A 55,016-nucleotide genomic window follows, 5' to 3' on the forward strand; every position below is an offset into this window, starting at 1 on the left:
GCCACCCTGGAGTCCCTGCGCGCGGAGCTGGCGGGCAAGCTGGTCGTGGACTGCGTCAACCCGCTCGGCTTCGACAAGAAGGGCGCCTACGCGCTCAAGCCCCAGGAGGGCAGCGCCGCCGAGCAGGCCGCCGCGCTGCTGCCCGACTCGCGGGTCACCGCCGCCTTCCACCACCTCTCCGCCGTGCTGCTCCTGGACCCCGAGACCGAGCGGATCGACACCGACGTCATGGTCCTCGGCGAGGAACGCGCCGACGTGGAGACCGTGCAGGCGCTCGCCGGGCGCATTCCCGGCATGCGCGGCGTCTTCGCCGGCCGCCTCCGCAACGCCCACCAGGTCGAATCCCTCGTCGCCAACCTGATCTCCGTCAACCGCCGCTACAAGGCCCACGCCGGCCTCCGCGTCACCGACGTGTGAGCGGATGGGGGACACTGGTGGCCGCACCCAGTGTCCCCCGACAGGAAGCCGCCCCCATGCCCCGCCTCGCCCTCTACTCCCTCGCCGTGTGCGTCCTCGCCGTCGTCGCGGCCGTCGTCTCGTTCGTGCAGGGCAGCTGGCTGGGCATCGTGTGGGTGCTGCTGGCGGGGCTGTCCAGCAACATGTGCTGGTACTACGTGAAGCGGGGCCGCGCCGTCACGGGATGAGCGCGCAGCCCGGGTCCGAGTCCTGCCAGAACCGGTAGAGGTCCTGTCCGCAGTAGGTGTCGACGTCGCCGATGTCCAGCGCGCGCAGGATCGTGTCGATCAGGTCGAAGAACGCGGCGTTGATCGACGGCACCCACAGCAGCGCGAACACGAACAGCAGGCCGAACGGGGCGAACGGCTCGACCTGGCGCTTGACGTTGTACGACAGCCAGGGCTCCAGCACGCCGTAGCCGTCCAGGCCCGGCACCGGCAGGAAGTTCAGGATCGCGGCCGTCACCTGGAGCAGCGCGAGGAACGCCAGCGCGAAGCGGAAGTCGCGGGGCACGCCGTCCAGGGCGTCCAGCCAGAACGGGGCCGTGCACACCACCGCGAACAGCACGTTCGTGAGGGGGCCGGCCGCCGAGATGAGGCTGTGGCGCCAGCGGCCCCGGATGCGGCCGCGCTCGATGAACACCGCGCCGCCGGGCAGACCGATCCCGCCCATGATCACGAACAGTACGGGCAGCACGATGCTCAGCACGGCGTGGGTGTACTTCAGCGGGTTCAGCGTGAGGTAGCCCTTCGCGCCGACCGTGATGTCCCCGCTGTGCAGGGCCGTGCGGGCGTGCGCGTACTCGTGCAGGCACAGGGAGACGATCCAGGCCGCCGTCACGAACAGGAACATGGCGACGCCCGGCTGCTCGGCGAAGCCCGTCCAGGTGGCCCACCCGGTGACGGCGGTGACGGCCGCGATCCCGACGAACACGGGACTGACCCGCCGCTCGCTGTGACGGCTGGTGACGGTGGTCATGGACGGAACTCCCCCTCGCGAAGACGACAAACCTGCGCCACCGACCGTACCGGCGACGCAAGAACAACGCCCCCACCCCCGACCAGGGTTCCTCCCGGAGACCGGCAGCCCGAAACGACGGGAGCCCGGGAGGAACAGGAAGACGAGGGGGCAGGAAGAGCGGGGTCGGGAGGGCCGGATGGCCGGGGCGGGCGGGCAGGAATGCGGGAGGGCTGAGGGCAGGAGGACAAGAGGAGCGGAGGGCGGGAAGGCCGGGGCAGGAGGGCCGACGGACGGTCCGGGGCCGTCGAGGGCGCCGGGGGCGGGGTTGGGTCTGGTGGCGGGTGGCCAGTGGCCCTCGCAGGCCGCCGCGCGGGTCAGGGTCCGGCGGGCGGTGGGCCGGGTGGTGACGGTGCCGGTGACGGCTGCCGCTGGGAAGCGGGGGTCGGTCATGCCGAGGCGCAGGCGTGCGGGGGCCTGGGGCCGGGGGGCGCGGGGATCGCCGGGGGCGGGGTTGGGCCTGGTGGGGGGTGGTCAGTGGCCCTCGCAGGCCGCCGCGCGGGTCAGGGCCCGGCGGGCGGCGGGCTGGGTGGTGACGGCGGCCACTGGGAAGCGGGGTGGGTCAGGCCGAGTCGCAGGGTGTGCGGGCCCCGGGGCCGGCGAGGCCGGGGCCGGGGGCTCCGGTTGGGCCTGCGGGATCGCCGGGCCGGTGTGCTGACTTCGGTTGGGCTCGGAGGACCGCCGGGCCGGTGTGCCGGGGGCGGGGTCAGGGCCCTCGTGCCTTCGCGGTGGGGCCGTTTCCCCTGGGCTCGGGGGACCGTCGGGCCGGTGTGCCGGGGGCGGGGTCGGGGTCAGGGCTCTTGTGCCTTCGCGGTGGGGCCGTTTCCCCTGGGTTTTCGGGGGTGGGAAACCCGGGAGCGGGGTTTGGGCGTCCCCGGGGACAATGGACCCCGTGCGTTATCGGATCCTCGGCACCACTCAGGCGCTCCGCCCCGACGGCACGGCCGTTCCCGTGGGCGGGGCGCGGTTGCGTGCGCTGCTGACCGTGCTGACCCTGCGGCCCGGGCGAACCGTGCCGGTGGGGCTGCTCGTCGACGAGGTGTGGGGCGCCGAGCCGCCCGCCGACGCCACCGGCGCGCTCCAGGCGCTCGTCGGCCGGCTGCGCAGGGCGCTCGGCACGGACGCGATCGACTCCGCCGAGGGCGGCTACCGGCTGGCCGCCACCCCCGACGACGTCGACCTGCACCGCTTCGAGCGGCTCACCGGCGACGGCCTGCGCGCCCTCGCCGACGGCGACCCCGCCAAGGCCGCCGACGCCCTCGACGACGCGCTCGCCCTCTGGCACGGCCCCGCGCTCGCCGACCTGCCCGACCGCACCGCCGAGGCGGCCCGCCTCGACACCCGCCGGCTCGATGCCCTGCGCGCCCGCCACACCGCCGCCCTCGCCCTCGGCCAGGCCGAGCGGTCCCTGCCCGAGCTCACGGCCCTGTGCGACAGCCACCCCCTGGACGAACCCCTCCAGGCGCTGCGGCTGCGCGCCCTGCGCGACGCGGGCCGCGCCGCCGAGGCCCTGGCCGCCTACGACGACGTACGCCGCCTCCTCGCCACCCGCCTCGGCTCCGACCCGGGCCCCGAACTCCGCGCCCTGCACGAGCAGTTGCTCAACCCGGACGACACGGCGGCACCTCCGCGCCCCGCGAACGGGCACCGGGCGCCGTACGAGCCGGTCGTCGACGTCCCGGCCGGCAACCTCCCCGCCCGGCTCACCTCCTTCGTCGGCCGGGAGACCGACATGGCCGACGTCCGCGAGGACCTGGGCGCCGCACGGCTCGTCACCCTGCTCGGCCCCGGCGGCGCCGGCAAGACCCGGCTGTCCGTGGAGGCCGCCGAGGCCGTACGGCACACCGTGCCCGACGGCGTGTGGCTCGCCGAACTGGCCCCCGTGGACGACCCCGCCGCCGTCCCCGAGGCCGTGCTCACCGCGATCGGAGCCCGCGAGACCGTGCTGTACGGCGCCGGTGCCGAGACCATGCGCGCCGTCACCGACCGCTACGACGACCCCGTGGAACGCCTCGTCGAGTACTGCGGCAGACGCCGGATGCTCCTCGTCCTCGACAACTGCGAGCACGTCGTGGACGCCGCCGCCCGCCTCGCGGAACGGCTGCTGGCCCGCTGCCCCGGCCTCACCGTGCTCGCCACCAGCCGCGAACCCCTGGGCGTCCCGGGGGAGTTGCTGCGCCCCGTCGAGCCGCTGCCGGAACCCGTCGCGCTGCGGCTGCTCGCCGACCGCGGCGCCGCCGCCCGCCCCGGCTTCCGGACCGAGGACGACCCTGACGCCTGTGCCGAGATCTGCCGCCGCCTCGACGGACTGCCCCTCGGCATCGAACTCGCCGCCGCCCGGCTGCGCATGCTCACCCCGCGCCAGATCGCCGACCGGCTCGACGACCGCTTCCGCCTGCTCACCTCCGGCAGCCGCACCGTCCTGCCGCGCCAGCAGACCCTGCGGGCCGTCGTCGACTGGTCCTGGGACCTGCTCGACGAGGACGAACGCGACGTCCTGCGCCGCCTCTCCCTCTTCGCCGGCGGCTGCGACCTGGCCGCCGCCGAGGCCGTCTGCGGCCCCGCCGCCCTCGACGCGCTCGGCTCCCTCGTCGACAAGTCCCTCGTCGTGGCCGCCCCCGCCCCCGACGGCGCCATGCGCTACCGGCTCCTGGAGACCGTCGCCGAGTACGCCGCCGAACGCCTCGACGAGACCGGCCGCCGCGCCGACGCCGAGCGCGCCCACCTCGTCCACTACCGCGAACTCGCCCGCGCCGCCGACGCGTCGCTGCGCGGCCCCGGCCAACGCGCCGCCGTGGCCCGTATCCAGCTGGAGTACGAGAACCTGCGCACCGCGCTGCGCCACGCCGTCACCGCCCGGGACGAGCAGGAGGCGCTGAGCCTCGTCCTCTCCCTCGTCTGGTACTGGCAGATGCGCGACCTGCGCATCGAGGCCCGCACCTGGTGCGTCGAGGCCATGGCCCTCGGCCCGGACCCCTTCACCGAGCCCGCCCACCACGCCGAAGCCGTCTGGCAGCGGTGCACCGACATGCCGCCCCCGTTCACCGGCGAACTCCTCGCCGAGGCCAGACGCGGTCTGCACCTCGCCCATCTCGCCTGCATGGACACCGAGATCGACGCCTGGCAGACCCCGGCGGCGCAGTCCAAGCTGCGGGCGGTGGCCGACACCTACGAGCCCGGCATGCCGCAGACCTGCCGCGCCCCCGGCATGATCTGGTTCTTCGCCGTCATGCTGGCCGGTTACCCCGAACGGCTCGTCCCGATCATCGACGCCGCGATACGCACCTGCCGGGACACCCCCGGCTTCGAGTGGGACCTGGCCGGCTGCCTCCAGATGCGCGCCAACTTCCTGGCCAACCGCGCCGCCTCGGCCGGGGACGCCGTCCGGGACGCCGACGAGGCCATGGAGATCTTCCACCGGCTCGGGGACGACTGGGGCACCGCCCAGGCCCTGTCCGCGCGCGCCGAGGCGCACGAGGTGCGCGGCGCGTACCAGGCGGCCGTCACCGACTACCAGGCCGCCATCGAGCACGCCGAACGCCTCGGCGCCCGCGGCCATGTCGCCGTGCTGAACGCCCGGTTGGGCGGTGTGCTCATCGAGACGGGCGAGTCCGGACGCGGTGAGCAGCTGCTGCGCGACGTGATCGCCCGCAGCACCGGGGCCCACAACGAGGCGATGCCCGCCGCCCGGATCTTCCTCGCGTCCCGGCTCGCCCTGACCGACCGCCTTCCCGAGGCCCGCGAGCAACTGCGGCGGGTGCGCGAGGAATTCTCCATCTCGCACTTCGTCGCCTTCGACGCCATGATCCTCACCCAGGAGGCCTGGCTCGACGCCCTGGACGGCAGGGGCGAACAGGCCCTGGCCCTGGCCCGGCAGGCCCTGCACCACGGCACCGACCCCGTCTCCCAGGCCCTCACCCCGCAGCTGAACTCCATGTGCCTCACCATCGCCGCCATGGCCCTGGCAGGGCTCGACGAGGGTCATCGCGGCGCGGACGCCGCCCGCTGCCTGGGCGCCGCCGACGCCCTCCAGGCGCAGGGTCACGTCCCCGTGGGCGTGGAGCGCGAGGTGCGCAGACGGACGGAGGCCCGTGTCCGCGAGGTCGTCGGCGACGCCCGCTACGCGACCGCGTACGCCGAGGGCGGTGGCCTCTCCCTCGCGGAGGCCACCGCCCTGTTCTGACCCCGGCCGGTACGGCCGCCGGGCGCCGACGTCAGCTCTTGGTACGGAACTTGCGCACCGCGATCGGTGCCATCACTGCGGTGATCACCACCGACCAGCCCAGGGTCACCCACAGGTCGTGCGCGACCGGTCCGCCGACCATCAGTCCACGCGCGGCGTCGGCCAGCGAGGACAGCGGGTTGTAGTCGGTGAACGTCTGGAGCCAGCCCGGCATCGAGTTCGTCGGCGCGAAGATCGACGAGCCGAACTGGAGCGGGAACAGCACCAGGAACCCCATCGCCTGGACGGACTGCGCGCTCTTCATGATCACGCCGAGGGTGAGGAACACCCACATGATCGCCGAGGCGAACACGGCGGACAGCCCCACGGCGGCGAACAGACCGGGCCAGTTGGTGATGTGGAAGCCGACCAGGACGGCCACGACCAGCAGGACGGCGATCGCGAACAGCATGCGGGCGATCTCCACCGAGATCTTCGCGAACAGCACCGAGCCGCGCCCGATCGGCAGCGACCGGAAACGGTCCATCACCCCGCTGTTGAAGTCCTGGTTGAAGCCCGTCCCGACGCCCTGGGACAGCGTCATGCTGGTCATCGCCAGCATGCCCGGGATGACGTACTGGACGTAGCCGTCCTGGCCGCCGCCCAGCGCCTGCCCGATGGAGCCGCCGAAGACGTACACGAACAGCAGGGTGAAGACGACCGGCATCAGCAGGGCGTCGAACATCGACTCGGGGTCCTGCCGGATCCACAGCAGGTTGCGGCGGACCAGGGCCCCGGTGTGGCGCAGGTGGGAGCGCAGCGGGATACGGACGTCGGCGGCCGGAGCGGTGGCGGTGGCGGCGCTCATACGGCGACCTCCTCACGGGTGTCGGCGGGCGCGGCGTCCTGCGGGGCACTGGCACGCTGGCCGGTGAGCGACAGGAACACCTCGTCCAGGCTGGGGAGTTCGGTGGTGATCGAGGAGATGGTGATGCCGCGCGCGATGACGGCGCCGACCACGGCGGTCAGTTGCTCGTCGCTGAGCACCGGCACCAGCAGGGTGCCGCTGTCGGCGTCCACGACCGTGGTGGCGAGCCCGGTGATGCCCAGCTCGTCCAGCAGCGCGGCGAGCGGGCGCAGTTCCAGCGGGTCGCCGGGCCGCACCCGCAGCGTGCGACCGCCGACCCTGGCCTTCAGCTCCTCGATCCGGCCGCCCGCGACGACCTTGCCGCGGTCCACGACGGTCAGCTCCGAGGCCAACTGCTCGGCCTCCTCCATGTACTGGGTGGTCAGCAGCACGGTCACCCCGTCGCCGACCATCGTCTTGACCTCGGCCCACACCTCGTTGCGGGTGCGCGGGTCGAGACCGGTCGTCGGCTCGTCCAGGAACAGCACCTGGGGCCGGCCGATCATCGAGGCGGCCAGGTCGAGCCGGCGCCGCATGCCGCCGGAGTAGGTGGAGGCGGGGCGCCGGGCCGCGTCGGTCAGCGAGAACCGCTCCAGCAGTGCGTCGGCCCGGGTGCGCGCCTCCTTGCGGGACAGGTCGAGCAGCCGCCCGATCATGTACAGGTTCTCCCAGCCGGGGAGCTTCTCGTCCACCGAGGCGTACTGGCCGGTGAGGCCGATCACCCGGCGCAGCTGCCGGGGCTGGCGCACCACGTCGTAGCCGGCCACCGTGGCCTGCCCGGCGTCCGGTGCCAGGAGGGTGGACAGGATGCGCACGAGGGTGGTCTTGCCGGCCCCGTTGGGTCCGAGCACCCCCATCACGGTCCCCTCGCGCACCTCCAGGTCGACCCCGTCCAGCGCCTTGGTCTCGCCGTAGTGCTTGACCAGTCCCCGCACCGTCACCGCGTGGCTTCGCCCACCCGGACTGTCATCGATTCGCGTCATGCCCAGCACGGTGTCACCCCCCACCGACAAACCACCGACACGGCGCCTATAAGGCACCGACAACAAGAACAGCCCGTCCGGCGTTTGAGGACGAGGCCGTTCAGGCCGAAGGGGGGTCCGGGGGCGCAGCCCCCGGGGGACGTCGGCTCCACGCAGGGGGACGGCCCGTCGATGGGGGAAGTTCGGCGGGCCGTCCCGTGGTGTTGCCGCGATGGCTCAGTGGACGGAGTGCTCCTCCAGCGGGAACGTTCCGGCGACGACGTCCTCGGCGAACGCCTTCGCCGCGTCACCCATGACCGCGCGCAGATCGGCGTACCGCTTCACGAACTTGGGCACCCGGCCCGAGGTCAGCCCCATCATGTCGGTCCACACCAGCACCTGCGCGTCCGTGTCGGGACCCGCGCCGATGCCGACCGTCGGGATGTGCAGCACCCGCGTCACCTCGGCCGCCAGCTCCGCCGGGACCAGTTCGAGGACGACCGCGAACGCGCCCGCGTCCTGCACCGCCTTCGCGTCGCGCAGCAGCTGCTGGGCCGCCTCCTCACCGCGCCCCTGGACCCGGTAGCCCATGGCGTTGACGGACTGCGGGGTCAGACCGATGTGGGCCATGACCGGGATGCCGGACTCGACGAGCAGCCGGATCTGGTCGTGCGAGCGCTCGCCGCCCTCCAGCTTCACCGCGCCGACACCGGCCTCCTTGACCATCCGGGTCGCCGAGCGCAGCGCCTGCACCGGGCCCTCCTGGTAGGAGCCGAAGGGCAGGTCGCCGACGATCAGCGCGCGCCGTGTGCCGCGCACGACCGCCGCCGACAGCATGGTCATCTCGTCGAGGGTGACGGGCACGGTCGTCTCGTACCCGAGGTGGCAGTTGCCCGCCGAGTCGCCGACCAGCATCACCGGGATACCGGCCTCGTCGAAGACGGACGCGGTCATCGAGTCGTACGCGGTGAGCATGGGCCACTTCTCGCCCCGCTCCTTGGCGAGCGCGATGTCGCGGACGGTGATGCGGCGTGTGCCCTTGCCTCCGTACAGCGCGTTGCTGCCGTCGGAGGGCTTGGTCCGGGCAGCCGAGAACTGCGTCATTGCAACGGCTCCTTCAGGTCATCTCGAGGCGCCCTGACGGCGTCCCCGGATCCCTCCCATGGTGGCACCTCGTGCCGGTCGGGGCCAGGGGACCCCCGTGTGATCCCGTACGCCATCCCAGCGCATCCCGCTTGTGTCCGGCTTGACCCCCGACGGGTGCGGCGCGGCCCCCAGGGAGGCGGAACATCTCGGTCCGGCGTGCGACCGGCAAGGTCTGGGCAAAGAATTCAGATACGAGACGGTTCCGTATTGGAATGACCCTAGGGTCGTCACCATGACAACTCCTGCCGTCCCCGCCCCCCGGATACCCGAAGCGGTACACCGGCGTCGCTGGGCGATCCTCGGCGTGCTGATGCTGAGTCTGCTGATCGTCGTGCTCGACAACTCGATCCTCAACGTGGCGATCAAGACCATCTCCACCCCGGCCCCGGTCGGGCTGGGCGCCACGCAGAGCGAGATCGAGTGGGCGATCAACTCGTACACCCTCGTCTTCGCGGGCCTGCTGTTCACCGCGGGCCTGGTCGGAGACCGCATCGGCCGCAAGAAGATCCTGCTCGGCGGGCTCGTCGTGTTCGGCGTCGGCTCGGCCCTCGCCGCCGAGTCCGGTTCCCCGGGCCAGCTCATCGCCTACCGCGCGCTGATGGCCCTCGGTGCCGCGTTCGTGATGCCCGCCACCCTCGCCGTCCTGATGAACGTCTTCGAGCGCGAGGAGCAGCCCAAGGCCATCGGCATCTGGGCCGGCGGCGTCGGGCTCGCCATCGCCATCGGACCGATCACCGGCGGTGCGCTGCTCGACCACTTCTGGTGGGGCTCCGTGTTCCTCATCAACGTGCCCATCGTGATCGTCGCGGTCGCGCTGATGATCTGGCTGGTGCCCGACTCGCGGGACCCGCGGCCCGGCCGTCTCGACCCGATCGGCGTCGTCCTGTCCGTCGTCGGCCTGGTGCTGCTCGTCTACGGCATCATCGAGGGCGGCGAACTGGCCGACTTCACCGATCCCAAGGTGCTCGCGAGCATCCTCGGCGGTCTCGCGGTGCTCGTCGGCTTCGTCGTCCACGAGAAGCGCAGCGACCATCCGTCCCTCGACGTCACGTACTTCAAGAACAAGGTCTTCTCGGCCGCCATGAGCGCCATCGCGCTCGTGTTCTTCGCGCTGATGGGCGTGACCTTCTTCTCGGTCTTCTACACCCAGAGCGTGCGGGGCTACTCGCCGCTCCAGTCCGGTCTGCTGATGCTGCCGCTGGCCGCCGCGCAGATGATCTTCGCGCCGCGGGCCCGGCTGGTCGTGGAGCGGTTCGGCAACAGGGCCACCACGACGGCCGGTCTGGTGCTGATCGCCGTGACGCTGGCCGTCTTCGCCACGTTCCGGGCGGACACGCCGATCTGGTTCCTGGAGGTCGTGTTCTTCCTCATGGGTACGGCGATGGCGCACATCATGACGCCGACGTCCGTCGTCATCATGCAGGCCCTGCCGCGCGAGAAGGCCGGCTCGGCGTCCGCGCTGAGCAACACCTTCCGCCAGGTGGGCGGCGCCCTCGGCATCGCGGTGCTCGGCTCGGTGCTGGCGACGTCGTACCGCACGGGCATCGAGGGCAGGCTCGGGGTGCTGCCGGCCGGGCTGCGGGACACCGCGGGCGAGTCCATCGAGGCCACCCTGGGCGTCGCCGCCCGGCTCGGCCCGCGGGGCGACGCGCTGATCGGCTCGGCCAACGACGCGTTCCTGCACGCCATGCACGTCACCGCGCTGTGCGGCGCGGGTGTCGCGATCCTCGGCGCGGTGATCACGGCCCTGTTCCTCCCGGGCCGCCCCCCGGCCCCCCAGCAGACGGAACCGGAACAACAACTGGTCACCACGGCCGACTGACCCAGTCGCCGCGCACGCACCGGAAATCCCCTTCGCGCCCGCCCCCCACCCGACCGGTCGACGGTCGAGCGGGTGAGGGGGAGGGACGACGGGGAGTGCCCCCGGCGGGGCGATCGGCCGACTCACGGGCGGGGCGGGCCGGGAGACCCGCAGGACGCACCCGTCGAACGGCCCCCCGCCTGGCCCCTACCCGACCGGTCGACGGCCGACCGAGTGAGGGGGAGAGACGACTGGGAGACCCGCAGGACGCGCCCGTCGGACGGCCCCCCGCCTGGCCCCTGCCCGACCGGTCGACGGCCGACCGAGTGAGGGGGGAGACGACGGGGAGCGCCCCCGGCGGGGCGACCGGCCGACTCACGGGGCGGGGCGGGCCGGGAGACCCGCAGGGCGTGCCTGTCGGACGGCCCCCCGTCCGGCCCCCACCCGACCGGCTGACAGCCGACCGAGTGAGGGGGGAGAGACGACTGGGTGACCCGCAGGGCGTGCCCGTCGGACGGCCCCCGTCCGGCCCCCACCCGACCGGTCGACGGCCGACCGGATGAGGGGGAGGGACGACCGGGAGTGCCCGCAGCGCCGACCGGCCGGCTTACGGGGCGGGCGACCGGGATAGCCCAGGACGCGCCCGCCGGATGCCCCGCCGAACGGCCCCCTGCCGGTGCCCCCACCGGACACCCCGGCGGACGCGCCCTGCGGCCCCGGACGGCCGGGACGGGGGGCCGGCCGTCCGGCTACAGGGTGGCGGCCGGCCGGTCGTCGTGCCGCCACAGGACGGGCGGTCGTGGTCCGTCCCTGCTGCCGGGGTGGTCGGGCGTCCGGTGTCGGGCGTGCGGCGTGTGGGGAAGGTGCCGTACGGGGGAGAGGGGGCCGCGGGAGAATTGGTGTGGTGGAGTGAGAGGACGGATGACGTGAGTCTTGCCGAGAGTCGGCCGCAGCCGTGTGGTCCCGCCCGGGGCCGCCCGCGCAGCGAGGCCGTGGAACGCGCCATCCTGGAGGGCGCGATGAAGCTCCTGGAGGAGGGCGTGCCCCTCGCCGAGCTCTCCATCGAGCGCGTGGCCCGCACGGCGGGCGTGGGCAAGGCCACCATCTACCGCCGCTGGAGCGGCAAGGAGGAACTCTTCGTCGACGTCATGCGCGCCGCCGAGCTCCCCGAACCCGAGCTGCCCGGCACCTCGATGCGCGACGACCTCGTCGTCCTGCTGGAGGACCTGCGCCACCGCGGCCTGGTCAGCCGCTCCTCGGCGATCCTGCACAACGTCCACGTCCAGATGAAGAGCAGCCCCAAGATCTGGGCCGCCTACCACGCCAACGTGATAACTCCCCGGCGCAAGCTGCTCATCGAGATCCTGCGCCGGGGACAGCGGGACGGCGAACTGCGCACGGACGTCGACCTCGAACTGGCCAACGACATGTTCGTCGGCCCCATGCTCACCCGCTCCGTGCTGCGCCCCGACGCCGCGCTCCCGGAGGGTCTCGCGGAGCAGATCGTCGACACCGTCCTCACCGGCCTGCGCCCGGCCGACCCACCGGATGCCCAGACCTCGCTCGGCGAACCGGACGAGCGCTCAACTGTCGCTTGAACAAGCCGAACCCGCCGAGCCCGCCGAGCCCTGACACGGTGTCGGACGTGAAGCCGTATGCCGGCATCGCCCCGGTCGCCTGCGTCACACCCGTGCCGAACCGCGAAGGGCCGCGAATGTGCGCGTTTCGTCACAGTGCGCACCCGTCCCCGGGGTCTCAGGAACCCCCGGGACGGACTTGTTCGTCCTCGTCTTCCGTACGGCCGTCATAGGACGGCGGAACGGAACCGATCATCCCCTAGGGTCGTACCCCGGGGGGAAGACGGTGAGCACGGCGGGCAGTGAGGCAGACGGTATGGCGCAACAGGCGTACGTGACGGAGACGGACCACGGCGGCTCGGAGCCCGAGCACCGGCGCTCCCGGCTCCGGCGCCTGCTGACCCGCTCGCTCGCCGGCTGGCGCGGGGACCGGCGGATCTGGCGGCGCGGCCTCGTCGTCGCCGCGATCGCTGGCCTCCTCGCCCTGGTGATGGTGCTGCACTCCCGCATCCCCAACAAGGTCGGCAACCTCGGCAGTCTCACGGAGACGTTCCTGCCCTGGCTGGGACTGCTGCTCCCGGTGCTGCTCGCGCTCGCCCTGCTGCGCCGTTCGGCGACCGCGCTGATCGCGACGGTGCTGCCCGTGGCCGTCTGGCTGAACCTCTTCGGCGGGCTGCTCATCGACCGCACCGGCCCCGGCGGCGACGTGGAGGTGGCCACGCACAACGTCAACGCCGAGAACCCCGACCCGGCCGGCACGGCCCGTGACGTGGCCGCGTCGGGCGCGGACGTGCTCGCCCTGGAGGAGCTGAAGGCGTCCGCCGTGCCGGTCTACGAGCGGGCGCTGGCGCCGACGTACCGGTACCACGCGGTCATCGGCACGGTCGGGCTGTGGAGCAAGTACCCGATGAGCGGGGTGCGGGCCGTCGACATCAAGCTGGGCTGGACGCGCGCGCTGCGCGCCACCGTGGCGACGCCCGAGGGGTCGCTCGCCGTGTACGTTGCCCATCTCCCCTCGGTGCGCGTGAAGTTGGAGGCGGGGTTCACGGCGCGGCAGCGCGACAAGAGCGCCGACGCGCTCGGTGAGGCCATCGCCGACGAGAGCCTGGCGCGGGTCGTGCTGCTCGGCGATCTGAACGGCACGATGAACGACCGCGCCCTCAACGCGGTCACCTCCCAGATGCGGTCCACGCAGGGCGCGGCCGGCAGCGGCTTCGGGTTCAGCTGGCCGGCGTCGTTCCCGATGGCCCGCATCGACCAGATCATGGTCAAGGGGGTCGAGCCGGAGAGCTCCTGGACGCTGCCGAGGACGGGCAGCGACCACTTGCCGATCGCCGCGCGTGTGAAGGTCGACATGTCTTCGTAATCCTCCGGAATACTCCACGGGGGAGACTTTGTTCCGTACCTGAACATAAACTGTACGGACATCTCTCTCCCGTGAAAGGCACAGGCCATCCATGCCTCTGGCCCTGCTCGCCCTGGCCGTCGGCGCGTTCGGCATCGGCACCACCGAGTTCGTGATCATGGGCTTGCTGCCCGACGTCGCGGACGACCTGCACGTCTCCATCCCCACCGCCGGTCATCTGGTCTCCGCCTACGCGCTCGGTGTTGTCATCGGCGCCCCGCTGCTCGCCGCCGTCACCGCGCGGCTCTCCCGCCGTACCGTCCTCATCCTGCTGATGGGCCTGTTCGTCGCCGGCAACACGCTGTCCGCGTTCGCGCCCGGCTACGAGTCCCTGCTGGCCGCGCGCTTCCTGAGCGGGCTGCCGCACGGGGCGTTCTTCGGTGTCGGCGCGGTCGTCGCCACGGGCATGGTCCCGCCGGAGCGCAAGGCGCGCTCGGTGTCGCTGATGTTCCTCGGGCTGACCGTCGCCAACATCGCGGGCGTCCCGGCCGCCACGCTCACCGGGCAGCACCTCGGGTGGCGGGTGACCTTCCTCGGGGTGAGCGTCATCGGCCTCGCGGCGATCGCCTCCCTGGCCGTCCTCATCCCGCACGACCGCGCCCAGGTCCCCACGACGGGGCTGCGCGGCGAGCTGGCGGAGCTGCGCTCCCTGCCGGTGTGGCTCGCGCTCGGTACGACCGTGGCGGGGTTCGGCGCGCTGTTCGCGGCGTACAGCTACGTCACGCCGATGCTCACGGACGCCGCCGGGTTCGCCGAGACCGATGTGACGCTGCTGCTGGCGCTGTTCGGCGTCGGCGCGACCGTCGGCAACCTGCTCGGCGGGCGGCTCGCCGACCACGCGATGCGCGGCACGCTCTTCGGTGGGCTGGTCTTCCTCGGTACGGTCCTCGCGCTGTTCCCGGTGCTGGTGCGGACGCCGTGGAGCGCGGCGCTCGCGGTGGCCCTGCTGGGCATGGCCGCGTTCATCACCGGCTCGCCGCTCCAGCTGATGGTGATGGAGAAGGCCGCGGCGGCGCCGTCGCTGGCGTCCTCGGCCAACCAGGCGGCGTTCAACCTGGCCAACGCGGGCGGCGCGTGGATCGGCGGCCTCGCCCTCGCGGCGGGCCTCGGCGTGACGTCCCCGGCCCTCGCCGGCGCGGCCCTGGCCCTCCTGGGCCTCGTCGTGGCCACGGCGTCCTACCTCCTGGACCGCCACCGCGGCACCCTGTCCTCCGGCCACGAACGCCTGATCGCCACCCACGTCCCGGACCAGCCGAAAACAGTGGCCCCCTGACACATCCGGCCCCCGGGACACAGCGGAGGCCCCGCCCCTGCCACCGGCGCCCGGGGGGGCGACCGACGGGCCGGAAGGGGCCTGCGCGGTCCGGCAGTCGCCCCGACGGCATGAGCGCCCCCACGGTGACAACGACCGGCACGCCGACGCCGGACGCGAGTCCCCGAAGACCCAGCGTCCGCCGCCGAATTCGATACCGGGGAAGGACCGCCCGGCGCTCCTGCGGGGCCCAGCGGCCGGGGAGTACGGCGAAGCCGGGCGGGCGCGTGCCGGACGCCCCGGCGTTCGCCGTCCGCACCGCGGCTTCCCGGCTTGGGACACCCCCGCCCTGGAGGGCCCTGCCGAGCAGAGGAACGGCCTCTGCCCGAGTTCGATGCCGGGGAAGGACCGCCTGGCGGCCGGGGGGTACGCCGACGCCGGGCGGGCGCGTCCCGGGCGGCCCGGCGTTCGCCCTTCCCGCCGTGGCTCCCGGCCTGGAAAACCCCCGCCCGGAAGGGCCCTGCCGAAGGCGGGAACGGCCTCTGCCGAGTCGATCGGGCGCCCCCCAGCCACAGCCCTACCGAGCCACGGTTCTCCCGAGCCGCGAGCGCCCCCGAGCGACGGGACCTCCCGAAATATGGGTGCGCCCCACTCCCGCCCGGGCGGCGCAGCCCATGGCCCCCGGGGCGGAGACGAACCGGTCGGGAGTGGCGCCCCCCCGGCGGGGGAAGCATCCGGCGCTCGAATGTCGGCCGAGTTGTCCTGCCCAGCCTGCCGAACCCCCGGAGGGCTACGCCGATTCGCGCCAGGCGTTGGTGATCGGGAGGCGGCGGTCCTTGCCGAAGCCCTTGGGGGAGATCTTCGTGCCCGGCGGGTACTGGCGGCGCTTGTACTCCGCCGTGTCCACCATCCGCAGCGTCTTCGTCACCAGCGCCGCGTCGAACCCCGCCGCCACGATCGCGTCGGCGCCCTTGTCCCGGTCGACGTACAGGTCGAGGATCGCGTCCAGGACGGGATAGTCCGGCAGGGAGTCCGTGTCGACCTGCCCCGGCCGCAGCTCCGCGCTCGGCGGCTTGGAGATCGAGTTCTCCGGGATCGGCGGCGTCTCGCCCCGTTCCAGCGCCGCCCGGTTGCGCCACTCGGCCAGCCGGAACACCGACGTCTTGTACACGTCCTTGATCGGCCCATACGCGCCCACCGAGTCGCCGTACAGCGTCGAATACCCCACCGCCAGCTCGGACTTGTTGCCCGGCGCCAGCACGATGTGGCCCTCCTGGTTGGAGACCGCCATGAGCAGCGTGCCGCGCAGCCGGGACTGGAGGTTCTCCTCCGCCAGACCCGCGAGGCCGAGCGAGTCCATGTACGCGTCGAACATCGGCGCGATCGGCACCGTACGGAAGTTGAGCCCCGTGCGCCGCGCCAGCTCCGCCGCGTCGTCCTTCGAGTGGTCCGAGGAGTACTTCGACGGCATCGACACGCCGTACACGTTCTCCGCGCCCACCGCGTCGCACGCGATCGCCGCCACCAGCGCCGAGTCGATGCCGCCCGACAGCCCGATCAGGACCGACCGGAAGCCGTTCTTCTCGACGTACGCCCGCACGCCCACCACCAGCGCCGAGTACATCTCCTCGGCGTCGTCCAGGCGTTCCGCGTACCCCCCGGTGTACTCCGGCTCGTACGCGGGCACCGGCTCCTCGGTCAGGACCACGCGGTCGATGCGCAGCCCGTCGTCGACCACACCCGTCGGCGCGTCCGCGGCCGCCGCCGGCAGCTCCAGGTCCAGCAGCATGCAGTCCTCGGTGAACTGCGGCGCCCGCGCGAGGACTTCGCCCGCCGCGTCGACCACGATCGAGTCGCCGTCGAAGACCAGCTCGTCCTGCCCGCCCATCATCGCGACGTACGCGGTGGTGCAGCCCGCCTCCTGGGCGCGCTTGCGCACCAGCTCCAGACGGGTGTCGTCCTTGTTCACCTCGTACGGCGAGGCGTTGACGGACAGCAGCAGCCCGGCCCCCGCGGAGCGCGCCGCGGGCACCCGGCCGCCGTCCTGCCACAGGTCCTCGCAGATCGCGAGCGCCACGTCCACCCCGCGCACCCGCACCACCGGCATGGTGTCGCCGGGCACGAAGTAGCGGTACTCGTCGAAGACGCCGTAGTTGGGCAGGTGGTGCTTGGCGAAGGAGAGGACCACCTCGCCGCGGTGCAGCACCGCCGCCGCGTCCTGCGGGGCGCCGGCCGGCTGGCCGTACCTCGGCTGGGCGGTCTCGGACCGGTCGAGGTAGCCGACCACCACCGGCACCTCGCCGAGGCCCTCGTCGGCCAGCCGCGCGGCGAGCGCGCGCAGGGCGGCCCGGGACGCCTCGACGAACGAGGAACGCAGCACCAGGTCCTCGACCGGATACCCGGTCAGCACCATCTCCGGGAACGCGACCAGATGCGCTCCCCGCTCGGCGCAGTGCCGGGTCCGGCGGACGATCGACTCGGCGTTCCCGGCGAGGTCGCCGACGCGGGCGTCGATCTGATTCAGGGCGAGTCGAAGTTGAGGCACGCGCCCAGTGTAATCGTCAGAGAGACGCGATGGGGGGCGTGGGGTGTGTGACACCCCACGCCCCCCTACCCGCGGGGAGCGGATCAGTGGCGGCGGTACGACTGGACGTAGCCGTTCGCGGGCGTACCCACGCCGGTCACGTCGTCGTAGCCCTTCACGGCCTTCAGCGAGCTGTCGGCGCCGAGGACGCGCACCGAGGTGAGCAGGCCGTCGGCGTCGTCGACGCTGTTGGCGAAGTCCACGCGGGCGACCGCCAGGCCGGAGCCCGTCGGGTTGTCCGTGACGTCGTGGTACGCCTTGGTGCCGTACTTGGTGTAGATCGCCGGGTTGGCGAAGCCGATCGCCTTGCCGCCCCGGGCCTCCTGGGCCAGGGCCTGCACGGCGGCGATCACCGGCGCGGCCAGCGAGGTGCCGCCGATGCGGTACTCGCTGTACTGCTGCGACCCGTCCGGGAAGGTCTGGGTCTGCCCGACCTTGAAGCCGGTGTTCGGGTCGGCGATGGCCGAGATGTCCGGGACGACACGGTTGCCGGCCGCGCTGTTGGCCGTGGCCAGCGCGTTCGGCACGACGCCCTTCTGGTAGTACGGCTGCGGCACGGTGCTGCTGGTGCCGCCGCCCGCGCCCGAGGTGAAGGCGCCGGGGAAGCCGGTCCAGCTCTTGCCGTCGGCCGACAGGGTCGCCTTCTCGGTGCCCCAGCCGGTCTCCCACTGGTACTTGTCGCCCTTGCCGACGGCGAGCGAGGTGCCGCCGACGGCGGTCACCCACGCCGAGTTGGCCGGGGTGTCGACCTGCTTGGTGCCGGTGTGCGCGACCTCGTCGCCGTTGTCGCCGGAGGAGAAGTAGAAGCCGATGCCCTCCACCGCGCCCAGCTGGAAGACCTGGTCGTAGGCGGCCTGGAGGTCCGGCGTCTGGTTGGCCTCGATGTCCCCCCAGGAGTTGGAGACGATGTCGGCCAGGTGGTTGTCGACGATCTTGCCGAGCGAGTCGAGCAGGTCGTCGTCGAAGCAGGAGGCGGCGCCCACGTAGGTGACGTCGGCGGCCGGCGCGACCGCGTGCACGGCCTCGACGTCCAGCGTCTCCTCGCCGTACCAGCCGGACGCGTCGCACTCGTCGGGACTGGTCGCGGTGTAGTTCTTCGGCAGGACCTGGTGCAGCTGGCCGGTCTTCCAGCCCGCGTCACCGTGGTTCTTGGCGTAGGTGGCCGCGTCGAAGCCGATGGTCGGGGAGGCGTAGGCGTCCGTGATGGCCACCCGCACGCCCCGGCCGGTGAAGTCGCCCGCGCCGTAGGCGGCGCGCAACTGCTTGCCGGTGTAGCCCTGGACGGCGTACGGGATCTTCTTGCCGAAGGCGCTGGGCAGCGTGCTCGCGACATTGGAGCCGTAGTACGAGGAGAACGGCCCGGCGTTCTTGAACACGGCGGCCGGCGGCGGCAGTTGGTCCTGGTGCTGCGCCTTGTGCGGCGCGTTGTCCAGGCCGGTGACGGTCAGCACGGCGCCCTTGAGGCTCTCGGGGACCGAGGCCGACTGCTGCGGGGCGCGGTAGGTGCGGCCGCCCTTCGCGAAGTTGTGGAGCTGGGTGCCGAACGCCGTCTCGACGGCGGCCACGTCACCGGAGACGGAGACGTAGTGCTGCGTGACCCCGGTGACCTTCAGACCGGCCGCAGTCAGCCACGACTTGACGGCGGCCACCTGGGCCTTCGTCGCGCCGAAGCGCGCCTGCACCTGCTTGGCGCTCAGGTACTTGCCGTACAGCGGAGAGGACGGATCGGAGACGGCCCTCGCGTAGGCGGCGAGCCCGGAGGCGTCCCGTCCGGCGAGGTAGACCCGGGCGGAGACCTGGGCGCCGTTCGAGGTGGCACCCTTGTCCGCCTTGGCCGTGGCCCACGTCGGCCTGGTGCCCGCGAGCGTGTCCCGGCCCGGGTGGTCCGCGGCGTGGGCCGCGGGTATGCCGAGCGCCAGCGCACCGGCGAGCATCGGCAGTGTCGCTGCCAAACTCACGCCGGCACGGGTCTTGGCACGGTTGGATCTCATAGAACCCCCTGCATTGCGGTGCGCATGCATGTTGTGGTTGGGCGTCGCCGATCCACCGGGGTCCGCGGCGGTTGTGGCCCTCGAATGGATCACACGATGAGGGCCACTCTTGCGATGAACCGTTCATGCCAGGGGCACGCAGAGGTCAAGAGAAGCTCAAAGAAGCGCCACTAGGGGCGAATTGAGGCTTTCCTCCACCCGTCCGGATCATGAACGCGGCTTGGCGCCACGCTGCTTCAGCATGTCCGACATGAGCTGGATCTCCGACTGCTGGCCCGCCACCATGCCCTGGGCGAGCTTCTTCTCCACGCCCACGTCGCACCGGGCGACACAGCCCTCGGCCATGTGGATGCCGCCCTGGTGATGCTCCGTCATGAGCTGGAGGTAGAAGACCTCGGCCTGCTTGCCGTCGAGCGTGCCCAGCTTCTTCAGGTCGGTGTTGGTCGCCATGCCCGGCATCAGCGCGCTGTCCTTCCCGGGCGGCATGTCCCCCATGCCCATCCAGGCCATCGGCGGCTTCGCCGACACCTTGGGCAGCCCCCACAGGTCCAGCCAACCCAGCAGCATGCCGCGCTGGTTGGCCTGCGTCTGCGCGATGTCGTAGGCCAGGCGCCGGACTTCCTCGTCCTTCGTGCGGTCGCGCACGATGTACGACATCTCCACCGCCTGCTGGTGGTGGACCGCCATGTCCCGGGCGAAGCCCGCGTCCGCGGAGTCCGCGGCGGGCGTCGTCACCGCGGCCGGGCCACCGCCGTCCTCGGCCACCGCGTAGGTGATCGCGCCGGCCGCCAGTACCGCCACCGCCGCGCCCGCCGCCACGAGTCCCGCGCTCCTCACTGGCCGAGACCGCCCGTGCACGCCGCGCCCGGCTCGGGCGTCTGCTTGCCCTGCACGAACTCCTCGAAGAACTTGTCCACGGCCGGGTCGCTCGCGCCCGTCACCGTGCGCTGGTGGCCCCACGCCGTCATCATGATCGGGTCGGCCTGCTTGTCGTCCGGGCTCATCAGCGTGTACGGCGTCTTCCCGACCTTCGCCGCGAGCGCGTCGACGTCCGCCTTCGGGGCCTTCGTGTTGTACGTCACCCACACCGCGCCGTGCTCCAGGGAGTGCACGGCGTTCTCGTTCTTCAGCGGCTTCGTGTAGACGTCGCCGTTGCAGTTCTGCCAGACCGGGTTGTGGTTGCCGCCGACCGGGGGCTCGGTCGGGTAGTGCACGGCGGTCGCGACGTGCGTGCGGCCCAGGGTGCCCTTCCAGGTCTTCACGCCGTCCTTGCCGGTGACGAAGCTCCCGGACGCCTTGGAGTCGCTCGCCGCCGTGGAGTCCTTGCCGGAGTCCGACTGCGAGTGCACGAGGACGACGCCGCCGACGACAAGACCGGCCACGACCACCACGCTCGCGGCGATGGTGAGCACGCGGTTGCGGCGCTCGCGGGCACGCTCCGCCCGCCGCATCTCCTCTATGCGCGCCTGCCGCGCCGAGCTGCTGTTCTTCTTGCCGGAACCCATGGCGGTGTCCTTCAGGAGGTTGTCGGGACGGACGTGTACGGGTGGGACGTACTGATCGTAAGGCGGGAGGGTGCTCCTTCCGAAGGGGAGGGGCGGACGGGAGGGGCGAGCGGGAGCGGAAATTTGAGCGGGGGATACGTATTACCTACGCTGCCGGTATGCGGCTGCTGAGGTCCACCGATCTGGCGCTGCGGGTCCTGATGCGGCTCGCGGTCGCCGGGACGGGCACGCCCACCACCCGGCAGGTGGCCGAGGACATGGACGTGCCCTACACCCACGCCGCGAAGGTCGTGGCCGAGCTCCAGCACCTGGGACTGGTCGACGCCCGGCGCGGGCGCGGCGGCGGACTCGCCCTCAGCGAGCGGGGGCGGACGGCGTCGGTCGGCGCCGTGGTGCGCAGGTTCGAGGGCGCGGACGACGTCGTCGACTGCGAGGGCGCCGGGTCCGGCACCGCGCCCTGCCCCCTGAGGGCGGGCTGCAAGCTGCGCGGTGCCCTGCGCCGGGCCCAGGAGGCGTTCTACGCGTCCCTGGACCCGCTGACCCTCACCGACATGGTCACCGAACCGACGGGCCCCTTGCTCCTGGACATCTCCCGCCGCCCGTAACGCCCCGCACGGGAAACGCCCCGCACATCAGCGCCCCCAAAGGGGCGCGGGGAACTGCGCGACCAGCCCCAATGCACCCGCGGGCGACGAACAGCGGACGCCACGGCACGCCACGGCACGGCACGGCACGGCACGGCACGGTCGACCCGGCGGAGCGCTCAGTCCCGGGTCAGCCACAAGTCCGGCCCGAACACCTCGTAGTGCACGTCCGCCGGGGAGACCCCGCGGCCGAGGAGCGCGCTGCGGACCGTACGCATGAAGGGGAGCGGCCCGCACAGGTAAGCGTGGGTGCCCTCGGCGACGTCGATCCCGTCGAGGTCGACCAGGCCGGTGCGGGTGTCCGGGAGGGCGTCCCGCTCGTAGAAGAAGTGCGCGCGGGCGTCGTCGAGCTTGGAGACGTACGCCTCGTGGTCGGTGCGCAGCGCGTGGTCGGCGGGGGAGCGGTCACCGTGCACGACGGTGACCGGCGCCCGGTGCCCGCCCTCGGAGAGCCTCGCCAGCATCGCGATCATGGGGGTGACGCCGATGCCCGCGGAGGCCAGCAGCAGCGGGGTGTCCGGGGTGACGTCCAGGACGAGGTCGCCGTAGGGCTCGGACAGTTCGAGGACGCTGCCGGGCCGCACCCGCTCGTGCAGGTGGTTCGAGACCTCGCCGTCGGGCGTGCCGCCGCCCCGCACCCGCTTGACGCTGAACTGCCACACCGGTGACCCGGGTGCGCCCGAGAGGCTGTACTGGCGTATCTGCCGGGCCCCGTCCGGGAGTTCGGTGCGGACCGAGACGTACTGCCCGGCCCGGAAGGGGGTGACCGGACCGCCGTCGGCCGGGCGCAGCCGGAACGTGGCGACGTCGTCCGTCTCGGTGATCCGCTCGACGACCTCCCAGGGCCGCGGGCCGCGGTCGCCGCGTTCGGCGTACAGCCCGCGCTCCAGGGCGATCAGGGCGTTCGCCATCAGCCAGTAGACCTCCTCCCAGGCGGCCGCGACCTCGGGGGTGACGGCCTCGCCGAGGACCTCGGCGATGGCGGCGAAGAGGTGCTCGTGGACGATCGCGTACTGCTCCGGCGTGATCCCGAGCGAGGCGTGCTTGTGGGCGATGCGGCCGAGCATCACGTCCGGGCGCTCGTCCGGGTGCTCCACCAGGTGGACGGCGAAGGCGGCGATGGACCCGGCGAGGGCCTGGCGCTGGGTGCCCGCGGCCTGGTTGCCGCGGTTGAACAGGTCGCGCAGCAGGTCGGGGTGTGCGGCGAACATCCCGGCGTAGAAGCGCTCCGTGATCGTGTCGAGGGACGCGGCGACGGCGGGGAGGGTGGCGCGCACGGCGGTGGCGGACTGCTCGGACAGCATCGGGACTCCTTCTGGCTCGGATGGCAGGCACGCTAGTTAAAGTTGCATCTGAGATGCAAATTTAAGTTCCGGGAGGCGAGCGGGACCGGCCATGACGGATGCCGGTACGAGCAGGCAAGATGGGCGGGGGAGAAGTGCGAGAGGTTCATCCGCCGTACGGGAGGCGTTCCCTCCGGGGACGGGTGACCGATCATGGTCCGCAACGCGCGCGAAACGGTGTTGTGGTGGGATGCTCAGGTGCCCGACCGCCTTCCCTGGTACCCGGACAGGCGGCCTGACCAGCAAGGATGGGGAAGCGGAAGATGGACAAGCAGCAGGAGTTCGTGCTCCGGACGTTGGAGGAGCGCGACATCCGGTTCGTGCGCCTGTGGTTCACCGACGTGCTGGGCTTCCTCAAGTCCGTCGCCGTGGCCCCCGCCGAGCTGGAACAGGCCTTCGACGAGGGCATCGGCTTCGACGGCTCCGCCATCGAGGGCTTCGCCCGGGTCTACGAGTCCGACATGATCGCCAAGCCGGACCCGTCGACCTTCCAGGTCCTGCCGTGGCGCGCGGAGACCCCCGGCACCGCCCGGATGTTCTGCGACATCCTCATGCCGGACGGCTCCCCGTCCTTCGCCGACCCGCGCTACGTCCTCAAGCGCGCCCTCGCCCGCACCTCCGACCTGGGCTTCACCTTCTACACCCACCCGGAGATCGAGTTCTTCCTGCTGAAGGACCGCCCGCTCGACGGCACCCGGCCGACACCCGCCGACAACTCCGGCTACTTCGACCACACCCCGACCAACGTCGGCATGGACTTCCGCCGCCAGGCCATCACCATGCTGGAGTCCATGGGCATCTCGGTGGAGTTCAGCCACCACGAGGGCGCCCCCGGCCAGCAGGAGATCGACCTGCGGTACGCCGACGCGCTGTCCACGGCCGACAACATCATGACGTTCCGCCTGGTCATGAAGCAGGTCGCGCTGGAACAGGGCGTGCAGGCCACGTTCATGCCGAAGCCGTTCTCCGAGCACCCCGGCAGCGGTATGCACACGCACCTGTCGCTGTTCGAAGGTGACCGGAACGCGTTCTACGAGTCCGGCGCCGAGTACCAGCTCTCCAAGGTCGGCCGCTCCTTCATCGCGGGTCTGCTGCGGCACGCGGCGGAGATCTCCGCGGTGACCAACCAGTGGGTGAACTCCTACAAGCGCATCTGGGGCGGCGCGGAGCGCACGGCGGGCGCCGGCGGCGAGGCCCCCTCCTACATCTGCTGGGGCCACAACAACCGCTCGGCCCTCGTCCGCGTCCCGATGTACAAGCCCGGTAAGACCGGCTCCGCGCGGGTGGAGGTCCGCTCCCTGGACTCCGGCGCGAACCCGTACCTGGCGTACGCCCTCCTGCTCGCCGCCGGCCTCAAGGGCATCGAGGAGGGCTACGAGCTTCCGCCGGGCGCCGAGGACGACGTCTGGGCCCTCTCCGACGCGGAGCGCCGCGCCATGGGCATCGAGCCCCTGCCCCAGAACCTCGGCGAGGCCCTGACCCTGATGGAACGCAGCGACCTGGTAGCCGACACCCTGGGCGAACACGTCTTCGACTTCTTCCTCCGCAACAAGCGCCAGGAGTGGGAGGAGTACCGCTCCGAGGTAACGGCCTTCGAACTGAGGAAGAACCTGCCGGTGCTGTAGGGGCAGGTCGGGGCGGGTTTCCCGCTGATTCGGCAGATGGGGCCGACGGTCACGGACCGTCGGCCCCAACGCGTCTCACCCCGAAGCGGGAACCCGGGATCGCTGTGTCCGAGGTAGTTGCTGAGCGCCTTGATGTTCTCGGCGGCATCCGGCGGAACCGAGGCGCCGAACGTCCTGAGAACGTGCATGCCGTGCTCACGAGCGGCTTGTCCCTGCTACGCGGCTTCCGTTCCGGCGGGGGCGTTCGGGGCCACGCCCCGTGCGACGGGCAACCGTGCGGCCGATGCCAGGACCTCGACCAAGTGGTCGGCCAGTAGTCCGACACGGGGGTTCGGCTGGATGAGGGTGGTCGCCCGGCCGCTCGTGCTGCGCTCTGTTGCCCAGGCATGGTCGAGGGCGGTGAAGTCGTCGTCGATCCAGATGACGGGAGCGTCACCCAACCAGGTGTTGACGTGGTCGCGTTTCCACAGGTAGCCGTCGGGGTGGCTGGTGGTGATCTGCGGGCGTGGGAGGTCGACGTACGGCAGGGGCGGGAGACCGAGGAGCGGTCCGATCAGGGTGGTCGCGTCCTGGCGCCAACTGGTGCACCAGACGGGGATGACCAGGCCCGCCCGGATCACGTGCATGAGCAAGGGGCCGTGTGCGGGGTTGAGCCAGATGGTGACAGGGGCTTCGGGGGCTCGGTTCGCGGGGACAACGTCGTGGCGCGTGTGACTGGTCGGAATGGTCCCGTCGGCCCCGGGAAAGGGGATGAGGACGCCATCGACGTCGAGGAGCAGGTAGGGCGGGCGCATCGAATTCTCCCGGGGGAGTCGGCGTGGGGTCAGAGTTTGCGCGCGGTGATCAGCAGGGTGGAGGGCCAGAGGCCGTGGCGGCCGTCGTGGAACTCCTCGGCCGAGGCGAGCCGGAATCCGGCGCCGTCGAGGTGTCTCTCCCAGCGGCCGACGTCGAAGTCCCAGCGGGCGACGGGCAGCCGGGAGCGGTCGGGAAGAGTGACGTAGTCGCGGCGGGGCCGGTCGTCGGGGGCGGGGCGCAGACCGCCGCGTCGGGGGTGAGGGACGGAGAAGGCGAGAGTGCGGCCGGGTTTGAGGCGCCGGGCGACCGCCGGGAGCAGAAGCTCGGGGGCCACGAGGCCGACTGCCCCAAAGATCGAATAGACCGCGTCGAACGGTTCGTCGGGGGTCCGCAGGTAGTGCACAGCGTGGTCGGCCACGAAGGTCAGGTTGTTCAGCCGGCCGTAGTGTGAGCGGGCTCGTCGGATCTGGAGGCCGACGAGGTCGACGCCGGTGACATGAGCGCCGTGGCGGGTGGCGAGGTGAGCAGCGTTGTGGCCCGGGCCGCAGCCGAGTTCCAGCAGTCGCTTGCGGCACAGGTCCGGTCCGAGGATTTCCGCACCGGGGCCGCTGCCGGGGCGGGTCGTCCATTCCATCCGCGCGGGTACAGACAGCGGCTCGGCGGGAGCAGCCATGGTGCGTTGAACCGCATGGACATACCAAGGGGAAGCCTGGGCCGGCACCTAGACCTCCAACAGGTGCAGGATGTCGGCGAGATGGCGGCGTACGGCCTTGATGCAACCAGGATCGGTGGCCGGGTCGTTGATCCAGCGGATGGACTGTTCCATGAACCATTCGACGGCCCAGATACGATGCCAGCCCAGCGCCCACTTCTCGGCAGCGAGACCGCCTCTTGCGGCGAGGGCGTCGGGGGCGCCGCCCTCGCGGACGTACGTTTCCAAGAAGCCCCGCAGACGCGCAGGATCGGGTGCGTCGAGTGTGCCGTGCCAACTGGCGAGGTCGAGCAGACCGGGCCCGGTGAACGCCCGCGCGAAGTCGAGGAGCCGCCAGCCGTGCCGGCCGACGTGGAGGCTGGTGGGGTGGAACTCGGAGTGCACCCAACCGAACGGGGCCACGGTCGCACCGGCAGAACGGGCCTCGGCGGCCTGAGCGACTCTGCCGAGGGCGTCTTCGACGTCGTCGGTGTCCTGCCACCGCTTGACCTTGCGGAGACGGCCGAGGTGTTCCAGGGCCCTGCTCGGCAGGGCACGCAGCCGTTCTCGGTCGAGAACGGGGAGGGCGCCGGCCGACCGGGCCCCGTGCAGAAGTACGGCTGCGGCGGCGCCGTCGAGGTCGTCGGCTTCCTGCGCGGTCGGGCCGAGGTCCTCCAGGAGCATCCCGAGCCAGCCGTCCATCGTTGCGGAGGCGTGGACGGTTGGCACGGGGACGCCGACGATGCGTGCCAGGCGCAGGGTGTGGTCCTCGCTGTCGAACGGCCTCTTGGCGTACTTGAAGATGGCGGTGGTGCCGTCGCTGAAGGACAGGCGTTCGACGCCGGACATGGACCACACACGCACCTCCTTGCGCTCCGGGTTCGATCGGCCGGTGATGGTCAGGAGGTCGTTCAGGAGAGCGACGTTGAGGATCGTGTCCACTGGGGCTCCGGTGCGATGGGTGGAGTCCGGGGCGGGCGAGAGGAGTTGGCCCGCCCCGGAAGGGAGAGGTGGTGCTACGCGGCCGGAGGCACACGCTGGGCGTAGACCTGCTCGATCCAGTCGGCCTTGAAGGCCGCGAGGTCGTCGCGGAAGGCCGGCATGGACGCACCGTAGGGCGCCACGACGCCGCCGGACTGGTCCGGCACGGACTGGCAGCCGTGCACGAGCCGCCCGCCGAGGGCGGCGTGGGCCTTGATGGACTCGATGCGGCGGTGCTCGTTGAACCAGCCGCCGTGGTACACCTCGTCGAGCATGGCGCCCATTTCGTCGTCCAGGTCGAAGACGACGGAAGTGGCGGCCGGGAAGAACCAGCACGGTCCGACGTTGGAGATACGCCCGTCCAACTCGACCTTGTTCAACGCCATCAGGGTGGCCGCTTCGCGCAGCATCCGCAGGTGAGCGGCAGTGATCCGCGGTAGGCCGAGGCCGGCGAGATGTTCGTCGCGAAACAGGTACGAGTAGACCTCGTAGGCGGTGGCGAGCACCTGAGCGGCGTCGGAGGTGGGGGCGGTGTGGGTCCTGATGAACTCCAGCGCGAGCTGTTCCACGGTGCTCTCGGCCGTCTCCTCCACATCCAGCAGCTGGGATTCGACAAGCTCCCAGTCCGCCACGAGCCAGGTGCTCGACTCGAAGCGGAAGAAGTACTCGGCCGGGTCGATGGTGATGCGCCGGTCGTCGACCTGGACGCCGGGCAGTCGGCTCCATCGCTCGTCGAACGCCTCGGGCAGTACGACCGCGATGGCCGCGGTGTTGATGGTGGTCACCGTGTCTCCGTCTCTGATCGGCAGGGTTCGAGCAACGGAACGCCCGAACCCTGAGCGGATGTATGACTTGGGGGAGCCGCCGGGCGAGTGGGGAGTCTGGTCGCGGTGTCGGACCGGGCCGGGCGGCTATGTTCAGTGAACCCTCCGTCACGCACAGTGGGTACGGTGAGAGGCGGTTGAAGCGGTATACGCGGTTTACAGCCCCGGACGGGAGGCGATCGTGACGGCGACGGGAAAGCCCAACTCCCGGCTACGTGAGACCATCGCTGCGACCGGGTGCACGTATGAGGCGCTGGCGAGGGACATCCGCCGCATCGCAGCCGAGAACGGTGAGACTCTCCAGACCAACAAGTCGGCCGTCTCCCACTGGGTGAACGGCACCCGCCGTCCCACGGGGAGGACCGGCCAGTATCTGGCCGAAGCCCTGTCCCGTCGGACAGGTCGCAGCATCACCTCGACTGAGATCGGCCTTCGCCCACCAGGCATCGAGGAGCCGGACGAGCGCGATCCCGTGCTGGCTGCGACTGACCTGGGCCGCGCTGATGTGGAGCGCCACCGCTTCCTCGCCGTGGCCGCCTTCACCACGGCAGGCGTTGCCATGCCGCTCACCCACGATCACGAGGCCACCGCCCGCATGCTCCGCGCCCGCACCGGCACATCTGCGATCGGGGCCGAGGACGTGGACGTCGTACGCCAGATCACCGCCGCCTTCAGCGCGGCCGACGAGCGCCTCGGCGGCGGTCATGGTCTGACCACGGTCACCGCCTACCTCGCTGACACCGCCGCTCCCATGCTCCGGGGCCGCTACCCGAACGGAGCCTTACGCCAGGCGGCATTCGGAGCCGTGGCCGAACTTGCCTACCTGGCAGGCTGGAAGCACCACGATCTTGGCCAGGAAGGCGCTGCCCAGCGCTATTACCAGGTCGGCTACCAGCTCGCCTGTGAAGCGGATCCGCACGGTCACGCCGGTTGGATGATGCGCGTCCTTGCCCACCAGGCCCTCAGTCTCAAACAGCCCCGTCATTGTGTTGATCTCGTCGAAGGCGCCCTTGCTCGCGGTCTCGGTCACGTCGACGGCCGGACCGAGGCGCTGCTGCACATCACCCACGCCCGCGCCTACGCAGCCACTGGTGAGAAGCCAGCCGCGGCCCGCGCCCTGCTGGCCGCCGAGGACGCCCTCCTGCGCGACGACGGCCCTCAGCCCAGCTACTCTCACGTCAGTGGCCCCGCTGCCGGCACCGTGGCCAGCCACAGCGCCCGGACTCTCACCGACCTGGCCGACCATGTCGGCACTGAACAGCAACACCGTGACGCTTTGATGCGCTGGGACCCTGAGAAATACAAGCGCGTCCATGCCCTCACCCACGCCGATCTCGGCGACAGCCTCGCCGCGCAGGCCCGCGCCGACGAGGCGGTGGCCGCGTGGACTCAAGCCCTGGCCCTGATGGAAGGCTTGTCCTCCGACCGCACTCGCAAGGCGATCACCTCGCTCCGCTCCACTCTCTCGGTCTACCGGCGCCGCAAAGTGCCGGGAGCTGCCGAACTCGCCCGCCGCGCACACGAAGCGCTGGCCTAAGCTGCCCACCAACCGGCCGACGAAGGGACAGCAGTCGTGGTTCAGCGGACAACCGACGGAGAGTCCGGCGCCCTGCCGCCCGCTCTCGCGTCCATGACCCTGCTGGTCGCCGCGGTCATCGTTCACGACAAGGCCGCCGACCGTGTCGTTCTCCTCCAACGCGGTCAGAACGCCAAGTTCGCCCAGGGCTTGTGGGACCTGCCCGTCGGCAAGAGTGAACCTGGCGAGCCCGTCACCGAGACCGCGGTGCGCGAGCTGTACGAGGAGACCGGTCTGACCGTGAAGCCGGAGTCGTTGAAGGTCGCTCACGTCATCCACGGTGCCTGGGGAGTGGAAGCCCCCAACGGGTTCCTCACCGTCGTTTTCGTCGCCGAGGAATGGAGCGGCGAGCCTGAGAACAGGGAGCCCCGTAAGCACGCTCAGGTTCGTTGGGTCGACGTCGATTCCGTCCCCGAGGAGTTCGTGGACACCACCGCCAGTGCGCTGCGCCGTTACCTGAGCGGTGGGCCCCAGGTGTCGCTGGACGGGTGGGAGGCGGCAGGCATCGCTCCGAGGTGAGTGTGGCTGGGGGCGATGCGGCGTGTTGTGGGGTTCGACTGGGTGGGTCACCTTCCCGGTAGGGGTACGTAGGCCGGGGACACCGCCGCTCGGGCCATGTGGTGGGGGGTGCCCGTGCCGTTGGCCGGGACTGTGTAGAGGTCGGCTCCGTAGTCTGCCGGGAGGGCGTAGACCAGGGTGTGGGGGTCCTTCCAGACCGCCTGGTCGTCCACGCTGCGGTGTTCGGCCAGCGGCGTCTCGCGCAGGGTGCGCAGGTCGAGGACGTACAGGCGCCACGGCGCGTCCGGGGACAGGCCCTTGACGCGCTTCTTGAAGGCGACGCGGGTGCCGTCGGGGGAGAGGGACGGGCACTCGACGTTGGAGCGGACCGTGGTGACGGTACGGGCGCGCAGGTCGCCCCGGACCAGATAGGTGCTCCCCTTCGTGGCCAGCGTCGCGTAGAAGGTGCGGTCGTCCGCCGCGAACGTCACCCCCCAGAAGTTGACGTCCGCCGCGTGGTAGGGCCGGCCGTCCCTGACGATCCGGAACTCCTCCAGGGACGGGGTGAACCGCCCGGTCCTGGTGTCCACCACCGCCGTACGCGTCGAGAAGTTCGTGCCCGCGTACGAGTCCCCGCCCACGAACGCCGTCCACGCGGCGAAGCGGCCCGTGGGGGAGACCCGGGCGCGGGAGGGGATGCCGGGGACGTCGTAGTGGGCCGTGGGCTTCAGACGCGCGTCGAGGAGTACGGCCCGGTAGGTGTCCGACAGCGTGCCGCGCACCGCCTGGAGGCACACCCCGGTGCCCGAAGCGGCGTAGAAGCGCAGGCACTTGACGCCGGACGCGGTGCGCGGGCCGGAGGGGTCCGACGCGGGGACCGAGACCAGTTCGTCGCGGTGCGGGCCCCACGCCATCGAGCGGAACACCATCCGGCCGGGCGTCGTCAGATCGACCTCGCCCGGTGTGACCCGGGGCCCGCCCGACTGGGTGCGGTCGCGCTGCTCCGCCCGCGCGGAGGCGTGCAGCACGGCGGCCAGCGCGACCGCCGCCAGGACGACGACGGCCGACAGCAGGACGAGGACGCGGGACCGTACGGCCATCGCGGTCATCGAGGTCATCGCGCTCATCGGGGTCTTCGCGGTCATCGGGGTCTTCACGGTCATGGGGCGGGCTCCCGGGTCGGGCCGAGGTCGGTCGGGCGGGGCGGACCTGCGGGGCCGGTCGGGCGCGGCGGGTCTGCGGGGCCGGTCGGGCGGGGCGGGTCTGCGGGGCCGGTCCGGTCGGTCGGGCCGGTCGGGTGGTAGGGCGTCCGACGGGGGTCGGTCGGGCGCAGGGCGAAGGAGAACGCCGCGCACACCGCGAGCGCCCCGGTGGCCGCCGCGAGGGCCGTGCGGTCGCCCCACACCGTCCACGCCGCGCCGAAGCCGAGCGAGCAGGCGAACCGGGCCAGTGCCTGGCCGGTCTGCACCACCGCGAGCCCGGACGAGCGCAGCTCCTCGGGCACGCCGTCGGAGGCGGCGGCCATCAGGACGCCGTCGGTGGCCGCGTAGAACGCGCCGTGCAGGGCGAGCACCGCGTACGGCAGCGCGGTGCCGTGCCAGGAGGTGAGCAGCAGGCCGTACGCCGCGAGCAGCGCGCCGTGCCCGCCGAGGAACACCCGCCAGCGGCCCACCCGGTCGGCGAGCCGGCCCAGCGGCACGGCGAGCAGCAGGAACCCGGCGGCCGTCCCGAGCGGCAGCAGCGCGAACCAGTGGTCGGGCACGCCCAGGCGGTGCTGGAGCAGCAGGTACACGAAGGAGTCGCTGACCGTCGCGAGGCCCAGCAGCAGCGCGCACACGGTGATACGGCGGATCGGGCGCCGACGCAGCAGCCCGAGGGCCGCACGGAGCGTGGGGCGCGATGGGTCGGCGTTCTGTCCGAGGGGTTGTTGTGGCTGTTGTGGCTGTTGTTCGAGGGGCATCCGTCGCACGCCGGGACCCCGTCCGGCAGGCCGCCGGACGGCAGTGGCACCCCCGGGCACGAACAGCACCAGGACCAGCACGCCCACGACCGCCACGCAGAAGCTCACGGTGAACACCGCGTCGTAGCCGTCCACCGTGGCCCGCAGGATCAGGAACGCGGCCAGCGGTCCGAGCAGCGCGCCCGCCGTGTCCATGGCGCGGTGCACGCCGAAGGCGCGGCCCCGTGTCTCCGGGGTGCTGGAGAGCGAGATCAGGGCGTCGCGCGGGGCCGTGCGCAGTCCCTTGCCGGTGCGGTCGGCGGCCAGGATCAGGCCGATCGGCGTCAGGGTGTGGGCGAGCAGCAGCAGCGGCTTGCACAGGGCCGAGAGGCCGTAGCCGAGGCCGGCGACCCACTTGTGGCGGCCCCCGCCCCGGTCGGCGAAGTGGCCGCCGGCCAGCCGGACCAGCGCCGAGAAGCCGTTGTAGACGCCGTCGAGCAGGCCGAAGCCCAGCGGGGAGAGGCCGAGCCCGGCGACCAGGTACAGCGGCAGCACCGCCGTGACCATCTCGGAGGAGACGTCGGTGATCAGACTGACCGTGCCGAGCGCGAGCACGGTGGGGGCGACCGCGGTACGGCGCCGCCCGGCGGGGAGCCGGGCGGCACCGGTCGCGGACACCTCGGCGCGGGGGGCGCCCGCGCGGCTGTCCGCTACGTACATGTCACGACGTCCAGATGCCGGTGATGTCCTTGGCGGAGGCCGCGTTGCCCGCGTGCGTGGTCAGGCCCTGGGTGTCCTCCAGGGTGCGCAGCAGGTCGTAGTGGTTGTAGGTGGTGGCGGAGCTGGAACCCGGCGTGACCGGCTGGCCGTACAGGACGGTCGCGATGCGGTTGCCGCTGAGCCGGTTGTCCTCGTCGAAGGTGACGACGAGCAGGCTGTTGTGGGTCTTGGCCCAGGTCGCGTAGGCGCCCAGGTTGTTCTTCAGCCAGCTGTCACCGGTCGACACTGAGCAGTCGTGCATGTCGCTGCACAGGTCGGGGACGACGAAGGACATCTGGGGCAGCGTCGAGAAGTCCGTCGGGAACTGCGCGAACGTCCTGGCGGTGGAGGTGGGGACGTTGCTGAAGCCGAACCACGGGTTGTGCTTGCGGGCGTAGCGGCCGCTGCTGCACGTGGTCGAGCCCTGGCTGGGCAGGGTCTCGTTGTAGCTGGCCCAGGTGCGGCCGGCGGCGAGCTGCTCGGAGGCGAGGTTGCGGGCGGACGAGAAGCCGGGGGTGTAGCAGCCGTCGTCCGTGATGCCCTGGGTGGATCCGGAGAACAGGGCGAAGTAGTTCGGCTGGCTGGGGTGGGTCTCGGCGAAGAACTGGCTGAGGTTGGCGCCGCCGGTCTTGAGCGAGTTGATGTACGGCGCGCTGGAGGAGCCGATGACCTGGCTGTAGGCGTGGTTCTCGAAGACCACGACGACCACGTGGTCCGGGGACGGTACGGCGCCCGCGGCGTGCGCGGACTCGTCGCCGAGGCCGGTCCACAGACCGATCGCTGCGGCGGCGAGGGCCACGCCGGACGCCAGGACGGCGCGGGCTCGGCGGTACACGGAACTGCCGGACACATCAACCTCCGGGATGCGGGGAAGGACGGTACTGGCGGTGCTTGCCGAGCATGCGCATGCCAACAATCCCCTCCCCGACGGCACCCGCCCGGCCGGATGAAGACCACATGAACTGCTCTACCCGGAGCACCACCGCCGCGCCCCGACACCCCCACCGTCACAGAGCCCCCGCGGGCGAGTGCGGTTAGGCTCCTGGCAGGACGGCTGTGAGGCGAGGGGAGGGCGCGGATGGCGCCGGGGCGTAGGAGCAGTACCTTCACGCGGCTGCTGCGGCACGGCTTCACCGACCCCTCCGCCGCCGAGCGGCTCCTCGACGGCCCCGAACTGGCCGCCGTGCGCGACGACCCCGTCCTGCTGGAGGCCCTCGGCGCCACCGCCGACCCCGACCTCGCCCTGCACGGCCTCGTCCGCCTCCTGGAGGCACAGGACGGCCCCACCGCGCACCGCGAACTGCTGGACACCCTGATAGCGGCCAAACCCCTGCGCGACCGGCTGCTCGGCGTGCTCGGCGCCTCCGCCGCCCTCGCCGACCACCTCGCCCGGCACCCCCGCGACTGGGAGGCCCTGGTCACCTACGAGCCCCGTGACCTGCACCCGGGCGTGGAGGAGTTCGAGCGCGGCCTCGCCGGGGCCGACGACCCGGTCTCCCTGCGCGTCGCCTACCGCCGCTGCCTGCTGTCCATCGCCGCCCGGGACGTCTGCGGCACCACCGGCGTCGTCGAGACCGCCGCCGAACTCGCCGACCTCGCCACCGCCACCCTGCGCGCCGCCCTCGCCCTGGCCCGCACGTCCGCGCCCGAGGACGCCGCGCTGTGCCGGCTCGCCGTGATCGCGATGGGCAAGTGCGGCGGCCACGAGCTGAACTACGTCTCCGACGTGGACGTCATCTTCGTTGGCGAGGCCGCCGACGGCGCCGACGAGAGCAAGGCGGTGCGCGCCGCCACCCGGCTCGCCTCGCACATGATGCGGATCTGCTCCGAGACCACCGTCGAGGGCTCCATCTGGCCGGTCGACGCCAACCTCCGCCCCGAGGGCCGCAACGGCCCCCTCGTGCGCACCCTCAGCAGCCACGTCGCCTACTACCAACGCTGGGCCAAGACCTGGGAGTTCCAGGCCCTCCTCAAGGCCCGCCCGGTCGCGGGCGACGTCGAACTCGGCGCGGAGTACGTCGCCGCGCTCGCCCCCCTCGTCTGGCAGGCCGCCGAACGCGAGAACTTCGTCCCCGACGTGCAGAAGATGCGCCGCCGCGTCGTCGAGAACATCCCCGCCGCCGAGATCGACCGCGAACTGAAACTGGGCCCCGGCGGCCTGCGGGACGTCGAATTCGCCGTCCAGCTCCTCCAGTTGGTGCACGGCCGCACCGACCGCTCGCTGCGCAGCGGCACCACCCTGGACGCCCTCCAGGCCCTCGCCGCCGGCGGCTACGTCGGCCGCGCCGACGCCGGCCGGCTCGACGACGCCTACCGCTTCCTGCGCTCCATGGAGCACCGCCTCCAGCTCTACCGGCTGCGCCGCACCCACCTCGTCCCCGAGGACGAGGCCGACCTGCGGCGCCTCGGCCGCTCCCTGGGCCTGCGCGCCGACCCGGTGACCGAGCTGACCCGCGAATGGAAACGGCACACCGGGGTCGTACGCCGGCTGCACGAGAAGATCTTCTACCGGCCGCTGCTCGACGCCGTCGCCCAACTCGCCCCCGGCGAAGCCCGGCTGAGCCTCGAAGCGGCCCGCGAACGACTCGTCGCCCTCGGCTACGCCGACCCCGCCGCCGCCCTGCGCCACCTGGAGGCCCTGGCCTCCGGCGTCACCCGCAAGGCCGCCATCCAGCGCACCCTGCTGCCCGTCCTGCTCGGCTGGTTCGCCGACTCCGCCGACCCCGACGCGGGCCTGCTCAACTTCCGCAAGGTCTCCGACGCCCTCGGCAAGACCCCCTGGTACCTGCGGCTGCTGCGCGACGAGGGGGCCGCCGCCGAGAACCTCGCCCGGGTGCTGTCCGCCGGCCGCCTCGCCCCCGACCTGCTGATGCGCGCCCCCGAGGCGGTCGCCCTCCTCGGCGACGGGGACGGCAGCAGCGGCGGCGACGGCCGCGGCGGACTCGCACCGCGCGGCCGGGCCCCGCTGGAGCAGGAGATACTGGCCGCCGTCGGCCGCGCCGCCGACGTCGAGCAGGCCGTCACCGCGGCCCGCGGAGTGCGCCGCCGCGAACTGTTCCGCACGGCCGCCGCGGACATCGTCGCCTCCTACGGCACCGAGGCCAGCCCGGTCGAGGCCGACCAGGGCGCCCTGGTCGACCGTGTCGGCGCCGCCGTCTCCGACCTCACCGCGGCCACCCTCGCCGGCACCCTGCGCGCCATCGTCCACGACGGCTGGGGCGACACCCTGCCCACCCGCTTCGCGGTCATCGGCATGGGCCGCTTCGGCGGACACGAACTCGGCTACGGCTCCGACGCCGACGTCCTGTTCGTGCACGAACCCCGCGAGGGCGCCGACGAACAGGAGGCCGCGAACGCCGCCAACCGGGTCGTCGCCGAGATGCGCCGCCTGCTCCAGCTCCCCAGCGCCGACCCGCCGCTGCTCGTCGACGCCGACCTGCGCCCCGAGGGCAAGTCCGGACCCCTGGTGCGCACCCTCAAGTCGTACGAGGCGTACTACCGGCGCTGGTCCCTGGTCTGGGAGTCGCAGGCGCTGCTGCGGGCCGAAGCGGTCGCCGGGGACGCGGACCTGGGCCGCCGCTTCATCGAGCTGATCGGGCCCCTGCGCTACCCCGCCGAGGGCCTGGGCGACGAGGCCGTGCGCGAGATCCGGCGCCTCAAGGCCCGCATGGAGTCCGAGCGCCTGCCGCGCGGCACCGACCCCAAGCTGCACACCAAGCTCGGCCCCGGCGGCCTGTCCGACGTCGAATGGACCGTGCAGCTGCTCCAGCTGCGGCACGGCTGGGCGGAACCCGGCCTGCGCACCACCCGCACCCGCGAGGCGCTGGCCGCCGCCTGCGCGGCCGGGCTGCTGTCCGGCGAGGACGCGGCCGTGCTCGACGAGGCGTGGGTGCTCGCCACCCGGGTCCGCAACGCGGTCATGCTGGTGCGCGGACGCGCCGGCGACACGTTCCCCACCGACCCCCGTGAACTCGCCGCCGTCGGCCGCTACCTCGGCTACACCACGGGCCACGCGGGAGACATGCTCGACGCCTACCGCCGTACGGCCCGCAGGGCGCGCACGGTCGTGGACGAGCTGTTCTACGGGGCGTGAGCCGGCCCTACCGGACGGGGACCGGCGCCGGCCGCGCGGGCACCGGACGCGGCAGGGCGTACGGGAAGGCGCCGTGCCACACGCGGGAGACCGTGAAGCCGAACGCCAGACAGAGCAGGCCGCCCGCCGCGTCCAGCCAGAAGTGGTTGGCCGTGGCCACGATGACCAGCAGGGTCGCGACGGGGTAGAGCAGGCCGAGGACCCGCACCCAGGGCACCGAGGCCAGCGCGAAGAGCATCAGACCGCACCACAGGGACCAGCCGATGTGCATGGACGGCATCGCCGCGTACTGGTTCGACATGTGCTTGAGGTCGCCCGAGGCCATCGAACCCCAGGTGTGGTGGACCGTCACCGTGTCCACGAAACGCCCGCCGTTCATCAACCGCGGCGGCGCGAGGGGATACAGGTAGTAACCGACCAGCGCCACACCGGTCGTGGCGAACAGGGCCAGCCGTGCCGCCGCGTACCGCCCCGGATGCGAGCGGTACAGCCACACCAGCACCCCGAGCGTCACCACGAAGTGCAGGGTCGCGTAGTAGTAGTTCATCCCGACGATCAGCCAAGTCACCGAGTCGAAGGATCGGTTGACCGAGTCCTCGACGGCGATCCCGAGGTGCCCCTCCATGCGCCAGAGCCAGTCGGCGTTGCGCAGCGCAGCGCCCCGCTGCTCCGGCACGGCGTTGCGGATCAGCGAGTACGTCCAGTAACTCACCGCGATCAGAAGGATCTCGAACCACAGCCGGGGCCGCCGGGGGGCGCGCAGCCGGCCGAGCGGAGTCCGCCGGGCCCCGCCCGTGACGGGCCGCGGAAGGTCCGGCTGTTCGCGACCTTCCGGCTCTGTCACGGTCGAGTCACTCATAGGCACAGAGTCTGCCAGAAAAGGTTTCTCCGACAGATCATCCCAAGGTCGGGTCCGGCCCGCATGTTCTACGACGAGCGGACGATCCACCCGTCCCCGGGGCGCTCAGGGGCGCGTTGCCCCGCTCTCAGGGGCGCGTGCGCTCCCCGGGCGCGGACGCCGTCGACCCGCGCACCACCAGCTCCGGCATGAACACGAACTCGCTGTGCGGCGCGGGCGTGCCGCCGATCTCCTCCAGCAGCGTGCGCACCGCCGCCTGCCCCATGGCCGGCACCGGCTTGCGGATCGTCGTCAGCGGCGGGTCCGTGAACGCGATGAGCGGGGAGTCGTCGAAGCCGACCACCGACACGTCCGTCGGCACCTCCAGACCGTGCTGCCGCGCCGCCCGTATCGCGCCCAGCGCCATCATGTCGCTGGCGCACACCACCGCCGTGCAGTCGCGTTCGACGAGCGCCGACGCGGCCGCCTGACCGCCCTCCAGCGTGTACAGCGAGTGCTGCACCAGCTCCGTCTCGACGGTTCGCGGGTCCAGACCCAACTGGTCCCGCATCGCCCGCACGAAGCCCTCGATCTTGCGCTGCACCGGGACGAACCGCTTGGGCCCCAGGGCCAGTCCGATCCGGGTGTGCCCGAGCGACACCAGATGTGTGACCGCCAGCGTCATCGCCGCCCGGTCGTCGGGGGAGATGAAGGGCGCCTGCACCTTCGGCGAGAAGCCGTCGACGAGCACGAACGGCACGTCCTGCGCCCGCAGTCGCTCGTAGCGCTGCATGTCGGCCGTGGTGTCCGCGTGCAGCCCCGAGACGTAGATGATGCCGGCGACCCCGCGGTCCACCAGCATCTCCGTCAGCTCGTCCTCCGTCGACCCGCCCGGGGTCTGGGTGGCGAGCACCGGCGTGTAGCCCTGGCGGGTCAGCGCCTGCCCGATGACCTGCGCCAGAGCCGGGAATATCGGGTTCTCCAGCTCCGGGGTGATCAGGCCCACCAGGCCCTCGCTGCGCTGCCGCAGCCGCACCGGACGCTCGTAGCCCAGGACGTCGAGCGCGGCGAGCACGGACTGGCGGGTGGTGGCGGCGACGCCCGGCTTCCCGTTGAGGACGCGGCTGACGGTCGCCTCGCTCACCCCCGCCTGCGCCGCGATGTCGGCGAGCCGTGTGGTCACGGCACCGGACTGTACCGGCCGCGCCTCCCGTTGCCCACCGACGGGACGCCGTGCGCGCGCGGCCCCGCGGCCCGCTGCCGATCGCTGCGTCATGGCGCTCCCTCGTTTTCGTCGCGGCAAAACCTTGCAGAGTCTTGCACAACTGTTCCCCATGCCGCCCAGCGGCTTCAATACCAGGCTTCGCGGGGGCCGACGATACGTCACGGTCCGGTAACCGATGAGATCCCTTGCACTTTTTTTCTGCAAGGTCTTTCGCCGCGCTTGCATCGCTGTTACGTTCCCTGTCGCCCGGCCGTCGCAACGGCGCAGTCGGCAAGTCGGTGGGCCGGCGGCGGGACCGCCTGCCACGACCCGGGCATTCACCCTCAAGGAGAACTCATGCGGCGTGGCATAGCGGCCTCCGCGCTGGTGGCATCCCTCGCCCTCGCGGCGACGGCGTGCGGCGGCAGCGACAGCGGCAGCGGCAAGGCGGACGGCCCGGTCACCCTCACCTGGTGGGACACCTCCAACGCCACCAACGAGGCGCCGACGTACCAGGCCCTGGTCAAGCAGTTCGAGGCCGCCCACAAGGACATCAAGGTCAAGTACGTCAACGTGCCCTTCGACCAGGCGCAGAACAAGTTCGACACCGCCGCGGGCTCCAAGGGCGCCCCGGACGTGCTGCGCTCCGAGGTCGGCTGGACGCCGGCCTTCGCGAAGAAGGGCTACTTCCTGCCGCTGGACGGCACCGAGGCCCTCGCCGACCAGGCCAAGTTCCAGCCCAGCCTGATCACGCAGGCCCAGTTCGACGGCAAGACGTACGGCGTGCCGCTGGTCACCGACACCCTGGCGCTCGTCTACAACAAGGCCCTCTTCCAGAAGGCCGGCATCACCGAGGCCCCCAAGACCTGGGACGAGCTGAAGTCCGACGCCGCGAAGATCAAGGACAAGACCGGCGCCGACGGCTACTGGGGCTCCACCCAGGCGTACTACGCGCAGAGCTTCCTCTACGGCGAGGGCACCGACACCGTCGACGCCACCGCGAAGAAGATCACCGTCGACTCCGACGCCGCCAAGAAGGCCTACGGCACCTGGCTCGGCCTCTACTCCGGCAAGGGCCTGCACAAGGCGGACACCACCGCCGACGCCTACGCCCACATCCAGGACGCGTTCGTCAACGGCAAGGTCGCCGCGATCGTCCAGGGCCCCTGGGAGATCACCAACTTCTACAAGGGCTCCGCCTTCGCGGACAAAGCCAACCTGGGCATCGCCCCCGTCCCGGCCGGCTCCACCGGCAAGGCGGGCGCCCCGACCGGCGGCCACAACCTCTCCGTGTACGCCGGCTCCGACAAGGCGCACCAGGAAGCGGCCCTGAAGTTCGTCAACTTCATGACCTCGGCGAAGTCCCAGGAGACCATCGCCCTGAAGAACTCCACGCTGCCCACCCGCGAGGACGCCTACACCGCGCAGGTCAAGGCCGACCCGGGCATCGCCGGCTACCAGGGTGTGCTCTCCGCCGCCCAGCCGCGCCCGGCCCTGCCCGAGTACAGCTCCCTGTGGGGCCCGCTGGACACCGAGCTGCCGAAGATCGCCGGCGGCAAGGAGAGCCTGGACAAGGGCCTCGCCAACGCCGAGGTCGCCATTCAGAAGCTGGTCCCGGACTTCAGCAAGTAAGCCCCGCGTGGCCGTCGGATCCCCCGGGAAGCGGGGGGAGGGATCCGGCGGCCACCGGCCTGCGCACGGCCCCACCCCCCCGTTGAACCTTCCGAAGGTGTCGAACCATGACAGTCGCCATCGACCGCGCGACCGGCAAGCGCCGCGGTGACCGCGCCCCCCGCCCCGGGCTCGGGCAGCGCCTGAAGCACGGGTACCAGCGCCACTGGTACGCCTACGCCATGATCGCCCCGGTCGTCGTCGTGCTCGGCGCGCTGGTGATCTACCCGCTGGTGTACGGCCTCTACCTGACGCTGACCGACGCCAACAGCCTCAACACGGCGCGCACGATCGGCGTCAACCACATCGACGCCACGTACAAGTTCATCGGGCTCGACAACTACAAGGACATCCTGTTCGGGCCGACGGCGTACGACCGCTTCTGGTCGCACTTCGTCTGGACGATCGTGTGGACCGCGCTGTGCGTCGCCCTCCACTACGTCATCGGCCTCGGCCTCGCCCTGCTCCTCAACCAGAAGCTGCGGGGCCGCACCGTCTACCGGCTGATCCTGATCCTGCCCTGGGCCGTGCCCACCTTCGTCACCGTCTTCGGCTGGCGCTTCATGCTCGCGGACGGCGGCATCATCAACTCCGCGCTCGACGCCCTCCACCTGCCGACGCCGCTGTGGCTCGAGGACACCTTCTGGCAGCGGTTCGCCGCGATCATGGTCAACACCTGGTGCGGTGTGCCGTTCATGATGGTCTCGCTGCTCGGCGGACTCCAGTCCATCGACTCCACCCTGTACGAGGCCGCCGAGATGGACGGCGCGGGCGCCTGGCAGCGCTTCCGCCACATCACCCTGCCCGGTCTGAGGTCGGTCGGCTCGACCGTCGTCCTGCTGGGCATCATCTGGACGTTCAACCAGTTCGCCGTCATCTTCCTGCTGTTCGGCAACACCGCCCCGGACGCGCAGATCCTGGTGACCTGGGCCTACTACCTGGGCTTCGGACAGCAGCCGCGCGACTTCGCGCAGTCGGCCGCCTACGGCATCCTGCTGCTGGCCGTCCTGATCGTCTTCACCTCGTTCTACCGCCGCTGGCTGAACCGCAACGAGCAGCAGCTCGCGATCTGAGGCAGGAGTTCCCATGAGCACGACCACCGCCGAACCCTCCGCCCCGGTGACCGGACCGCGCCCGGCGGACACCCGCCGCACCGTGCGCCGCCGGGGCGAGCGAAGCCGCGCCGCCTCCCTCGCCTCGCACGGCGTGCTGATCGTCGCGAGCCTGATCGCGCTCTTCCCGATCGTCTGGCTGGTCTTCCTGTCCCTCGGCCCGGACAAGGACGACTATCTGCACCCGGGCGGCATCTGGAAGAAGATGACGTTCGACAACTACGCGTTCGTCCTCCAGCACACCGCGTTCTTCGACTGGCTGAAGAGCTCGCTGATCGTCTCGCTTGGCACCACGCTGATCGGCGTCCTCGTCGCCGCGACCACCGGCTACGCCGTCTCCCGCATGCGCTTCCCCGGCTACCGCAAGCTCATGTGGGTCCTGCTGGTCACCCAGATGTTCCCGATCGCCGTGCTGATCGTGCCGATGTACCAGATCCTCTCGGACCTCCAGCTCATCGACAGCTACCTCGGCCTGATCCTCGTCTACTGCTCGACCGCGGTGCCCTACAGCGCCTGGCTGCTCAAGGGCTACTTCGACACCATCCCGTTCGAGATCGACGAGGCCGGACGCGTCGACGGACTGACCCCGTTCGGCACCTTCTTCCGGCTGATCCTGCCGCTCGCCAAGCCGGGCCTCGCGGTCGCCGCCTTCTACAACTTCATCACCGCCTTCGGTGAGGTCGCCTTCGCCTCGACGTTCATGCTGGACGACAGCAAGTACACCTTCGCCGTCGGCCTCCAGAGCTTCGTCAGCGAGCACGACGCCCAGCGCAATCTGATGGCGGCCACCGCCGTACTGGTCGCGATACCCGTGTCCGCGTTCTTCTACCTCGTGCAGAAGAACCTGGTGACCGGCCTGACCGCCGGTGGAACCAAGGGCTGACCGCCGGTTCGGCCCGGTTCGACGCCGGCCCACCCGACCCATTTGACTCTCCTCATGAACCCGATTCCGTTACGCAGCAAGGACGCCATGAGCCAGCACTCCGCCGACCCGGCACCGGACTCCGCCCTCGCCACCGTCGCCCAGCACCGCGACTGGTGGCGCGACGCGGTGATCTACCAGGTCTATCCGCGCAGCTTCGCCGACAGCAACGGCGACGGCATGGGGGACCTGGAGGGCGTACGGTCCAGACTCCCGTACCTGCGCGACCTCGGTGTGGACGCCGTGTGGCTCAGCCCCTTCTACGCCTCGCCGCAGGCCGACGCCGGCTACGACGTGGCCGACTACCGCGCCGTCGACCCCATGTTCGGCAGCCTCCTGGACGCCGACGCGCTGATCCGCGACGCCCACGGGCACGGCCTGCGGGTCATCGTGGACCTGGTCCCCAACCACTCCTCGGACCAGCACGAGTGGTTCAAGCGGGCGCTCGCCGAGGGCCCCGGCTCCCCGCTGCGCGAGCGCTACCACTTCCGCCCCGGCAAGGGCGACAAGGGCGAACTCCCGCCCAACGACTGGGAGTCCATCTTCGGCGGCCCCGCCTGGACCCGGGTCACCGAGCCCGACGGCACCCCCGGCGCGTGGTACCTGCACCTCTTCGCCCCCGAGCAGCCCGACTTCAACTGGGACCACCCGGCCGTCGGCGACGAGTTCCGCTCCGTCCTGCGCTTCTGGCTGGACATGGGCGTGGACGGCTTCCGCATCGACGTGGCGCACGGCCTGGTCAAGGCCGCGGGCCTGCCGGACCTCGGCTCCCACGACCAGCTGAAGCTCCTGGGCAACGATGTCATGCCGTTCTTCGACCAGGACGGCGTGCACGCGATCTACCGCCAGTGGCGCACGGTCCTCGACGAGTACGTGGGGGAGCGGATTTTCGTCGCCGAGGCGTGGACGCCGACCGTCGAGCGGACCGCCAACTACGTCCGCCCGGACGAGCTGCACCAGGCGTTCAACTTCCAGTACCTGAGCACCGCGTGGGACGCCGAGGAGCTGCGCGCCGTCGTCGACCGCACCCTGGAGGCCATGCGCCCGGTCGGCGCCCCGGCCACCTGGGTGCTGTCCAACCACGACGTCACCCGGCACGCCACCCGCTTCGCCAACCCGCCCGGCCTCGGCACCCAGATCCGGCTCGCCGGCGACCGCGCGCTGGGTCTGCGGCGGGCGCGGGCGGCCACCCTGCTGATGCTGGCGCTGCCCGGCTCGGCGTACGTCTACCAGGGCGAGGAGCTGGGCCTGCCGGACGTCGTAGACCTGCCCGACGAGGTCCGGCAGGACCCGGCCTACTTCCGCGGCGAGGGCCAGGACGGCTTCCGCGACGGCTGCCGGGTGCCGCTCCCGTGGACCCGGGAGGGCTCGTCGTACGGCTTCGGCAGCGGCGGCAGCTGGCTGCCCCAGCCGTCGGCCTGGGCCGAGCTGAGCGTGGAGGCGCAGCAGGGCGTGCCGGGGTCGACGCTGGAGCTGTACCGCTCGGCGCTCGCCGTCCGCCGCGAGCGGCCCGACCTGGGCGCGGGCGAGTCGGTGGAGTGGCTGACCGCTCCCGAGGGCGTCCTGGCGTTCCGGCGCGGGGAGTTCGTGTGCGTCGCCAACACGACGGGCGCGCCGGTGAGCGTTCCGGCGTACGGGCGGGTGCTGCTCGCCAGCGGCGCGGTGACCGAGGCGGACGGCGCGACGGAGGTGCCCGCCGACACGACGGTCTGGTGGACGACCGCCTGACCCCTGGCTGACCCCGGTTTGACCCCGGTCTGACCCCGGGCTGATCTCCGCCCGGTCTCCGCCCGGCCCCGGCCTGGTTTCTGCTCGGCCCCGCCGGGCCCTTGGCGACTTCTCGCACCAACTTCACGCGGCCCGCTGCCTTTTCAGGCGGCGGGCCTCTAACATCTGCGTCACCGCAAGGTGGTGAAAGTTTTCAGCAAGCGCCTTCAACGACGAAGGAACACCGACATGGCACGCAGGACCCTCTCGGGCGCGCTCGCCCTCATGGCCGCCGCTTTTGTCATGAACCCGACGGCCGCACAGGCGTCCCCGCCGGGCACCAAGGACGTCACGGCCGTCCTCTTCGAGTGGAAGTACGCCTCCGTGGCCCGCGAGTGCACCACCGCGCTCGGCCCCGCCGGCTACGGCTACGTCCAGGTCTCCCCGCCCGCCGAGCACATACAGGGCTCCCAGTGGTGGACCTCGTACCAGCCGGTCGGCTACCGGATCGCCGGGCGCCTCGGCGACCGGGCCGCGTTCCAGAACATGGTGAACACCTGCCACGCGGCCGGGGTGAAGGTCGTCGTCGACACCGTGATCAACCACATGTCGGCGGGCAGCGGCACCGGCACCGGCGGCTCCCCGTACTCCAAGTACGACTACCCGGGCCTGTACTCGTCCTTCGACTTCGACGACTGCACCGCCCCGGTCTCCGACTACCGGGACCGCTGGAACGTCCAGCACTGCGAACTGGTGGGCCTCGCCGACCTGGACACCGGCGAGGACTACGTCCGCCGGACGATCGCCGGGTACCTGAACGACCTGCTCTCGCTCGGTGTCGACGGCTTCCGCATCGACGCCGCCAAGCACATCGACAGCGCCGACCTGGCCGCCGTCAAGTCCCGGCTGACCAGGCCCGGAGCCTACTGGAAGCAGGAGGTCATCTACGGCGCGAACGAGGCGGTCCAGCCCACCGAGTACACGGGCAACGGCGACGTCCAGGAGTTCCGCTACGCCTACGACCTCAAGCGCGTCTTCACCGGCGAACGCCTCGCCTACCTCAAGAACTACGGTGAGGGCTGGGGCTACTTGAGCAGTTCCGTGGCAGGCGTCTTCGTTGACAACCACGACACCGAGCGCAACGGCTCCACCCTCAACTACAAGAGCGGCGCCGCCTACACGCTGGCCAACGTCTTCATGCTGGCCCACCCCTACGGCGCCCCGGACATCAACTCCGGCTACGAATGGACCGACCCGGACGCCGGACCGCCGGCCGGGGGCACCGTCGACGCCTGCTGGCAGAACGGCTGGAAGTGCCAGCACGCCTGGCCCGAGATCAGGTCCATGGTCGCCTTCCGCAACGCCACCCGCGGCCAGGGCGTGACGGACTGGTGGGACAACGGCTTCCAGGCCATCGCCTTCGGCCGCGGCGCCAAGGGCTACGTCGCCGTCAACCACGAGTCCTTCGCGGTCGGTCGCACCTTCCAGACGTCCCTGCCCGCGGGCACGTACTGCGACGTGCAGGGCAACAGGACCGTCACGGTGGACTCCGGCGGCCGGTTCACGGCCACCCTGGCCGCCGACACGGCCCTCGCCGTCTACGCGGGCAAGTCCGCCTGCTGAAAGTTCTTTCCGGCCGTTTCACGACTCTTGCAGCAACCGTTTCGCGGGCGGTACGGTCGCGCGAGCCCGGACCCGCACAGAGCCGCAAGCGCCAACAGAGCCGTCAGCGCAAGGAGTCCACGTCCGTGATACCGAGATGGCCGGCGCCCAGACGCCGTACCGCCCACGCAGGCCGAGTCGCCGCGGTCACCATGACCGCGCTGGCCGCGGCACTCGTCCAGCCCCTCGCCGCCCGGGCGGCCGCACCGCCCGCGCCCCCGTCCGACGCCCGGCTCGCCGCCGAGCCGGCCCGGCACGACAGCACGCGCGAGCAGTTCTACTTCGTTCTGCCGGATCGTTTCGCCAACGGTGACCGGGCCAACGACCGCGGCGGACTGACCGGTTCCCGCACGAGCACCGGCTACGACCCCACCGACAAGGGCTTCTACCAGGGCGGCGACCTCAAGGGCCTCACCCGCCGGCTCGACTACATCAAGGGACTCGGCACCACCGCCATCTGGCTCGCCCCGATCTTCAAGAACCGCCCGGTGCAGGGCACCGGCGTCAACGCCTCGGCCGGGTACCACGGTTACTGGATCACCGACTTCACCCGCGTCGACCCGCACTTCGGGACCGACGCGGACCTGAGCACCCTGATCTCCACGGCGCACGCCAAGGGCATGAAGGTGTTCTTCGACGTCATCACCAACCACACCGCCGACGTCGTCGACCAGGACGGGGCGTCCCACGACTACCTGTCCAAGGGCGCCTTCCCGTACCTGACCGAGGACGGCAGGCCCTTCGACGACGCCGAGTACGCCGACGGCACGCGGACGTTCCCGGCCGTCGACGCCGACTCCTTCCCGCGCACCCCACGGGCCACGAGCGCCGACAAGGTCCCGGCCTGGCTCAACGACCCGTCGATGTACCACAACCGGGGCGACTCGACGTACGCGGGCGAGTCCACCACCTACGGCGACTTCTCCGGCCTCGACGACCTGTGGACCGAACGCCCCGAGGTCGTCGACGGGATGGAGAAGATCTACGAGCGCTGGGTGCGGGACTTCGGCGTCGACGGCTTCCGCATCGACACCGTCAAGCACGTCGACATGGAGTTCTGGACGCAGTGGGCGACCGCGCTCGACCGGTACGCCGCGGCCCACGGCCGCAAGGACTTCTTCATGTTCGGCGAGGTCTACTCCGCCGACACCTCGGTCACCTCCCCGTACGTCACCCGGGGCCGCCTGGACGCCACCCTCGACTTCCCCTTCCAGGACGCGGCCCGCGCCTACGCCTCCCAGGGCGGCAGCGCCCGGCGGCTCGCGGACGTCTTCGGCGACGACTGGAAGTACACGACCGACAAGGCCAACGCGTACGAGCAGGTCACCTTCCTCGGCAACCACGACATGGGCCGCATCGGGTACTTCCTGAAGCAGGACGACCCGGGCGCGAGCGACGCCGAGCTCCTGAGGAAGGACCGGCTCGCCAACGAGCTGATGTTCCTCAGCCGCGGCAACCCCGTCGTCTACTACGGCGACGAACAGGGCTTCACCGGCTCCGGCGGCGACAAGGACGCCCGCCAGACCATGTTCGCCTCCACGGTCGCCGACTACCTCGACGACGACGAGATCGGCACCGACCGCACCCGGGCGAGCGACGCCTACGACACCGCCGCCCCGCTCTACCGGGACATCGCCGCCCTCGCGAAGCTCCGCAAGGCCGAACCGGCCCTCACGGACGGCGTCCAGACCGAGCGCCACGCGGCCGACGGCCCCGGCGTCTACGCCTTCACCCGCGCGGACGCGCGCACGGGCGCCGAGTACGTCGTCGCCTTCAACAACGCGGACGACCCGAAGTCCGCGACCTTCACGACCGGTTCGGCGGACATGGCCTACCGGGGCGTCTACGGCACGACCGCCACGGTGCGCTCCGGCGCCGACCGCGAGGTCACCGTCACCGTCCCCGCCGGATCCGCCGTCGTCCTCAAGGCGGCCGGACGCCTCGCCGAACCCGCCACGGGGCCGGCCCTCACCCTGAAGGCCCCCGAGGCCGGCGCCACCGGAACCGTCGAGCTGTCCGCCGACGTCGACGGGGCACGGCTCGACCGGGTGGTCTTCGCCGCCCAGACCGGCAACGGCCCCTGGCGGGTCCTCGGCTCCGCCGACCACGCCCCCTACAAGGTCACCCAGACCATCGGCGGGGACGTACCGCCCGGCACCGCCCTGCGCTACAAGGCGGTCGTCGTCGACCCGGCAGGCCGCACCGCGAGCGCCACCGCCACCAGCACCACCGGCACCCCGCCCGCGCCCGAGGTCCCCACCGCCTCCTCCCGGGACCACGTGGTCGTCCACTACAAGCGCGCCGACGGCGACTACACCGACTGGGGCCTGTACGCCTGGGGCGACCTCGCCGACGGCGAGGCCACCACCTGGCCCGCGGGCCACCCCTTCACGGGCCGCGACGCGTACGGCGCCTTCGCCTGGGTCCGGCTGAAGCCCGGCGCCTCGAACGTGGGCTTCCTGGTCGTCGACAAGGACGGCACCAAGGACGTCTCCGCCGACCGGTCCATCGACGTCACCCGGACCGGCGAGGTCTGGATCGAGCAGGGCAGCCCCGACGTCCGCACCGAGCGGCCCGGGTATCCCGCCCAGGACCCCACCAGGGCGGTCCTCCACTACCACCGCGCCGACGGCGACTACGACGGCTGGGGACTGCACGTCTGGACGGGCGCCGCGCACCCCACCGACTGGTCGAACCCCCTGGAGCCGGTGAAGACTGACAGCTATGGCGCTGTCTTCGAGGTGCCGCTCACCGAGGGTGCCACCAGCCTCGGCTACATCGTCCACAAGGGCGACGAGAAGGACCTGCCCACCGACCAGTCCCTCGACATCAAGACCGACGGACACGAGGTGTGGCTGGTGAACGGCCAGGAGGAGCACCTGCTCCCACAGCCCGCGGGCAGCGCCGCCGCACTCGACCTCGGCACGTCCAGGGCCGTCTGGATCGACCGGGACACCGTCGCCTGGAACGGCGCCGAGGGCGCCGCCTCCACCCAGCTGCTGTACTCGCGCGACGGCTCCATCACCGTCAAGGACGGTGCCCTGACCAGCGACGACGAACGCTGGCTGCGACTGACGCGGACCACGCTCACCGACGCCCAGAAGGCCGGGTTCCCGCATCTGAAGGACTACACCGCCTGGTCCGTCGACCCGCGCGACCGCGACCGGGTGCGCGAGGCGCTGCGCGGTCAGCTCGTCGCCTCCCAGCGCGCGGCGAACGGCGCCGTGCTCGCCGCGACCGGCGTCCAGATCGCCGGAGTGCTCGACGACCTGTATCCCGGCGCGACCAAGGCGGAGCTCGGGCCGGTCTTCCACCACGGCAGGCCGACCCTCGCCGTGTGGGCGCCGACCGCGCGGAGCGTGGCCCTGGACCTCGACGGAACCGTGCGGGCGATGCACCGCGACGACACCACCGGCGTCTGGTCCCTCACCGGCCCCGCCTCCTGGAAGAACAAGCCCTACCGGTACGTCGTCGAGGTCTGGGCGCCCAGCGTCCGCAGGATCGTCACCAACGAGGTCACCGACCCCTACTCGCTCGCCCTCACCGCGAACTCCGAGCGCAGCCTGGTCGTCGACCTGAAGGACGGGTCCCTCGCCCCGGGCGGCTGGTCGACCCTCGTCAAGCCGAAGGCCGTACCGCTGAAGGACGCCCAGATCCAGGAGCTGCACGTCCGGGACTTCTCCGTCGCGGACAAGACGGTCCCGGCGCAGGACCGGGGCACCTACCTCGCCTTCACGGACAAGGACGGCGACGGCTCGAAGCACCTGCGCGAGCTGGCGAGGGCGGGCACCTCGTACGTGCACCTGCTCCCGGTCTTCGACATCGCCACCATTCCCGAGCGCAGGGCCGACCAGGCCACCCCCGACTGCGACCTCGCCTCCCACCCCGCCGACTCCGACGAACAGCAGGCGTGCGTGGCGAGGACCGCCGCCGGGGACGCCTACAACTGGGGCTACGACCCGTACCACTACACCGTCCCCGAGGGCTCCTACGCCACCGACCCCGACGGCACCGCGCGCACCCTCCAGTTCCGCCGGATGGTCAAGTCCCTCAACGAGGACGGCCTCCGCGTCGTCATGGACGTCGTCTACAACCACACGGCGGCCGGCGGCCAGGCCGCCACCAGCGTCCTCGACCGGATCGTGCCCGGCTACTACCAGCGGCTCCTCGCCGACGGCAGCGTGGCCGACAGCACCTGCTGCGCCAACACCGCGACCGAGAACGCCATGATGGGCAAGCTCGTCGTGGACTCGATCGTCACCTGGGCCAGGGAGTACAAGGTCGACGGCTTCCGCTTCGACCTCATGGGCCACCACCCCAAGGCCAACATCCTCGCCGTCCGCAAGGCCCTCGACGCGCTGACCCCGGGGAAGGACGGCGTCGACGGCAAGAAGATCATCCTGTACGGGGAGGGCTGGAACTTCGGCGAGGTCGCGAACGACGCCCGGTTCGTGCAGGCCACCCAGGCCAACATGGCCGGCACCGGCATCGCCACCTTCTCCGACCGGGCCCGCGACGCGGTGCGCGGCGGCGGTCCCTTCGACGAGGACCCCGGTGTGCAGGGCTTCGCCTCCGGCCTGTACACCGACCCCAACTCCTCGACGGCGGGCGGGAGCGCGGCCGAGCAGAGGGCCCGGCTGCTGCACTACCAGGACCTCATCAAGGTCGGCCTGAGCGGCAACCTTGCGGGCTACCGCTTCACCGACAGCGCGGGCGAGGACGTCACCGGCGCCGGCGTCGACTACAACGGCGCACCCGCCGGCTACGCCGAGGAACCCGGCGACGCCCTCGCCTACGTCGACGCGCACGACAACGAGTCCCTGTTCGACGCCCTCACCTACAAACTGCCCAGGGACACCTCCGCCTCCGACCGGGCCCGGATGCAGGTCCTCGCCATGGCGACGGCCGCCCTCTCGCAGGGTCCGGCGCTCTCCCAGGCGGGCACCGACCTGCTGCGCTCCAAGTCCCTGGACCGCAACTCCTTCGACAGCGGCGACTGGTTCAACGCCATCCACTGGAACTGCGCGGACGGCAACGGCTTCGGCCGCGGACTGCCCATGGCCGCCGACAACGCCGCCAAGTGGCCCTACGCCAAGCCCCTGCTGGGGTCGGTGCGGGTCGGCTGCGAGCAGATCACGGGGGCCTCGGCGGCCTACCGGGACCTGCTGCGCATCCGTACGACGGAGCCCGCGTTCTCGCTCGGGACGGCCGCGCGGGTCCAGGAGCAGCTGTCCTTCCCGCTGTCGGGCACGGCCGAGACACCGGGTGTGATCACCATGCGCCTCGGTGACCTGGTCGTGGTCTTCAACGCCACCCCGCAGCGGCAGGAGCAGCGGATCGGTGCCCTCGCCGGGACCCCGTACCGGCTGCACCCGACGCAGTCGGGCGGTGCGGACGCGGTGGTGAGGACCTCCTCGTACGCGGCCGGCACGGGCACCTTCACCGTCCCGGCGCGGACCGTCGCGGTGTTCACCCGGGCGGCGACGTAGGGTCGGGCCGACGCCGTACGAACAGGAGTGCTCATGCCGCAGATCACCGTCGACCATTCCCGCACGCTGACGCCCGCCTTCGACCGCGAGGGCTTCGTGCGGGCGCTGCACAAGGCGGCCGTGGAGATCGCGGCGGCTCGGCCGGAGGCGTGCAGGACGCAGTTCCGGTCGAGCGAGCTCACCGCGCTCGGGTACGAGGAGCCCGGTGCGCACGGGCACACGGACGTGCACATCACCATAGGTCTCCTCGTCGGCCGCAGCGAGGAGACCAAGGCCCGGCTCGTCGAGACCGCGCTGGACCTGCTGCGCGAGCACGTCACGGACGACGGGTCCGTGCTGCACGCCTCCGCCGAGGTCCGCGAACTCGACGCGTCCTACCGGTCGTTCACGCGTTAGCCCGGGGAGACGTCAGCCGGGGGAGACGTCAGGACGACAGCGCGAGCAGCCGGCCGACGAGGTTCGTGAAGACACCGTCGGCCGGTTCGTCCTTCACCATCCCGCGTACGATCTCCGCCATCTCCTCGTCGTGGGCGGCGCTGACCGCGGCGAGCGCCGCGAAGTCGTGCACCAGCTTGACCTCCAGCTCGGCGCGCGGAACGTGCCGGCCGTCCAGCCAGATCAGCGCGGTCGACTCGGCCAGCGAGATCCACGAACGGATCACCATTTCCAGCCGCGCGGGCGGGTCCGTGACCTCCAGGTGCGACAGGATCTGCTCGTAGGCGGCCTGCCGCACCGAGTGGATGAGCGCGTTGGTCGCCGAGGAGCCGACCGCCGGACCACCGCGCATCAGCGCCGAGAAACCGGGCCCGTGCTCGTCCACGAAGTCGAAGAACCGGCGCATCACCCGCAGCAGACGGCCCCCGAGCGGTCCCTCGTGCGGCTCCCGGAAGCGGTCCGCCAGGTCCTCCGCCGCACGCTTCAACGCGGCCTCGTACAGGCTGAGTTTGCCGGGGAAGTAGTGGTAGACCAGCGGGCGCGAGATGCCCGCGGCCGACGCTATCTCGTCGATCGAGACATCGTCGGGCGAACGACGGCTGAAGAGTTCGAGGGCGACGCCGATCAACTGCTGCCGCCGTTCCTCGACTCCCATCCTGCGACGAACCCCGGTAGTCATGCGAACACCTTACCGATCTGTTCCGACCCGTAACGGACCGGACCGGAAGCGGTGTTCACCCGGTTCCGTCATATTGTCAGACATGCCCTAGTGGAGGCCGTTCACCTGGGTACCGTCCTTCAGCGTGCCGGTCAGCTCCGCGCGGGCGCCCTGCTTCGCCCGTACGGCCAGTCGGCCGCCCCGTGCCGACGCGGTGACGCCGCCGGTCGTGCGGATCGACGCCGTCTCCCTGTCGCCCGTCGCCAGCAGGTACCAGCTCCCGGTGCCCGACTTCCACAGCACCCCGGCCAGCACGTGCGGATCGCGCGGGCCGCACGCCGTGGCGTCGGCGCCCTTCGCGACGACCGCCCCGACCGGCCCGCCCGGCGTGTGGAACTGGGCCAGCGACAGCGTGCCGTCCCCCCGCCAGGTCTCCGCCCTGGTGCACACCCAGGACGCCGTGCCGCCCGCCTCGGGCAGCTCCTGGTCGGCGTACGACCACGCGTTGACGCTGCTCACACCGGCCAGCCGGGAGGCGGACAGCGAGCAGGCGAACGGCGCCCAGGCACGCAGCCCCGCCGCTCCGGACGCCTCCCCGGCCGCGCCGGGCCGTCCGGCGGTGAGGTGCGCGGGCATCAACTCACCCAGGTCGGTGGCGAGTCGGGTGCCGGACGCGGTGGTCAGCTGGAGCACGTTCCACGAGGTGCAGGAGCCGGGCCGGGGCGCCGGGGCGGCCAGCGGGGCGGTGACGCCGTCGGTCAGATCGAGGTCCATCGCGCCCGCGTCCGGCTTCAGCAGGTCCCGCTCGGCCGCCTTCGTCACCCAAGGAGCCGTCAGATAGCGGAGGTTGCCGTCGGAGCGGCCCAGCACCAGCGCGCTCGCCCCGGTGCCGGTCGCGCCGTCGGCACGCGCGAGGTCGAGGGCCGCGCCCGCGTCACCGCTCCTGGGCTCGGCGTAACGGGCGATGCGCAGACCGTCGTGCAGGATCACCACGCGGGCGTTGTCGACCTCGCCCGCGTACAGCAGTTGGGGCGGTCCCGCGGGGCCGCCGGTCTGGGTGCCGGGGGTCGCCGAGACCCGCACGGAGCCGCCGGGCCGGGCCCAGACGGCCAGCGCACGGCGCAGCAGCGTGGAGTCCTTGGTGAGGGGGCCGCGCGCGGGCCAGACGGAGAAGTCGGTGCGGGCCGAGGTCTCCCAGGCCGTGGGGGCGATCCTGACCAGCCGGCCGGGGTCGAGGGCGGCCTCGGCCGCCGGGTTCTGCGCGTACGCCGGAGCGGCGGCGCCGTCCGGGCCCCAGCCGCCGCCGGGCAGCGCGACGAGCACCCCGCACACCGCGAGCGCGGCGACCGCGGCGAGCGCCGCCCTGGTGTGCTGCCGGCGCCGCATCAGGTCGGTGGGCCGGACCTGGAGCGAACAGGCGTCGAACTCGGGGGAGCCGAGCAGCCCGTACTGCATGGGCACGCCGTTCGCCTCGGCGAGCGCGGCGCCCGGGTCGGCGGCGCCGGCGGCCTTGAGGACCCGGTGCACATCGGTGTCCGGGAGCCCTTCGAGGCCGCGCAGCACGTACGCGGCGCGGGCGGCGCCGGTGAGGGCCGACAGCCGCTGGTCCAGGGCGAGTTCGTCGGCGCCGCCCGAGCGCGGGAACAGCCGCAGGCCCCACACCTGGGGGAGCAGCGGCGGCAGTTGGGCGCGCTTGGGCCAGGCCGTCGGCCGCAGCGGCAGGTTCGCCTCCAGGGCCGTCCGCACCACCTGGAGGCGGACGAACGCGTACCCCGGGTCGCCGTCGCGGCCCGTCGACTGGGCCGGGATCGCGGCGGCCCGGCCCCGGCCCCGGGGCAGCGCGCGCTGGACGAGGGCGTGCGCCGCCAGCACCCGGCGGCTGCGGCCGAGGCCGGGCGGCAGCACGAGGTAGGCGAGCCGGACGAGCCGCGGATAGTGCTCGACGAGCGCGGCCTCGGCCTGCTCGACGTCGACCACCGAGCCCGGGGCTGCGGCGGAGGTGGACGCGTGACGGTGGGCTACACCCTGTGGCTGCACGTCCGTGAGAACGAGCGAATGCCCGGTTGGTCACCGCCGCCCGGGTGACATGACCGGGTGGGATGGGCGGGTTCGCGGGACGGACGGAGCCATGGGCCCGCGCCGGGCGGATCGAGAGCCACCGGTGAGGCCACCGGCCCGCTGGATTTGAGCGCGGCGGGGGCGGGCGCCGTATCGAAGGGCGGGCCCCGCGCCGGGGCTCCGTGCGGCATGCTTCTCGCCACCAGGACCGGAGGAACAGATGAGGGTGACAACGGGCGCAGTGGCCGTGCTGGCGCTGGGAATGGCGCTGGTGGGCTGCGGTTCGGGCGGCGACACCAAGACGGTGCCGCCCACGGCCACGGGCAGCCTGGAGAGCCTGGCCGCCGAGGTGAAGTGCCGGCCGGACATCCAGACCGACGCCGACGAGATCCGCCAGGCCATCTGCAAGAACACCGACGGCAAGTTCGTCCTCGCCACGTTCGCCACCGACCGCGGCCAGCGCGAGTGGATCAACGACGCCAAGGACTACGGCGGTTTCTACCTCGTGGGCCGCAAGTGGGTGGCCGTCGGCGACGACGGCGTGGTCCAGGCGCTGCGCGGCACCCTCGGCGGCGACGTCGAGATCGGCACCGACCACCACGCGCACACCGGCTGACGCCGTGCGGCGCACGAACGAGAAGCGGGGGGGGGGGGGGGCCCCCCCCCCCCGCCCGGCGGGGGGGGGGGGGGCCGCGGCCCGGGGACCCCCGGTGGGGCCGTTTGGGTG

Annotated in this window: 40 protein-coding genes and 1 pseudogene; 20 read left to right on the forward strand and 21 right to left on the reverse strand. The window is 72.0% G+C overall.

What is annotated here, in order from left to right; all coding sequences use genetic code 11:
- Positions 1 to 417: NADPH-dependent F420 reductase (gene npdG, locus AB0F77_RS37520; protein WP_361957471.1), on the forward strand; the 417-nt coding region annotated here is incomplete at its 5' end.
- Between the two features lie 56 nt (positions 418 to 473).
- Positions 474 to 644, forward strand: coding sequence for a hypothetical protein (locus AB0F77_RS37525; protein WP_361957474.1), 171 nt, complete (start codon positions 474 to 476; stop codon positions 642 to 644).
- Here AB0F77_RS37525 and AB0F77_RS37530 read toward each other — a convergent pair.
- On the reverse strand, positions 634 to 1,434 hold the full coding sequence (locus AB0F77_RS37530; RefSeq protein ID WP_361957477.1) for a site-2 protease family protein: 801 nt from the start codon (positions 1,432 to 1,434) through the stop codon (positions 634 to 636). The genes AB0F77_RS37525 and AB0F77_RS37530 overlap by 11 nt on opposite strands.
- 922 nt (positions 1,435 to 2,356) lie before the next feature.
- Here AB0F77_RS37530 and AB0F77_RS37535 point away from each other — a divergent pair.
- Entirely contained in the window at positions 2,357 to 5,656 is a 3,300-nt protein-coding gene (locus tag AB0F77_RS37535) for a BTAD domain-containing putative transcriptional regulator (protein WP_361957480.1), read from the forward strand.
- 31 nt (positions 5,657 to 5,687) lie between these two features.
- On the opposite strand, the gene AB0F77_RS37540 is transcribed toward AB0F77_RS37535, so the two are convergent.
- From AB0F77_RS37540 to panB, 3 genes are all read right to left on the reverse strand, one after another.
- A complete protein-coding gene (locus tag AB0F77_RS37540) occupies positions 5,688 to 6,503 on the reverse strand; it encodes an ABC transporter permease (RefSeq protein WP_361957483.1) in 816 nt (271 codons plus the stop codon).
- Positions 6,500 to 7,525: an ATP-binding cassette domain-containing protein gene (locus tag AB0F77_RS37545; protein ID WP_361957486.1), complete on the reverse strand. Its 1,026-nt coding sequence runs from the start codon at positions 7,523 to 7,525 to the stop codon at positions 6,500 to 6,502. Before AB0F77_RS37545 ends, AB0F77_RS37540 begins: the two co-directional genes overlap by 4 nt.
- Before the next feature lie 216 nt (positions 7,526 to 7,741).
- A complete protein-coding gene (panB, locus tag AB0F77_RS37550; protein WP_361957489.1) occupies positions 7,742 to 8,608 on the reverse strand; it encodes a 3-methyl-2-oxobutanoate hydroxymethyltransferase in 867 nt (288 codons plus the stop codon).
- A 274-nt stretch (positions 8,609 to 8,882) separates the two neighbouring features.
- Between panB and AB0F77_RS37555 the strand changes: the two genes are divergently transcribed.
- The 4 genes from AB0F77_RS37555 to AB0F77_RS37570 all read left to right on the forward strand — a co-directional run bounded on the left by AB0F77_RS37555 (position 8,883) and on the right by AB0F77_RS37570 (position 14,706).
- Positions 8,883 to 10,472, forward strand: a complete 1,590-nt coding sequence (locus AB0F77_RS37555; RefSeq protein WP_361957492.1) for an MFS transporter — start codon at positions 8,883 to 8,885, stop codon at positions 10,470 to 10,472.
- 905 nt (positions 10,473 to 11,377) lie between these two features.
- Entirely contained in the window at positions 11,378 to 12,049 is a 672-nt protein-coding gene (locus tag AB0F77_RS37560) for a TetR/AcrR family transcriptional regulator (protein WP_361957495.1), read from the forward strand.
- A 295-nt stretch (positions 12,050 to 12,344) separates the two neighbouring features.
- Positions 12,345 to 13,394 (forward strand): endonuclease/exonuclease/phosphatase family protein, encoded by a 1,050-nt coding sequence (locus AB0F77_RS37565; protein ID WP_361957498.1) that lies wholly within the window; start codon positions 12,345 to 12,347, stop codon positions 13,392 to 13,394.
- Between the two features lie 91 nt (positions 13,395 to 13,485).
- Positions 13,486 to 14,706: an MFS transporter gene (locus AB0F77_RS37570; RefSeq protein ID WP_361957501.1), complete on the forward strand. Its 1,221-nt coding sequence runs from the start codon at positions 13,486 to 13,488 to the stop codon at positions 14,704 to 14,706.
- Positions 14,707 to 15,475: 769 nt separating this feature from the next.
- On the opposite strand, the gene AB0F77_RS37575 is transcribed toward AB0F77_RS37570, so the two are convergent.
- The 4 genes from AB0F77_RS37575 to AB0F77_RS37590 all read right to left on the reverse strand — a co-directional run bounded on the left by AB0F77_RS37575 (position 15,476) and on the right by AB0F77_RS37590 (position 20,765).
- Entirely contained in the window at positions 15,476 to 17,230 is a 1,755-nt protein-coding gene (locus tag AB0F77_RS37575; protein WP_361957504.1) for an NAD+ synthase, read from the reverse strand.
- Positions 17,231 to 17,313: 83 nt separating this feature from the next.
- Positions 17,314 to 19,260 carry a S53 family peptidase gene (locus tag AB0F77_RS37580; RefSeq protein WP_361957507.1) on the reverse strand — a complete coding sequence of 649 codons (1,947 nt, stop codon included), beginning with the start codon at positions 19,258 to 19,260 and terminating at the stop codon, positions 17,314 to 17,316.
- A 207-nt stretch (positions 19,261 to 19,467) separates the two neighbouring features.
- The gene (locus AB0F77_RS37585; RefSeq protein ID WP_361957510.1) at positions 19,468 to 20,097 is read right to left on the reverse strand and encodes a DUF305 domain-containing protein; all 630 of its coding nucleotides are present in this window, start codon (positions 20,095 to 20,097) and stop codon (positions 19,468 to 19,470) included.
- Positions 20,094 to 20,765 carry a DUF3105 domain-containing protein gene (locus tag AB0F77_RS37590; protein WP_361957513.1) on the reverse strand — a complete coding sequence of 224 codons (672 nt, stop codon included), beginning with the start codon at positions 20,763 to 20,765 and terminating at the stop codon, positions 20,094 to 20,096. The genes AB0F77_RS37585 and AB0F77_RS37590 overlap by 4 nt, the downstream gene beginning before the upstream one ends.
- Before the next feature lie 158 nt (positions 20,766 to 20,923).
- On the opposite strand from AB0F77_RS37590, the gene AB0F77_RS37595 reads away from it, so the two are divergent.
- The gene (locus AB0F77_RS37595; RefSeq protein ID WP_361957516.1) at positions 20,924 to 21,370 is read left to right on the forward strand and encodes an Rrf2 family transcriptional regulator; all 447 of its coding nucleotides are present in this window, start codon (positions 20,924 to 20,926) and stop codon (positions 21,368 to 21,370) included.
- Positions 21,371 to 21,528: 158 nt separating this feature from the next.
- On the opposite strand, the gene AB0F77_RS37600 is transcribed toward AB0F77_RS37595, so the two are convergent.
- The gene (locus AB0F77_RS37600; RefSeq protein WP_358079203.1) at positions 21,529 to 22,713 is read right to left on the reverse strand and encodes a globin domain-containing protein; all 1,185 of its coding nucleotides are present in this window, start codon (positions 22,711 to 22,713) and stop codon (positions 21,529 to 21,531) included.
- A 302-nt stretch (positions 22,714 to 23,015) separates the two neighbouring features.
- Here AB0F77_RS37600 and AB0F77_RS37605 point away from each other — a divergent pair, with 302 nt between their 5' ends.
- Positions 23,016 to 24,377: a glutamine synthetase family protein gene (locus AB0F77_RS37605; RefSeq protein ID WP_361957519.1), complete on the forward strand. Its 1,362-nt coding sequence runs from the start codon at positions 23,016 to 23,018 to the stop codon at positions 24,375 to 24,377.
- 80 nt (positions 24,378 to 24,457) lie between these two features.
- Here AB0F77_RS37605 and AB0F77_RS37610 read toward each other — a convergent pair.
- From AB0F77_RS37610 to AB0F77_RS37630, 5 genes and pseudogenes are all read right to left on the reverse strand, one after another.
- Positions 24,458 to 24,583 (reverse strand): annotated as a pseudogene (locus tag AB0F77_RS37610) (site-specific integrase); the annotation flags it as partial.
- A 9-nt stretch (positions 24,584 to 24,592) separates the two neighbouring features.
- The gene (locus AB0F77_RS37615) at positions 24,593 to 25,171 is read right to left on the reverse strand and encodes an HAD domain-containing protein (protein WP_361957522.1); all 579 of its coding nucleotides are present in this window, start codon (positions 25,169 to 25,171) and stop codon (positions 24,593 to 24,595) included.
- A 29-nt stretch (positions 25,172 to 25,200) separates the two neighbouring features.
- Complete coding sequence (locus AB0F77_RS37620) at positions 25,201 to 25,893, reverse strand: class I SAM-dependent methyltransferase (protein ID WP_361957525.1); 693 nt, start codon at positions 25,891 to 25,893, stop codon at positions 25,201 to 25,203.
- Positions 25,894 to 26,805, reverse strand: coding sequence for an aminoglycoside phosphotransferase family protein (locus AB0F77_RS37625; RefSeq protein WP_361957528.1), 912 nt, complete (start codon positions 26,803 to 26,805; stop codon positions 25,894 to 25,896).
- A 74-nt stretch (positions 26,806 to 26,879) separates the two neighbouring features.
- Positions 26,880 to 27,629, reverse strand: coding sequence for a hypothetical protein (locus tag AB0F77_RS37630; protein WP_361957531.1), 750 nt, complete (start codon positions 27,627 to 27,629; stop codon positions 26,880 to 26,882).
- Between the two features lie 220 nt (positions 27,630 to 27,849).
- Between AB0F77_RS37630 and AB0F77_RS37635 the strand changes: the two genes are divergently transcribed.
- Both AB0F77_RS37635 and AB0F77_RS37640 read left to right on the forward strand, forming a co-directional pair.
- Complete coding sequence (locus AB0F77_RS37635; RefSeq protein WP_361957534.1) at positions 27,850 to 29,205, forward strand: tetratricopeptide repeat protein; 1,356 nt, start codon at positions 27,850 to 27,852, stop codon at positions 29,203 to 29,205.
- Between the two features lie 36 nt (positions 29,206 to 29,241).
- Positions 29,242 to 29,763, forward strand: a complete 522-nt coding sequence (locus AB0F77_RS37640; protein ID WP_361957537.1) for an NUDIX domain-containing protein — start codon at positions 29,242 to 29,244, stop codon at positions 29,761 to 29,763.
- Positions 29,764 to 29,810: 47 nt separating this feature from the next.
- Here the strand turns inward: AB0F77_RS37640 and AB0F77_RS37645 are convergent, their stop codons facing one another.
- The 3 genes from AB0F77_RS37645 to AB0F77_RS37655 are packed head-to-tail and all read right to left on the reverse strand — an operon-like array spanning position 29,811 to position 33,290.
- Complete coding sequence (locus tag AB0F77_RS37645; RefSeq protein WP_361957585.1) at positions 29,811 to 30,842, reverse strand: TolB-like translocation protein; 1,032 nt, start codon at positions 30,840 to 30,842, stop codon at positions 29,811 to 29,813.
- A gap of 59 nt (positions 30,843 to 30,901) precedes the next feature.
- Positions 30,902 to 32,401 carry an MFS transporter gene (locus AB0F77_RS37650; RefSeq protein ID WP_361957540.1) on the reverse strand — a complete coding sequence of 500 codons (1,500 nt, stop codon included), beginning with the start codon at positions 32,399 to 32,401 and terminating at the stop codon, positions 30,902 to 30,904.
- A 1-nt stretch (position 32,402) separates the two neighbouring features.
- Positions 32,403 to 33,290 (reverse strand): alkaline phosphatase family protein, encoded by an 888-nt coding sequence (locus AB0F77_RS37655; protein ID WP_361957543.1) that lies wholly within the window; start codon positions 33,288 to 33,290, stop codon positions 32,403 to 32,405.
- A 228-nt stretch (positions 33,291 to 33,518) separates the two neighbouring features.
- Between AB0F77_RS37655 and AB0F77_RS37660 the strand changes: the two genes are divergently transcribed.
- Positions 33,519 to 36,533, forward strand: coding sequence for a bifunctional [glutamine synthetase] adenylyltransferase/[glutamine synthetase]-adenylyl-L-tyrosine phosphorylase (locus tag AB0F77_RS37660; protein WP_361957546.1), 3,015 nt, complete (start codon positions 33,519 to 33,521; stop codon positions 36,531 to 36,533).
- A gap of 7 nt (positions 36,534 to 36,540) precedes the next feature.
- Here the strand turns inward: AB0F77_RS37660 and AB0F77_RS37665 are convergent, their stop codons facing one another.
- Both AB0F77_RS37665 and AB0F77_RS37670 read right to left on the reverse strand, forming a co-directional pair.
- Positions 36,541 to 37,392: a phosphatase PAP2 family protein gene (locus AB0F77_RS37665; RefSeq protein ID WP_361957549.1), complete on the reverse strand. Its 852-nt coding sequence runs from the start codon at positions 37,390 to 37,392 to the stop codon at positions 36,541 to 36,543.
- Between the two features lie 127 nt (positions 37,393 to 37,519).
- Positions 37,520 to 38,554 (reverse strand): LacI family DNA-binding transcriptional regulator, encoded by a 1,035-nt coding sequence (locus AB0F77_RS37670; RefSeq protein ID WP_361957552.1) that lies wholly within the window; start codon positions 38,552 to 38,554, stop codon positions 37,520 to 37,522.
- Positions 38,555 to 38,932: 378 nt separating this feature from the next.
- Here AB0F77_RS37670 and AB0F77_RS37675 point away from each other — a divergent pair, with 378 nt between their 5' ends.
- The 7 genes from AB0F77_RS37675 to AB0F77_RS37705 all read left to right on the forward strand — a co-directional run bounded on the left by AB0F77_RS37675 (position 38,933) and on the right by AB0F77_RS37705 (position 51,534).
- On the forward strand, positions 38,933 to 40,207 hold the full coding sequence (locus tag AB0F77_RS37675; RefSeq protein WP_361957555.1) for an extracellular solute-binding protein: 1,275 nt from the start codon (positions 38,933 to 38,935) through the stop codon (positions 40,205 to 40,207).
- A gap of 107 nt (positions 40,208 to 40,314) precedes the next feature.
- Positions 40,315 to 41,319, forward strand: coding sequence for a sugar ABC transporter permease (locus tag AB0F77_RS37680; RefSeq protein WP_361957558.1), 1,005 nt, complete (start codon positions 40,315 to 40,317; stop codon positions 41,317 to 41,319).
- A gap of 13 nt (positions 41,320 to 41,332) precedes the next feature.
- Positions 41,333 to 42,241, forward strand: coding sequence for an ABC transporter permease subunit (locus AB0F77_RS37685; protein ID WP_361957561.1), 909 nt, complete (start codon positions 41,333 to 41,335; stop codon positions 42,239 to 42,241).
- Between the two features lie 87 nt (positions 42,242 to 42,328).
- Positions 42,329 to 44,008, forward strand: a complete 1,680-nt coding sequence (locus tag AB0F77_RS37690; RefSeq protein ID WP_361957564.1) for a glycoside hydrolase family 13 protein — start codon at positions 42,329 to 42,331, stop codon at positions 44,006 to 44,008.
- A gap of 228 nt (positions 44,009 to 44,236) precedes the next feature.
- On the forward strand, positions 44,237 to 45,610 hold the full coding sequence (locus AB0F77_RS37695; protein WP_361957567.1) for an alpha-amylase family protein: 1,374 nt from the start codon (positions 44,237 to 44,239) through the stop codon (positions 45,608 to 45,610).
- A 125-nt stretch (positions 45,611 to 45,735) separates the two neighbouring features.
- Complete coding sequence (gene pulA / locus AB0F77_RS37700) at positions 45,736 to 51,138, forward strand: pullulanase-type alpha-1,6-glucosidase (RefSeq protein ID WP_361957570.1); 5,403 nt, start codon at positions 45,736 to 45,738, stop codon at positions 51,136 to 51,138.
- Positions 51,139 to 51,171: 33 nt separating this feature from the next.
- Positions 51,172 to 51,534 (forward strand): isomerase, encoded by a 363-nt coding sequence (locus AB0F77_RS37705; protein ID WP_361957573.1) that lies wholly within the window; start codon positions 51,172 to 51,174, stop codon positions 51,532 to 51,534.
- A 28-nt stretch (positions 51,535 to 51,562) separates the two neighbouring features.
- Here AB0F77_RS37705 and AB0F77_RS37710 read toward each other — a convergent pair whose 3' ends face one another.
- Both AB0F77_RS37710 and AB0F77_RS37715 read right to left on the reverse strand, forming a co-directional pair.
- Positions 51,563 to 52,252, reverse strand: a complete 690-nt coding sequence (locus AB0F77_RS37710; RefSeq protein ID WP_361957576.1) for a TetR/AcrR family transcriptional regulator — start codon at positions 52,250 to 52,252, stop codon at positions 51,563 to 51,565.
- An 87-nt stretch (positions 52,253 to 52,339) separates the two neighbouring features.
- Positions 52,340 to 54,268, reverse strand: a complete 1,929-nt coding sequence (locus AB0F77_RS37715) for a hypothetical protein (protein WP_361957579.1) — start codon at positions 54,266 to 54,268, stop codon at positions 52,340 to 52,342.
- Between the two features lie 241 nt (positions 54,269 to 54,509).
- Here AB0F77_RS37715 and AB0F77_RS37720 point away from each other — a divergent pair, with 241 nt between their 5' ends.
- Positions 54,510 to 54,905 (forward strand): hypothetical protein, encoded by a 396-nt coding sequence (locus AB0F77_RS37720; protein WP_361957582.1) that lies wholly within the window; start codon positions 54,510 to 54,512, stop codon positions 54,903 to 54,905.
- Positions 54,906 to 55,016: the final 111 nt, after the last annotated feature.

Source organism: Streptomyces sp. NPDC026672 (genome assembly GCF_040638185.1).
Lineage (GTDB): Bacteria > Actinomycetota > Actinomycetes > Streptomycetales > Streptomycetaceae > Streptomyces.

Coding starts and splice junctions, on each gene's coding strand:
- AB0F77_RS37525 (WP_361957474.1), top strand. CDS start 474: ATGCCCCGCCTCGCCCTCTACTCCCTCGCCGTGTGCGTCCTCGCCGTC.
- AB0F77_RS37530 (WP_361957477.1), bottom strand. CDS start 1,434: ATGACCACCGTCACCAGCCGTCACAGCGAGCGGCGGGTCAGTCCCGTG.
- AB0F77_RS37535 (WP_361957480.1), top strand. CDS start 2,357: ATGGACCCCGTGCGTTATCGGATCCTCGGCACCACTCAGGCGCTCCGC.
- AB0F77_RS37540 (WP_361957483.1), bottom strand. CDS start 6,503: ATGAGCGCCGCCACCGCCACCGCTCCGGCCGCCGACGTCCGTATCCCG.
- AB0F77_RS37545 (WP_361957486.1), bottom strand. CDS start 7,525: ATGACGCGAATCGATGACAGTCCGGGTGGGCGAAGCCACGCGGTGACG.
- panB (WP_361957489.1), bottom strand. CDS start 8,608: ATGACGCAGTTCTCGGCTGCCCGGACCAAGCCCTCCGACGGCAGCAAC.
- AB0F77_RS37555 (WP_361957492.1), top strand. CDS start 8,883: ATGACAACTCCTGCCGTCCCCGCCCCCCGGATACCCGAAGCGGTACAC.
- AB0F77_RS37565 (WP_361957498.1), top strand. CDS start 12,345: ATGGCGCAACAGGCGTACGTGACGGAGACGGACCACGGCGGCTCGGAG.
- AB0F77_RS37570 (WP_361957501.1), top strand. CDS start 13,486: ATGCCTCTGGCCCTGCTCGCCCTGGCCGTCGGCGCGTTCGGCATCGGC.
- AB0F77_RS37580 (WP_361957507.1), bottom strand. CDS start 19,260: ATGAGATCCAACCGTGCCAAGACCCGTGCCGGCGTGAGTTTGGCAGCG.
- AB0F77_RS37590 (WP_361957513.1), bottom strand. CDS start 20,765: ATGGGTTCCGGCAAGAAGAACAGCAGCTCGGCGCGGCAGGCGCGCATA.
- AB0F77_RS37595 (WP_361957516.1), top strand. CDS start 20,924: ATGCGGCTGCTGAGGTCCACCGATCTGGCGCTGCGGGTCCTGATGCGG.
- AB0F77_RS37600 (WP_358079203.1), bottom strand. CDS start 22,713: ATGCTGTCCGAGCAGTCCGCCACCGCCGTGCGCGCCACCCTCCCCGCC.
- AB0F77_RS37605 (WP_361957519.1), top strand. CDS start 23,016: ATGGACAAGCAGCAGGAGTTCGTGCTCCGGACGTTGGAGGAGCGCGAC.
- AB0F77_RS37615 (WP_361957522.1), bottom strand. CDS start 25,171: ATGCGCCCGCCCTACCTGCTCCTCGACGTCGATGGCGTCCTCATCCCC.
- AB0F77_RS37645 (WP_361957585.1), bottom strand. CDS start 30,842: ATGGCCGTACGGTCCCGCGTCCTCGTCCTGCTGTCGGCCGTCGTCGTC.
- AB0F77_RS37650 (WP_361957540.1), bottom strand. CDS start 32,401: ATGTACGTAGCGGACAGCCGCGCGGGCGCCCCCCGCGCCGAGGTGTCC.
- AB0F77_RS37660 (WP_361957546.1), top strand. CDS start 33,519: ATGGCGCCGGGGCGTAGGAGCAGTACCTTCACGCGGCTGCTGCGGCAC.
- AB0F77_RS37665 (WP_361957549.1), bottom strand. CDS start 37,392: ATGAGTGACTCGACCGTGACAGAGCCGGAAGGTCGCGAACAGCCGGAC.
- AB0F77_RS37675 (WP_361957555.1), top strand. CDS start 38,933: ATGCGGCGTGGCATAGCGGCCTCCGCGCTGGTGGCATCCCTCGCCCTC.
- AB0F77_RS37680 (WP_361957558.1), top strand. CDS start 40,315: ATGACAGTCGCCATCGACCGCGCGACCGGCAAGCGCCGCGGTGACCGC.
- AB0F77_RS37685 (WP_361957561.1), top strand. CDS start 41,333: ATGAGCACGACCACCGCCGAACCCTCCGCCCCGGTGACCGGACCGCGC.
- AB0F77_RS37690 (WP_361957564.1), top strand. CDS start 42,329: ATGAGCCAGCACTCCGCCGACCCGGCACCGGACTCCGCCCTCGCCACC.
- AB0F77_RS37695 (WP_361957567.1), top strand. CDS start 44,237: ATGGCACGCAGGACCCTCTCGGGCGCGCTCGCCCTCATGGCCGCCGCT.
- AB0F77_RS37705 (WP_361957573.1), top strand. CDS start 51,172: ATGCCGCAGATCACCGTCGACCATTCCCGCACGCTGACGCCCGCCTTC.
- AB0F77_RS37710 (WP_361957576.1), bottom strand. CDS start 52,252: ATGACTACCGGGGTTCGTCGCAGGATGGGAGTCGAGGAACGGCGGCAG.
- AB0F77_RS37720 (WP_361957582.1), top strand. CDS start 54,510: ATGAGGGTGACAACGGGCGCAGTGGCCGTGCTGGCGCTGGGAATGGCG.